The 55,690-nt window shown below is 60.6% G+C and carries 57 protein-coding genes and 1 pseudogene; 21 read left to right on the plus strand and 37 right to left on the minus strand.

The annotated features are described in order from the left end of the window. The first annotated feature begins 32 nt into the window (after window positions 1–32). Genes def through truA form a run of 3 tightly spaced genes read left to right on the plus strand, consistent with a single transcriptional unit; the run spans window position 33 to window position 2,311 of the window. Window positions 33–548, plus strand: coding sequence for a peptide deformylase (gene def / locus E2F50_RS13705; RefSeq protein WP_133316722.1), 516 nt, complete (start codon window positions 33–35; stop codon window positions 546–548). Between the two features lie 60 nt (window positions 549–608). Beyond that, a complete protein-coding gene (gene fmt, locus E2F50_RS13710; protein ID WP_133316723.1) occupies window positions 609–1,556 on the plus strand; it encodes a methionyl-tRNA formyltransferase in 948 nt (315 codons plus the stop codon). Beyond that, complete coding sequence (gene truA, locus E2F50_RS13715; protein ID WP_133316724.1) at window positions 1,556–2,311, plus strand: tRNA pseudouridine(38-40) synthase TruA; 756 nt, start codon at window positions 1,556–1,558, stop codon at window positions 2,309–2,311. The genes fmt and truA overlap by 1 nt, the downstream gene beginning before the upstream one ends. A 7-nt stretch (window positions 2,312–2,318) precedes the next feature. On the opposite strand, the gene E2F50_RS13720 is transcribed toward truA, so the two are convergent. Genes E2F50_RS13720 through dapD form a run of 3 tightly spaced genes read right to left on the minus strand, consistent with a single transcriptional unit; the run spans window position 2,319 to window position 4,965 of the window. Beyond that, window positions 2,319–2,915, minus strand: a complete 597-nt coding sequence (locus E2F50_RS13720; protein ID WP_133316725.1) for a hypothetical protein — start codon at window positions 2,913–2,915, stop codon at window positions 2,319–2,321. Then, entirely contained in the window at window positions 2,899–4,095 is a 1,197-nt protein-coding gene (dapE, locus tag E2F50_RS13725) for a succinyl-diaminopimelate desuccinylase (protein WP_133316726.1), read from the minus strand. The genes E2F50_RS13720 and dapE overlap by 17 nt, the downstream gene beginning before the upstream one ends. Before the next feature lie 6 nt (window positions 4,096–4,101). Beyond that, window positions 4,102–4,965 (minus strand): 2,3,4,5-tetrahydropyridine-2,6-dicarboxylate N-succinyltransferase, encoded by an 864-nt coding sequence (gene dapD / locus E2F50_RS13730; RefSeq protein WP_133316727.1) that lies wholly within the window; start codon window positions 4,963–4,965, stop codon window positions 4,102–4,104. Between the two features lie 162 nt (window positions 4,966–5,127). Here dapD and E2F50_RS13735 point away from each other — a divergent pair, with 162 nt between their 5' ends. Continuing rightward, a complete protein-coding gene (locus E2F50_RS13735) occupies window positions 5,128–5,988 on the plus strand; it encodes an LOG family protein (protein ID WP_133316728.1) in 861 nt (286 codons plus the stop codon). A gap of 36 nt (window positions 5,989–6,024) precedes the next feature. Here the strand turns inward: E2F50_RS13735 and E2F50_RS13740 are convergent, their stop codons facing one another. Further along, window positions 6,025–6,966, minus strand: coding sequence for a nucleoside hydrolase (locus tag E2F50_RS13740; RefSeq protein ID WP_133316729.1), 942 nt, complete (start codon window positions 6,964–6,966; stop codon window positions 6,025–6,027). A 188-nt stretch (window positions 6,967–7,154) separates the two neighbouring features. Between E2F50_RS13740 and E2F50_RS13745 the strand changes: the two genes are divergently transcribed. Both E2F50_RS13745 and E2F50_RS13750 read left to right on the plus strand, forming a co-directional pair. Next, window positions 7,155–7,580, plus strand: a complete 426-nt coding sequence (locus E2F50_RS13745; protein WP_133316730.1) for an Hsp20 family protein — start codon at window positions 7,155–7,157, stop codon at window positions 7,578–7,580. 45 nt (window positions 7,581–7,625) lie between these two features. Further along, a complete protein-coding gene (locus E2F50_RS13750) occupies window positions 7,626–7,883 on the plus strand; it encodes a BQ00720 family protein (RefSeq protein ID WP_133316731.1) in 258 nt (85 codons plus the stop codon). 4 nt (window positions 7,884–7,887) lie between these two features. Here the strand turns inward: E2F50_RS13750 and trmB are convergent, their stop codons facing one another. From trmB to E2F50_RS13830, 16 genes are all read right to left on the minus strand, one after another. Continuing rightward, window positions 7,888–8,589 carry a tRNA (guanine(46)-N(7))-methyltransferase TrmB gene (gene trmB / locus E2F50_RS13755; protein WP_133316732.1) on the minus strand — a complete coding sequence of 234 codons (702 nt, stop codon included), beginning with the start codon at window positions 8,587–8,589 and terminating at the stop codon, window positions 7,888–7,890. 86 nt (window positions 8,590–8,675) lie between these two features. Further along, window positions 8,676–9,935: a methionine adenosyltransferase gene (gene metK, locus E2F50_RS13760; RefSeq protein ID WP_133316733.1), complete on the minus strand. Its 1,260-nt coding sequence runs from the start codon at window positions 9,933–9,935 to the stop codon at window positions 8,676–8,678. 175 nt (window positions 9,936–10,110) lie between these two features. Further along, window positions 10,111–10,530 (minus strand): helix-turn-helix domain-containing protein, encoded by a 420-nt coding sequence (locus E2F50_RS13765; RefSeq protein WP_133316734.1) that lies wholly within the window; start codon window positions 10,528–10,530, stop codon window positions 10,111–10,113. A 151-nt stretch (window positions 10,531–10,681) separates the two neighbouring features. Next, window positions 10,682–12,283, minus strand: a complete 1,602-nt coding sequence (lnt, locus tag E2F50_RS13770; RefSeq protein WP_133316735.1) for an apolipoprotein N-acyltransferase — start codon at window positions 12,281–12,283, stop codon at window positions 10,682–10,684. A gap of 76 nt (window positions 12,284–12,359) precedes the next feature. Then, window positions 12,360–13,535 (minus strand): hemolysin family protein, encoded by a 1,176-nt coding sequence (locus E2F50_RS13775; protein WP_133316736.1) that lies wholly within the window; start codon window positions 13,533–13,535, stop codon window positions 12,360–12,362. 10 nt (window positions 13,536–13,545) lie between these two features. Then, on the minus strand, window positions 13,546–14,055 hold the full coding sequence (gene ybeY, locus E2F50_RS13780; RefSeq protein ID WP_133316737.1) for an rRNA maturation RNase YbeY: 510 nt from the start codon (window positions 14,053–14,055) through the stop codon (window positions 13,546–13,548). A 17-nt stretch (window positions 14,056–14,072) separates the two neighbouring features. Continuing rightward, window positions 14,073–15,128 carry a PhoH family protein gene (locus E2F50_RS13785; protein ID WP_133316738.1) on the minus strand — a complete coding sequence of 352 codons (1,056 nt, stop codon included), beginning with the start codon at window positions 15,126–15,128 and terminating at the stop codon, window positions 14,073–14,075. Between the two features lie 21 nt (window positions 15,129–15,149). Beyond that, window positions 15,150–16,562, minus strand: a complete 1,413-nt coding sequence (gene miaB, locus E2F50_RS13790; RefSeq protein WP_133316739.1) for a tRNA (N6-isopentenyl adenosine(37)-C2)-methylthiotransferase MiaB — start codon at window positions 16,560–16,562, stop codon at window positions 15,150–15,152. A gap of 57 nt (window positions 16,563–16,619) precedes the next feature. Beyond that, window positions 16,620–17,423 (minus strand): lyso-ornithine lipid O-acyltransferase, encoded by an 804-nt coding sequence (gene olsA, locus E2F50_RS13795; RefSeq protein ID WP_425375388.1) that lies wholly within the window; start codon window positions 17,421–17,423, stop codon window positions 16,620–16,622. Further along, window positions 17,420–17,848 (minus strand): Fur family transcriptional regulator, encoded by a 429-nt coding sequence (locus E2F50_RS13800; protein WP_133316740.1) that lies wholly within the window; start codon window positions 17,846–17,848, stop codon window positions 17,420–17,422. The genes olsA and E2F50_RS13800 overlap by 4 nt, the downstream gene beginning before the upstream one ends. 42 nt (window positions 17,849–17,890) lie before the next feature. Next, on the minus strand, window positions 17,891–18,385 hold the full coding sequence (locus E2F50_RS13805; protein WP_133316741.1) for a GNAT family N-acetyltransferase: 495 nt from the start codon (window positions 18,383–18,385) through the stop codon (window positions 17,891–17,893). A gap of 81 nt (window positions 18,386–18,466) precedes the next feature. Continuing rightward, window positions 18,467–19,150, minus strand: coding sequence for a tRNA (adenosine(37)-N6)-threonylcarbamoyltransferase complex dimerization subunit type 1 TsaB (gene tsaB / locus E2F50_RS13810; RefSeq protein ID WP_133316742.1), 684 nt, complete (start codon window positions 19,148–19,150; stop codon window positions 18,467–18,469). A 19-nt stretch (window positions 19,151–19,169) separates the two neighbouring features. Further along, window positions 19,170–19,736 (minus strand): NifU family protein, encoded by a 567-nt coding sequence (locus tag E2F50_RS13815; protein ID WP_133316743.1) that lies wholly within the window; start codon window positions 19,734–19,736, stop codon window positions 19,170–19,172. 110 nt (window positions 19,737–19,846) lie between these two features. Beyond that, window positions 19,847–20,338, minus strand: coding sequence for a universal stress protein (locus E2F50_RS13820; protein ID WP_133316744.1), 492 nt, complete (start codon window positions 20,336–20,338; stop codon window positions 19,847–19,849). Between the two features lie 123 nt (window positions 20,339–20,461). Next, complete coding sequence (gene trpS, locus E2F50_RS13825; RefSeq protein WP_133316745.1) at window positions 20,462–21,526, minus strand: tryptophan--tRNA ligase; 1,065 nt, start codon at window positions 21,524–21,526, stop codon at window positions 20,462–20,464. Between the two features lie 134 nt (window positions 21,527–21,660). Then, window positions 21,661–22,068, minus strand: a complete 408-nt coding sequence (locus E2F50_RS13830; protein ID WP_133316746.1) for a VOC family protein — start codon at window positions 22,066–22,068, stop codon at window positions 21,661–21,663. Between the two features lie 309 nt (window positions 22,069–22,377). Here E2F50_RS13830 and E2F50_RS13835 point away from each other — a divergent pair, with 309 nt between their 5' ends. After that, complete coding sequence (locus tag E2F50_RS13835) at window positions 22,378–22,848, plus strand: peptidoglycan L,D-endopeptidase MepK (protein ID WP_133316747.1); 471 nt, start codon at window positions 22,378–22,380, stop codon at window positions 22,846–22,848. Window positions 22,849–22,863: 15 nt separating this feature from the next. Here the strand turns inward: E2F50_RS13835 and murJ are convergent, their stop codons facing one another. The 4 genes from murJ to mutS form a co-directional block, all read right to left on the minus strand. Beyond that, entirely contained in the window at window positions 22,864–24,450 is a 1,587-nt protein-coding gene (gene murJ / locus E2F50_RS13840; RefSeq protein WP_133316748.1) for a murein biosynthesis integral membrane protein MurJ, read from the minus strand. A gap of 31 nt (window positions 24,451–24,481) precedes the next feature. Next, window positions 24,482–27,322 carry a [protein-PII] uridylyltransferase gene (locus E2F50_RS13845; protein ID WP_133316749.1) on the minus strand — a complete coding sequence of 947 codons (2,841 nt, stop codon included), beginning with the start codon at window positions 27,320–27,322 and terminating at the stop codon, window positions 24,482–24,484. A gap of 111 nt (window positions 27,323–27,433) precedes the next feature. Next, window positions 27,434–28,477 (minus strand): helix-turn-helix domain-containing protein, encoded by a 1,044-nt coding sequence (locus E2F50_RS13850; RefSeq protein WP_133316750.1) that lies wholly within the window; start codon window positions 28,475–28,477, stop codon window positions 27,434–27,436. A gap of 147 nt (window positions 28,478–28,624) precedes the next feature. Continuing rightward, a complete protein-coding gene (mutS, locus tag E2F50_RS13855; protein WP_245515431.1) occupies window positions 28,625–31,273 on the minus strand; it encodes a DNA mismatch repair protein MutS in 2,649 nt (882 codons plus the stop codon). 196 nt (window positions 31,274–31,469) lie between these two features. Here mutS and E2F50_RS13860 point away from each other — a divergent pair, with 196 nt between their 5' ends. The 3 genes from E2F50_RS13860 to E2F50_RS13870 all read left to right on the plus strand — a co-directional run bounded on the left by E2F50_RS13860 (window position 31,470) and on the right by E2F50_RS13870 (window position 34,476). Next, window positions 31,470–33,767: an NADP-dependent malic enzyme gene (locus E2F50_RS13860; protein ID WP_133316752.1), complete on the plus strand. Its 2,298-nt coding sequence runs from the start codon at window positions 31,470–31,472 to the stop codon at window positions 33,765–33,767. A gap of 65 nt (window positions 33,768–33,832) precedes the next feature. Continuing rightward, complete coding sequence (locus E2F50_RS13865; RefSeq protein ID WP_133316753.1) at window positions 33,833–34,090, plus strand: type II toxin-antitoxin system Phd/YefM family antitoxin; 258 nt, start codon at window positions 33,833–33,835, stop codon at window positions 34,088–34,090. After that, window positions 34,087–34,476, plus strand: coding sequence for a type II toxin-antitoxin system VapC family toxin (locus E2F50_RS13870; RefSeq protein ID WP_133316754.1), 390 nt, complete (start codon window positions 34,087–34,089; stop codon window positions 34,474–34,476). The genes E2F50_RS13865 and E2F50_RS13870 overlap by 4 nt, the downstream gene beginning before the upstream one ends. Before the next feature lie 22 nt (window positions 34,477–34,498). Here the strand turns inward: E2F50_RS13870 and olsB are convergent, their stop codons facing one another. The 5 genes from olsB to E2F50_RS13895 form a co-directional block, all read right to left on the minus strand. Then, window positions 34,499–35,371, minus strand: a complete 873-nt coding sequence (gene olsB / locus E2F50_RS13875; protein ID WP_133316755.1) for a l-ornithine N(alpha)-acyltransferase — start codon at window positions 35,369–35,371, stop codon at window positions 34,499–34,501. 98 nt (window positions 35,372–35,469) lie between these two features. After that, window positions 35,470–37,059 (minus strand): hybrid sensor histidine kinase/response regulator, encoded by a 1,590-nt coding sequence (locus E2F50_RS13880; protein ID WP_161974145.1) that lies wholly within the window; start codon window positions 37,057–37,059, stop codon window positions 35,470–35,472. A 240-nt stretch (window positions 37,060–37,299) separates the two neighbouring features. Continuing rightward, window positions 37,300–37,791, minus strand: a complete 492-nt coding sequence (gene lspA, locus E2F50_RS13885; RefSeq protein WP_133316757.1) for a signal peptidase II — start codon at window positions 37,789–37,791, stop codon at window positions 37,300–37,302. Further along, window positions 37,792–38,649, minus strand: coding sequence for a TrmH family RNA methyltransferase (locus E2F50_RS13890; RefSeq protein WP_133316758.1), 858 nt, complete (start codon window positions 38,647–38,649; stop codon window positions 37,792–37,794). After that, window positions 38,646–39,740: a class I SAM-dependent methyltransferase gene (locus E2F50_RS13895; RefSeq protein WP_133317112.1), complete on the minus strand. Its 1,095-nt coding sequence runs from the start codon at window positions 39,738–39,740 to the stop codon at window positions 38,646–38,648. The genes E2F50_RS13890 and E2F50_RS13895 overlap by 4 nt, the downstream gene beginning before the upstream one ends. Window positions 39,741–39,915: 175 nt before the next feature. Here E2F50_RS13895 and E2F50_RS13900 point away from each other — a divergent pair, with 175 nt between their 5' ends. Next, the gene (locus E2F50_RS13900; protein WP_133316759.1) at window positions 39,916–40,371 is read left to right on the plus strand and encodes an SRPBCC family protein; all 456 of its coding nucleotides are present in this window, start codon (window positions 39,916–39,918) and stop codon (window positions 40,369–40,371) included. A gap of 24 nt (window positions 40,372–40,395) precedes the next feature. On the opposite strand, the gene E2F50_RS13905 is transcribed toward E2F50_RS13900, so the two are convergent. From E2F50_RS13905 to sppA, 3 genes are all read right to left on the minus strand, one after another. After that, window positions 40,396–40,734: a lipopolysaccharide assembly protein LapA domain-containing protein gene (locus E2F50_RS13905; protein ID WP_133316760.1), complete on the minus strand. Its 339-nt coding sequence runs from the start codon at window positions 40,732–40,734 to the stop codon at window positions 40,396–40,398. 113 nt (window positions 40,735–40,847) lie between these two features. Further along, the gene (locus tag E2F50_RS13910) at window positions 40,848–41,147 is read right to left on the minus strand and encodes an integration host factor subunit beta (protein WP_133316761.1); all 300 of its coding nucleotides are present in this window, start codon (window positions 41,145–41,147) and stop codon (window positions 40,848–40,850) included. Window positions 41,148–41,173: 26 nt separating this feature from the next. Next, window positions 41,174–42,130: a signal peptide peptidase SppA gene (gene sppA / locus E2F50_RS13915; RefSeq protein ID WP_133316762.1), complete on the minus strand. Its 957-nt coding sequence runs from the start codon at window positions 42,128–42,130 to the stop codon at window positions 41,174–41,176. A 227-nt stretch (window positions 42,131–42,357) separates the two neighbouring features. Here sppA and E2F50_RS13920 point away from each other — a divergent pair, with 227 nt between their 5' ends. The 6 genes from E2F50_RS13920 (at window position 42,358) to ptsN (ending at window position 47,443) form a co-directional block, all read left to right on the plus strand. Then, window positions 42,358–43,014, plus strand: coding sequence for an LPS export ABC transporter periplasmic protein LptC (locus E2F50_RS13920; RefSeq protein ID WP_245515412.1), 657 nt, complete (start codon window positions 42,358–42,360; stop codon window positions 43,012–43,014). A 12-nt stretch (window positions 43,015–43,026) separates the two neighbouring features. Further along, window positions 43,027–43,578, plus strand: a complete 552-nt coding sequence (locus E2F50_RS13925; RefSeq protein WP_133317113.1) for an LptA/OstA family protein — start codon at window positions 43,027–43,029, stop codon at window positions 43,576–43,578. Between the two features lie 10 nt (window positions 43,579–43,588). Further along, window positions 43,589–44,395, plus strand: coding sequence for an LPS export ABC transporter ATP-binding protein (lptB, locus tag E2F50_RS13930; RefSeq protein WP_133316764.1), 807 nt, complete (start codon window positions 43,589–43,591; stop codon window positions 44,393–44,395). Between the two features lie 170 nt (window positions 44,396–44,565). Next, window positions 44,566–46,119 (plus strand): RNA polymerase factor sigma-54, encoded by a 1,554-nt coding sequence (gene rpoN / locus E2F50_RS13935; protein ID WP_133316765.1) that lies wholly within the window; start codon window positions 44,566–44,568, stop codon window positions 46,117–46,119. A 223-nt stretch (window positions 46,120–46,342) separates the two neighbouring features. Beyond that, the gene (hpf, locus tag E2F50_RS13940; protein ID WP_133316766.1) at window positions 46,343–46,915 is read left to right on the plus strand and encodes a ribosome hibernation-promoting factor, HPF/YfiA family; all 573 of its coding nucleotides are present in this window, start codon (window positions 46,343–46,345) and stop codon (window positions 46,913–46,915) included. Window positions 46,916–46,978: 63 nt separating this feature from the next. Further along, on the plus strand, window positions 46,979–47,443 hold the full coding sequence (ptsN, locus tag E2F50_RS13945) for a PTS IIA-like nitrogen regulatory protein PtsN (RefSeq protein ID WP_133316767.1): 465 nt from the start codon (window positions 46,979–46,981) through the stop codon (window positions 47,441–47,443). A gap of 217 nt (window positions 47,444–47,660) precedes the next feature. Here the strand turns inward: ptsN and grpE are convergent, their stop codons facing one another. Together grpE and hrcA are read right to left on the minus strand one after the other, a co-directional pair. Next, a complete protein-coding gene (gene grpE, locus E2F50_RS13950) occupies window positions 47,661–48,308 on the minus strand; it encodes a nucleotide exchange factor GrpE (RefSeq protein WP_133316768.1) in 648 nt (215 codons plus the stop codon). Window positions 48,309–48,437: 129 nt separating this feature from the next. Further along, window positions 48,438–49,517: a heat-inducible transcriptional repressor HrcA gene (hrcA, locus tag E2F50_RS13955; RefSeq protein ID WP_133316769.1), complete on the minus strand. Its 1,080-nt coding sequence runs from the start codon at window positions 49,515–49,517 to the stop codon at window positions 48,438–48,440. A 168-nt stretch (window positions 49,518–49,685) separates the two neighbouring features. On the opposite strand from hrcA, the gene rph reads away from it, so the two are divergent. From rph to hemW, 4 genes and pseudogenes are all read left to right on the plus strand, one after another. Continuing rightward, window positions 49,686–50,405, plus strand: coding sequence for a ribonuclease PH (gene rph / locus E2F50_RS13960; RefSeq protein WP_133316770.1), 720 nt, complete (start codon window positions 49,686–49,688; stop codon window positions 50,403–50,405). 15 nt (window positions 50,406–50,420) lie between these two features. After that, window positions 50,421–50,834: pseudogene (locus E2F50_RS13965) on the plus strand (VOC family protein); the annotation flags it as partial. Between the two features lie 2 nt (window positions 50,835–50,836). Continuing rightward, window positions 50,837–51,481 carry an RdgB/HAM1 family non-canonical purine NTP pyrophosphatase gene (gene rdgB, locus E2F50_RS13970; RefSeq protein ID WP_133316772.1) on the plus strand — a complete coding sequence of 215 codons (645 nt, stop codon included), beginning with the start codon at window positions 50,837–50,839 and terminating at the stop codon, window positions 51,479–51,481. Window positions 51,482–51,488: 7 nt separating this feature from the next. After that, window positions 51,489–52,682, plus strand: a complete 1,194-nt coding sequence (hemW, locus tag E2F50_RS13975; RefSeq protein ID WP_245515413.1) for a radical SAM family heme chaperone HemW — start codon at window positions 51,489–51,491, stop codon at window positions 52,680–52,682. 45 nt (window positions 52,683–52,727) lie between these two features. Here the strand turns inward: hemW and E2F50_RS13980 are convergent, their stop codons facing one another. Genes E2F50_RS13980 through dnaA form a run of 3 tightly spaced genes read right to left on the minus strand, consistent with a single transcriptional unit; the run spans window position 52,728 to window position 55,520 of the window. After that, window positions 52,728–53,327 (minus strand): class I SAM-dependent methyltransferase, encoded by a 600-nt coding sequence (locus E2F50_RS13980; protein WP_133316774.1) that lies wholly within the window; start codon window positions 53,325–53,327, stop codon window positions 52,728–52,730. A gap of 5 nt (window positions 53,328–53,332) precedes the next feature. Continuing rightward, window positions 53,333–53,953, minus strand: coding sequence for a LysE family translocator (locus E2F50_RS13985; protein WP_133316775.1), 621 nt, complete (start codon window positions 53,951–53,953; stop codon window positions 53,333–53,335). 1 nt (window position 53,954) lies between these two features. Continuing rightward, complete coding sequence (gene dnaA, locus E2F50_RS13990; protein ID WP_133316776.1) at window positions 53,955–55,520, minus strand: chromosomal replication initiator protein DnaA; 1,566 nt, start codon at window positions 55,518–55,520, stop codon at window positions 53,955–53,957. Window positions 55,521–55,690: the final 170 nt, after the last annotated feature.

Raw genomic sequence — 55,690 nt, forward strand, 5'->3', positions numbered from 1 at the left:
CATCGGTGAAAAAGATCGGCTATGGGAGGGCCATGACGATCAAGCCCCTTATTATTCTTCCCGATCCGCTGCTGCGGCAGGTCTCCGTGCCAATCGAAAAAGTGGATTCCGAGCTTCTGGCGCTTGCCGACGACATGCTCGAAACCATGTATGATGCGCCGGGCATCGGTTTGGCTGCCATCCAGATCGGGGTGCCGCGCCGCCTGCTCGTGGTCGACATTGCACGCGAAGGCGAAGAAAAGAACCCGCAGATCTTCATCAATCCGGAAATCGTCAAGTCGTCCGACGAGCTTTCGGTTTATGAGGAAGGCTGCCTTTCCATTCCGGAATATTATGCCGAAGTGGAGCGCCCAGCGGCGGTCACGGTTAGGCATATCGGCCGCGACGGAAAAGAGCATCTGATCGAGGCGGACGGATTGCTGGCCACCTGCCTGCAGCATGAGATGGATCACCTGAACGGCGTCCTGTTCATCGACCATATTTCCCGGCTGAAGCGGGAGATGGTGATCAAGAAATTCACCAAGGCGGCCAAAGCCAAGGTGGTTTAGGCGCCGCTTCCGCCACTCAGACCCCAGTTGAAGGCGCGTCGGCAAGGACGTGGGACCCGCATGGCTCTTCGCATCATCTTCATGGGCACGCCTGAATTTTCGGTGCCGACCCTGCAGAGCCTGAAACAGGCGGGTCATGATATCGTCGCGGTTTATACCCAACCGCCTCGCCCGGGTGGACGCCGGGGCCTTGACCTTGTAAAATCGTCCGTCCATCAGGCAGCGGAACTGCTTGGCATACCGGTCCTGACCCCGCTCAACTTCAAGGCCGAAGAAGACCGCCAGACATTTGCGGACTTCAAGGCCGATGTCGCCGTGGTCGTGGCCTATGGGCTGCTGCTTCCCGAAGCGATCCTCAACGGCACGAGGCTCGGCTGCTACAATGGCCATGCTTCGCTTCTGCCGCGCTGGCGCGGGGCCGCCCCCATCCAGCGCGCTATCATGGCTGGCGACGAGAAGACCGGCATGATGGTCATGCAGATGGAAAAGGGCCTGGATACCGGCCCCGTTGCCCTGACCCGTGAAGTGCAGATCGGCGAAGCGATGACGGCAGGCGAGTTGCACGACCGGCTGATGCTGGCCGGTGCCCGCGCCATGGTGGAAGCCATGGCCAAGCTCGAAGCGGGCGACCTGCCGCTGACGCCGCAGCCCGACGAGGGCGTGCTTTATGCCGCCAAGATCGACAAGCGCGAGACCCGCATCGACTTCTCCAGGCCGGCCAGGGAGGTGCATAACCACATCCGCGGGCTTTCGCCTTTTCCCGGCGCCTGGTTCGAAGCTCCTGTCAACGGCAGGCTTGAGCGGGTCAAGATGCTCGCATCAGAAGTGGCCAGGGACGTCGGCATGGGCTCGGGCGAGGCCGGAACCGTGCTGGATGATCAGCTGACCGTTGCATGCGGCGATGGTGCTGTGCGGCTGCTGAGGCTGCAGAGGGCCGGCGGCAAGCCTTTGGCTGCCGCAGATTTCCTGCGCGGCACCCCCCTGCCCGCGGGCACAAGGATTGCCTGATGCCGCGGTTCCGAATGAAGGTCGAATATGACGGCACGCCCTATGTCGGCTGGCAGCGACAGAAGAACGGCCACTCGGTGCAGACCGCGCTGCAGAACGCCGTCCTTTCGCTGACCGGCGAAACTGTGGTGATCCGGGGCGCAGGCCGTACCGACTCCGGCGTGCATGCGATGGGTCAGATCACCCATGTGGATCTGTCCCGCGACTGGCAGCCCGACAAGCTGCGCAATGCCGTCAACGCCTACCTGATGACGGCAGGGGAGAAGGTCTCGGTCATCGAGGTTCTGGCGGTCGACGATGCATTCGATGCCCGCTTCTCGGCCGTCCGCCGCCATTATCTCTACCGCATCCTCAACCGCCCCTCGCCGCTGGCGCTGGAGGCGAAGCGGGCTTGGTGGGTGACGCGCGATCTCGACCACGAGGTCATGCATGCGGCGGCGCAGACATTGATCGGACGTCATGACTTCACGACGTTCCGCTCGATCCACTGCCAGGCGGCGAGCCCCATCCGTACGCTGGACCGGCTGGACGTCACCCGCACCGCCCACCTCATCGAGATCCGCGCTACTGCGCAGAGTTTCCTGCACAACCAGATCCGCTCCTTCGCCGGCACCCTGAAGCTGGCAGGCCAGGGCAAGATGACGCCCGAAGACGTCCGTGCTGCGCTGGAGGCGCGCGACCGCAAGGCCTGCGGCCCGGTGGCGCCGCCGGAGGGGTTGTATTTCATGCAGGTGGATTATCCAGGCGACCCATGAGCAGAACTCAGTAGGGGGCGACGCCGAGAAAGTCCTGGAGCAGGTCGGACAGCAAAAGCCCGGGCACGAAGAGTACCAGAACCAGCGTCGTCACCATCAAAGGCTGTGGGCCGCAGATCAGACGCAGTATCCGCGAAACCGATGCCACAGTTGCAAACAAAAGAAGCACCTGAAAGATCGCCACGATGCCCGCCAGGCTGGGCAAGGCGAGCGCAAAGAGTGTGAGGATCGCATAGGCATAGGACAAGGGGACGGAAAGCCAGTTGGCCGTCACCACAATTGCCGGAAACTTGCGTGCAATGTTCATCAGCATGCAGACCACGGCGATGAAGATCAGCGGCACGATCCAGTTGATCGCCTCGATCAATGCCAGCCGCAGGAAGAAGGGGAGCCCGGCTTTCGTGCCCGGCGGCGATGCTTCAAGGAAAGACAGCCGGATCCAGTTCCAGGCTACGAACATGGCCGGCAGGCACCAAAGAAAGGCCCAGAAGGACCGCGTCATGCCACGCTGCGAGACGTCCAGCAGACGGAAGCCCTGCGCATCGCCTTTCAGGAGCAGCCAGAGGCCGTCCAGATAAAATCTGACTTCAAGATAGGAGGGCATTATCGAACCAGCGGGAGAGGAATGTCCCGTAGATTTGGGTCAGCGTCTCCAGATCGGCAAGGGCAACCCGCTCGTCCACCATATGCATGGTTTGTCCCACGAGGCCGAATTCCACGACCGAACAATAATCCTTGATGAAACGCGCGTCGGACGTCCCGCCGGTGGTCGACAGCGCCGGGCTCCGGCCCGTGACCTCTTCGACCGCGGCGGCCAGGGAGGCAATCAGGCCGTTGTTGCGCGTCAGGAAGACATGGCTCGGCCGCTCCGCCCAAAGGACTTCGTAGCGCACAGGATCGCGATCGGGGCGCAAGGCGCCTGCTGCCGCTGCTTCGTCCAGCCGCCTGACGATTTCTGCCTTCACCGTATCGGCGGTCCAGGTGTCGTTGAAGCGGATGTTGAAGGCGAAAGCCGCCTTGGCGGGAATGACATTGGTTGCCGGATTGCCGACATCGATGGAAGTAACCTCCAGATTGGAGGCCGGAAATTCCGGCGTGCCTCCGTCGAAGGGCGGATCCATCAATGCTGCGGCGAGCGGCAGAAGGCCGCGCACCGGATTGTCGGCGAGATGCGGATAAGCGGCATGCCCCTGTACGCCGAAGGCAGTGACCTTGCCGGAAACGGAGCCGCGCCGACCGATCTTGATCATGTCGCCGAGAAGATCCGGATTGGTCGGCTCACCGACCAGGCAGGCATCCCAGCGCTCGCCCCTGCCTGCGGCCCAGGCCAGCAGCTTTTCAGTCCCGTTGATGGCCGGACCTTCTTCGTCACCGGTAATCAGAAATGAGATAGAGCCCTTCGGGGGGCCGTGCTTTTCGACATGGCGAGCGACCGCTGCGACGAAGCAGGCAATGCCGCCCTTCATATCCACCGCGCCGCGGCCGAACATCTCGCCCGCCTCTATATCGGCGGCAAAGGGTGGATGGCTCCAGGCAGCTTCGTCTCCCGGCGGCACCACATCCGTATGGCCGGCAAACATCAGATGCGGACCTTCCGTGCCGAGACGGGCATAAAGGTTCTCGATATCCGGCATTCCCGGCTCGCTTGCCACCATCCGCTCCACCCGAAAGCCGAGCGGCTTCAGCATGGCCTCGAGCGCGGAAAGAGCCCCGCCCTCGGCCGGCGTCACCGAAGGGCAGCGAATGAGGCTCTGGAGGTTTCCAACGGGATCGGATGCGGACATTTCAGATCAATCGCGCAGAAGCTCGTTGATGCCAGTCTTGGAGCGGGTCTTTTCGTCGACGCGCTTGACGATCACCGCGCAATAAAGGTTGGGTGCAGGCATACCGTTCGCCATGGTGGCATTGCCGGCCGACGGCATCGAGCCGGCGACGACGACCGAATAGGGCGGCACTTCGCCGTAGCTGATCTCACCCGTGGCGCGATCGACGATCTTGGTCGACTTGCCGATGAAGACGCCCATGCCCAGTACCGAGCCTTCGCGAATAATGCAGCCTTCGACGACTTCGGAGCGAGCGCCGATGAAGCAATTGTCCTCGATGATCGTCGGGCCGGCCTGCATCGGTTCCAGCACGCCGCCAATGCCGACGCCGCCCGACAGATGGACGTGGCTGCCGATCTGGGCGCAGGAGCCGACGGTGGCCCAGGTATCGACCATGGTCCCTTCGCCCACATAGGCGCCGAGATTGACGAAGGATGGCATGAGGATGGCATTCGGCGCGATATAGGCCGAGCGGCGCACGACGGCATTCGGAACAGCACGGAAACCTGCAGCGCGGAACTCGCTCTCGCCCCAGTTCTCGAACTTGGACGGCACCTTGTCCCACCAGGTGGATTTGCCCGGTCCATGCTTGACGACTTCCATGTCGTTGAGGCGGAAGGAAAGCAGCACGGCCTTCTTCAGCCACTGATGCACGGTCCAGCTGCCGTCTTCGCCGCGCGTCGCGACGCGAGCCTTGCCGCTATCGAGCAAGGTCAGCGCTTCTTCCACCGCGTCGCGGATCTCCCCCGTGGTTGAAACCGTTACGCTGTCGCGGTTTTCGAAAGCGGTCTCGATGATCTTTTCAAGGGAGGAGAAGTCGGGGCTGCTCATGGGAAATCCTTAAACGACGCTCGGTATCGTGATGCACTGGGTGCGTCGTGATGCAACGGGTGGCTTTGTCGATGGTCAAATGATGACATTTGCTCTAAGCGAGCGCCACTCAAGCGTCAACGTGAATTGGCATTAATGGCGTCAGCGCCAGAGGGATCATGCATGGCAAAGGTGAAAAACGACGGACCGCGGCGCAAGGACGGGGTTTGGGACCCGTTGAAGGACAACAAGTCCGACAAGCATGCCGCTGCAGGGCAGCCGAGGACGCCTCAGACGGAATCGCCCTCCTATCGTCTTGCCTATGTGGACGACGACTTTCTCGGACGGGAAGAATTACGGCCGGTCCGGCTGCAGCTCGAGCTGACCAAGGCGGAAATGATGCTCGCCGAACGCGGTATCAAGTCGACCGTCGTGCTGTTCGGCGGCGCCCGCATTCCAGCACCCGGTCAGGCTCCCTGGGCGGCGCGCAATGAAACGCAGCGCAACAACCTGCAGGCCGCTTCCGTGTTCTACGAAGAGGCGCGCAAGTTCGCCGCCCTCTGCGGCACGCATTCGGCGACCTATAATCATCAGGAATATGTGGTCGTGACCGGCGGGGGTCCGGGCGTCATGGAAGCCGGAAATCGCGGCGCGGCGGACGCGGGTGCGCCCAGCATTGGCCTCAATATCATGCTGCCGCACGAGCAGGCGCCGAACATCTACGTGACGCCGGAGCTCAGCTTCAACTTCCATTATTTCGCGATTCGCAAGATGCATTTCATGATGCGCGCCAAGGCGGTCGCCGTGTTTCCAGGTGGGTTCGGCACGCTGGACGAAATGTTCGAGGCGCTGACGCTAATCCAGACGAAGCGCATGGAGCGCATCCCGCTGATCCTGTTCAGCGAGGCCTTCTGGCGCGGCATTATCAATTTCGATGCCTTGGCGGAGTTCGGGACCATCGCTCCGGAAGACCTTGACCTGATCAGCTTTGTCGAGACTGCCGATCAGGCCTGGAAGATCATCACCGACTTCTACGAGCGCTGACGCCAACGCCACTGGAGGTTTGTGAGAGCGTTCTTCCTAAAGCCTTGCCACCCGCTCGGTCAAAAGGTCGAAGAAACCGTCGGCGTCGACATGGCGCATGACCTTGGCATTCGGCTGCCGGCCTGATACCCGCCACCAGTCGACCACGGTCATGCCCACCGTCAGCTCCGAACCGGTCTCGATCTCGACATTGCAGTCGCGGCCCGAGAAAAGCTCTGGCTTCAGAAGATAAGCGATGACCGAAGGATCGTGCAGCGGCCCGCCATCCGATCCGTATTTCTCGATGTCGAAGCGCTCGAAAAAGGCCAGCCATTCGACCAGCACCTGGGCCGGACGTGTTCCGATCGCGGCGATCTTGGCGACGCGCGCCTTGGTCGTCAGCAGCTGATGCGTGACGTCGAGCGGCATCATGACGATTGGGATGCCGGACGCGAAAACGGCCTTGGCGGCATCCGGATCCACATAAATGTTGAATTCGGCAGCCGGCGTTATGTTGCCGCCTTCAAAGAAGCCGCCGCCCATCATCACCAGTTCCTTGGCTCGACCGGCGATGTCCGGCGCCCTGGCGAAGGCTGTGGCGATATTCGTCAGCGGTCCGAGCGTGCAAAGCGTCACCGTGCCGGCAGGTTCGCGGCGCAGGGTCTCGATGATGAAGTCGATGGCATTCTGCGCTTGGGCAGCCATTGTCGGCTCGGGCAGTTCCGCGCCATCGAGACCGGTGCGCCCATGGACGTGCTCGGCCGTCACCTGGGGACGATTGAGGGGCTTCAGCGCGCCTTCATAAACCTTGGTATCCGACCGGCCACAGAGCTCGCAGACGATCCGCAGGTTGCGGCTCGTGAAGGACAGCGGAACATTGCCTGCAACGGCGCAAAGACCGAGAACTTCCAACTCGTCAGGGCTGCCGAAGGCGAGCATGATTGCCGCCGCATCGTCCTGGCCCGGATCGGTATCGATGATGATCTTTCTGCGTTCCATCTCGCCCCCCTTGTTTGAAGCGGGTTGTTGGACATGGTCGGCATGTTGTCAAGCCCGGCGCGACAGCATCCCATCTGGCTGACGGTGCCGGCAACGACTTGCGGGAAGCGTCGCGACCTCCCATATAAAGGCCGATCGGCGGGTCGAACCCGGACGCTGGTCAGGTCGCTTGTTGCAAGGACTGATCTATGACCCGGATCACGCCATTCGCGAACCCGCTCCTGCTGGGTTTCGATTCCATGGAGAAGACCCTTGAGCGCCTTGCCAAGGGCAATGACGGCTATCCGCCCTATAATATCGAGCGCGTTCGAGGTGTCGCTGGGGCACCGGAGCTGCTGCGCATCACGTTGGCGGTTGCCGGCTTTTGTGAATCCGAACTGGACGTGACCACAGAAGAAAATCACCTGGTGATCCGCGGCAGGCAGGTTGACCAGCCGGACCGGGACTACCTTTACCGCGGCATCGCGGCCCGCCAGTTCCAGCGCGTCTTCGTGCTTGCCGACGGCATGCAGGTGGAGGGGGCGAGTTTAAAGAACGGGCTTCTTGCGGTGGATCTTATTCGGCCGGAACCGGAACGCGTGGTGCGAAAAATTAACATTTCCGTCTCAGAGTAGATCAACGGCACTATGCCGGTGCGTCCTCAATACTGGAGGCTGGAAATGCTCCTTAAAGAAGCGAACATGCGTTTGACGCAGTCCGAACTTGCTCATCTGGGTGCCGGAGAGGTTGGATATATACGCAAAATGCGCTCCGAAGAAGTTTTGAGGTGCTTCCCGGAAGCTCCCGAAATCGATCCTAGCCTTGATCTTTGGGCATTGTTCGGCGCCGACGGCACGCCCATTCTGTTAACCGACAACCGCTCCAGCACCTTCTTCAAGGCTGCTGAAGACGACTTGAAGACCGTCAGCCTTCACTGAGCTTTCAGACCTTCTGAAACGTCAGATAGGCCGATGACCGGCCTTCGCGGCGGGCCTTGTTTTCGTATCTCGTACCTGGCCAGCCGGCGAACGGCGTCAGCCAATCCGAAGACTGCTGTGCCAGCCAGTCAAAGCCGCCATGGTGGCGGCAGTGGATCAGCGTCCAGTTGACATAGGTGTCTATGTCGGACGCAAAAAGAAAACGGCCGCCCGGCTTCAGAACCCGGTGAAAGCGACCGAGGTTGACTTGAGACACGAACCGACGCTTCCAGTGCTTACGCTTGGGCCATGGGTCCGGATAAAGCAGGTCGATGCGGTCGATGGAGCTATCCGGCAGCCAGTCCAGCACTTCCGTTGCATCGTCATCGTAAACGCGGATATTCTGAAGCTCGAGTTCCTCCACACGCGACAGCAGCTTCGCCATGGAGTTGACGAAGGGCTCGACGCCGACGAAGCCGGTCTGCGCCGCTTCCTGCGCCCGATGAATCAGGTGCTCGCCGCCGCCGAAGCCAATCTCCAGCCTCACCTCGCCCACCGAGACGGGAAAAAGCTGCTGCAGATCAGCAGGCGCTGCGGTTGCCAGGTCTAGCTTGAGCGCCGGCAAAAGCGTCGCCAGACCTTCCGCTTGGCGTTCGCGCAGCGGCTTTCCCTTGCGTCGCCCAAAAAACGCTTCGCTCGCGCGGCTCGGGTGCTGCTGGTCGGTCATGCCAAGGCTCTTTCAATAGATAAAGCGGATACCTCCGCCAGGAGGCATCCGCTTTACTGTTTTCTTGCGCGATCCGTAAAGAGCGATCAGGCGGCCTGCAGCGTTTCCGCCTTCAATGCGTCCTTCAACGGCTTGACCAGGTCGGTCTTTTCCCAGGAGAAGGACCCATCACGGCCGGCCTTGCGGCCAAAATGGCCATAGGCGGACGTCTTCGCATAGATCGGCTTGTTGAGGTCAAGATGACGGCGAATGCCGGACGGCGACAGGTCCATGCACTTGCGGATCGCCGCTTCGATCTGATCCTCGGTGACATCCTTGCCCGTGCCGTGCAGGTCGACATAGATCGACAGCGGTTGAGCAATGCCAATGGCATAGGAGATCTGCAGCGTGCAGCGGTCGGCCAAGCCGGCAGCGACGACGTTCTTGGCCAGGTAGCGGGCAGCATAGGCGGCAGAACGGTCTACCTTGGTCGTGTCCTTGCCCGAGAAGGCGCCGCCGCCATGCGGTGCTGCGCCACCATAGGTGTCGACAATGATCTTGCGGCCGGTCAGGCCGGCATCGCCATCAGGACCACCGATGACAAACTTGCCGGTCGGGTTGATGTACCACTTGCAGTCCTTGTCGACTGGCAGATCACCCAGCGCTTCCAGGATATAGGGTTCGACGACCTGCCGGACCTTCTTGGAGTCCCAGCTTTCATCGAGGTGCTGGGTCGACAGAACGATCGAATCAACGCCGGCCGGCTTGCCGTTCTCATAGCGGACGGTAACCTGGCTCTTGGCATCCGGTCCGAGCTTGCCGGCATCGCCTTCGCCCTTCTTGCGGGCTGTCGCGAGCAGTGCCAAGATCTTGTGCGAATAATAGATCGGTGCCGGCATCAAGTCCGGCGTTTCCTTGCAGGCGTAACCGAACATGATGCCTTGATCACCGGCACCCTCGTCGCCCTGCTTGTCGGCAGCACTGTCGACGCCCTGAGCAATGTCGGCGGACTGAGAATGGAGGAGAACATCGATCTTGGCGGTCTTCCAATGGAAGCCGTCCTGCTCGTAGCCAATATCCCGAATGGCCTTGCGCGCAGCAGATTTGAACTTTGAAGGATTGATGATGTCCTTGCCGTCCTTGTCCTTCTTCATCAGGCTCGGTGGCAGGCGTACCTCGCCAGCAATAACGACGCGGTTGGTCGTGGCAAGCGTTTCGCAGGCGATGCGCACTGTCCAGGGATCGATCCCGGTCTTCGCTGCTTCGCGGTAAACGAGATCCACAATTTCATCGGAAATACGATCACAAACCTTGTCCGGATGACCTTCGGCAACCGACTCACTTGTGAAGAGGTAATTTGCTCGCATTACGGGATTCCCCTCGAAAAAAGACGAACTATCTGTAGAACCGCCATCGACCAAAGACAAGCGTACAACGACATAAATATATCTTTATGCGTTAAAGAGAAGTTCGCCTGTGGTGGTGAGAACACAAAAAAAGCGGCTCAAAGGCCGCTTTTAAATGGAAACTGGTGGTTTAAGGCTATTCTACCTCGGCTTCCGCAGCCAAGGCCTTGACCAGATCAACCAGACGACGCCGAACCTTCGGATCGGCGATCTTGACAAAGGCGCGGTTCAGCTGAAGCCCTTCGGACGAAGACAGGAAGTCAACGACATAGTTGGAGCTGGACGCTTCAGCCATACCGGCCGTACCACCCGCCTGATCGCCTGGAGCATCTTCGAAGAAGAAGGAAACCGGCACATTGAGGATGCTGGAAATGTTCTGGAGACGGCTTGCACCCACGCGGTTGGTGCCCTTCTCGTATTTCTGGATCTGCTGGAAAGTAATCCCGAGGCTTTCGCCAAGTTTTTCCTGGCTCATGCCCAGCATGGTGCGGCGCAGGCGGATCCGACTCCCGACGTGGATGTCTATCGGGTTTGGCTTCTTCTTATTCTCGATCATAACGATGTCCTGACGAATTTTGCTGTTTCAATCCTCAACCCGGTCCGCGTGTGGAAATACACTTCGTGAGGTTAGGCACAAGGGGTCCAACATGTGAAGCATATGGCGGGACGAAAGGCCGCGCGCACTATGCAATTTTAGGGGTTTTAGGTCAATTCGTCCGGAATTTAAAACCTGCGCGCGAGCCGGCTGCAATCAAAACCATAGATGCCATTACCAACCAGAAGTAATTTTGCCGCTCTTGATTGTTCCAATGCGGAACAGATGTACTTCCGATGGTTGAGTCGATCACACCTTTTTGATTGTAGCCGAGTGCTTTTGTTAGCCTTCCGAACGGGTCGACAACGGCAGAAATACCGGTATTGGCACCTCGGATCAGCGGCAGGCCGGTTTCCACGGCACGTAACCGCGCCTGAAGAAAGTGCTGATAAGGACCAGGCGTTGCTCCAAACCATCCGTCATTCGTGACGTTCAGAAGAGCACTTGTGCGCTCGACGTCATCGGTGATTTCATTTGGGAATATGGCTTCGTAGCAGATCAGAGGATAGAAAGACTGTCCGCCCGGGAGCGTCAGCAGCGAAAGTGCCGGCGCCGCCGTGAAGCCCCCCGGCATGGCGATGGCATCGGTGACACCCAGGTAGCGCAGAATATCCTCGTAAGGCACATATTCCCCGTAGGGGACAAGATGAACCTTGTCCGAGGCGGATATAATCTGGCCCTGGCTGTCGATCACATAGATCGAATTGTAGAATCTCGGCGGCGATCCCGGGCCGGCGGCTTCGGAACGCACGACGCCGGCCACGAGCACTTGTCCGTCCTGCAGAACATCGGCGATCCGCGTCAGCGCATCGGGATTATCGGTAAGAATGAAGGGAACCGAGGTTTCGGGCCAGACAATGACATCCGGCCGCTTGCCGCCATCCTGAGGCGGCAGGGCGGAAAGCGCCAGATGCTCCTCGAAAATCGTCGCCCGCTCGGTGTCATCGAGCTTGCGGGACTGGTCAATGAGAGGCTGGACAAGGCGAACAGTTGTCTGCGTTCCACCTGCCGAGGACAGCAGACTGTCAGCACCCGACAAACGCCAGGCGCCAAAACCAAGGTGGGCGCATAACAGCAGGGCTGCGAGCGCCAGCCCGATCCGTATGCCCTTGCCGGTTCCGATCAAGGCGGGAGCCGCAAACACGAAGACCGAAAGCACGGTAACGCCGAACAGGCCGAGGACCGCGCCAGACTGCATCATAAGCGGAATGGGCATGGCCCCATAGCCGATGGCATTCCATGGGAAGCCGGTCAGCACGAAGCTGCGCAGCCATTCCGCCAGACCGAAGCCGAATGCCAGAGCGGCGATCCTGCCGAAACCATCCGACCATAGAAGGCTAGCGACAAGTGTCGCGAGCCCGTAGAAAAGTGCCAGATAGGCAGGCAGGCCGAAGACGGCGAGCGGCAGGGCCCAGGCGAAGTCCTCAGCATCCACGAGAAGTGCATTGCCGAGCCACCAAAGCCCGGCGACGAAATAGCCGAACCCAAACATCCATCCCAGCAGGAAGGAGGAGCGGAATTTAACGAGAATGCCGCCATCCGGGCTGCCGGTGGAGCCATCCATCAGCCAGACCAGCAGCGTGAAGGAAACAAAGAAGGCGCCAAAGAACCCGAAGGGAGGAAGCGCAAGCGCGCCGATCGCCCCGGCCAGAAAAGCAAGAGCGAGACGCGGAAAGCCCCAGAGAAGCATGATCCTGCCCGCTAGCCGCTCCATGAACTTCCCCTTCGCCCGAATCTGACGTCAATCTGCCAAGAATACGGCGGGTTGTCCTGGTCGTGACCGTTGAACATCAATTGTTCGGCCGCTCGCCGTTCTGGCGATCAGGCGGAGGCAGGAGAATGGTCGGCGTCTGGTCGCTCAGCAGGGCTTCGGTCTCGCCCTTGAGCAGACGGCGGCGCGCAAGCGCCCGCTTGCGCATGATGCGGACGCGTTTGATGCGCCGTGGATCCGCATCAAGGATCTGAAACTCAAAGCCCGGCACTGCCTGGACCACTTCGCCGCGCACAGGAATGCGGCCAAGCGCCGAGAAGATCAATCCTCCGAGCGTATCCACGTCTTCGAGGCGGTCACGAATGTCGAAGTCCGAACCGATTGCCTTGGCAATCTCTTCCAGTTCGATGCGGGCATCGGCAACGAAGACGTCCTCGCCGCTGCGGGAGAACATGACTTCCTCGTCGTCATGCTCATCCTCGACGTCGCCGATGACCATTTCGACGATGTCCTCGTGCGAAACCAGGCCGTCGGTGCCGCCATATTCGTCGATCACCAGGGCGAGCTGGGTGCGGGCCGCCTGCATGCTTTGCATCAGGTCGGATGCCAGCATGGAGGGCGGCACGAAGAGGATCTTGCGGATCAGCCCGGCTTCCGCAGCCGTCTGCTCAAGATCGACCCGAGCCAGATCGAAGGCCGGCTTTGGCGTGCGCACAACCTTTTCAGGCTTGTCGCCCGCGGAAGCAGAGGGCGACATGGAGGCTGCCGCACGCGAACTTACCCGGCGCTTGTTGCGCGCCTGCTTTGCCAGATAGGAAAGAAGGTCGCGGATATGCACGAAACCGCGGGCGTCATCGAGATTGTCGCCGTAAACCGGCATGCGCGAACGGCCGGTTTCTTCGAAATGGATCATCAACTCACCTATGGTGATGTTCATGTCCACCGCCTCAATATCGGCGCGCGGCACCATGATGTCCTGAACGCGCACTTCGCGGAAGCGCAAGATATTGTGCAGCATGGCACGCTCTTCCGGAGAAAAGGCACTGCTGACACTGGTATCTGTCATCAAGGCGTCGGCAAGGTCCTCGCGCAACTGCTCGCCTTGCGAAGGCCGGAGCAGCCGGACTACCCGAGACCAGAAGGTGCTTTGCGTTCTGGCCGGAGTTTCTGTCCTGGACGGACTACTGCCTTCCTCCGAAGAGGAAGAGTCGCCATCCTTGCCCTCTCGGGCGTCGTTTGTCGAAAAGTCGTTCATATCTCTCAGACTACACTATCGGGTCCTGCCCCGCATAGGGATCAGATAGGCCCAGTTTCGCCAAAATGCGAGTCTCAAGGCTTTCCATTGCTTCGGCTTCGTCTTTTTCCATGTGGTCGTAGCCGAACAGATGGAGAAATCCATGAACGAGCAGATGCGTCAGATGATCCTCGAAACTCTTCTCCAGATCGGCCGCTTCGCGCTCCACCGTCTCCCGAGCGATAGCGATATCGCCCAGCATAGGGCCAGGCATACCGCCCGGCTCCAGCGGAAAGGCAGGAAAGGACAGCACATTGGTCGGCTTGTCCTGGCCGCGCCATTCCGCATTGATCTCGCGGATTGAAGCATCATCGGTAAAGACCAGCGACAGTTCCGGAGGCAGTTTTGGAAAAGGCTGCTTTTCCTCCATCGCCAGGAAATGAGCGGCAGCGGAGAGCGTCTTTTGCGCTATAGCCGCCAAGACCGCCTCATCCGGCCAGCTTACGTCTTCGACGCTGATCTGTAAGTCGAGTTCAGGCATGATGATGGTCTCGGCTTTCAGCGCTCGAGATCCTCGCTCTCCTCATGCACCGCATATTGCGCGTCGTAAGCGCGCACGATCCGCCCGACAAGCGGATGGCGAACCACGTCGACATCCTTGAACCGCACAACCGAGATGCCTTCCACGCCCTTGAGGATCTGCAGGGCTTCCACCAGACCGGACTTGACGCCGCGCGGCAGGTCGACCTGGCTCGGGTCGCCGGTCACGATCATCCGGGCATTCTCGCCAAGACGGGTCAAAAACATCTTCATCTGCATTGATGTCGTGTTCTGCGCCTCGTCAAGGATGACCGCCGCATTGGCGAGTGTGCGTCCTCGCATGAAGGCGAGCGGCGCGATCTCGATTACCCCGGCCGTGATGGCACGATCAACCTTGTCAGCCGGCATCATGTCATAGAGCGCGTCGTAGAGGGGCCGCAGATAAGGATCGACCTTTTCCTTCATATCCCCCGGAAGGAAGCCGAGCCGTTCGCCCGCCTCGACGGCCGGACGGGACAGGATGATCCGATCAATCGCGCCGCGCTCGAGCAACTGGGCTGCCTGGGCAACCGCGAGATAGGTCTTGCCTGTGCCGGCAGGGCCGACACCGAAGACCAGTTCCGCGCGCTCCAGCGCCCGCATATAGGCATCCTGGGTCGGCGTACGGGCAATGATCGTCTTCTTGCGGGTCGAAATCTGCGCCATGGATAGCTTTGCTTTTCGCTCGAGCGTCGGCAGCTGAAGCTGGTCGTCGGCCGCCTGCGCCATCCGGATCGCGCCTTCTACGTCCGACACCTCGACTGCGCCGCCCTTCTGAAGCCTTTCATACAGGAAATCGAGGGCGCGCCGCGCCTGGTTGGTGGCGGTGAGGTCCCCCGATATGGCGACCGAATTGCCACGCGGGCGCGCATCGATGTGCAAACGCTCCTCGAGCAGTTTCAAATTCTGATCGAACTGTCCGAAAAGCTCGCTGGCAAACCTATTGTTCTCGAAGGTAAGGACAAAGTGATTGGCGTCGGTCGCGGCGGTGCGGGATTGGCGCGCGGATGAAGAACCCAGTTCACGTCCGTTCAAGTAGGCAAGCTCCCAGCTAATCTAGGCCCCTATTAAGCTCTCAGCCGGTTCGGCAAACAAGCTGTTAGGGCCGGTTCCGATGATTCGTACCTGGATAATGTCACCGATCTGCGATGTTTTTGCATCAACATTCACCGATTGCAGCCAGGGCGAGCGTCCAATGACCTGTCCCGGCATCCGGCCAGGCTTTTCCAGCAACAGGTCGATGACCTTCCCAACACAGGATTTGGCGAATTCACCCTGCTGTTTCAAGAGCAGGCCCTGCAATCTTTCAAGACGCTCGGCCTTGACCTCTTCCGGCACCTGATCGGCGAGATCGGCTCCCGGCGTGCCGGGGCGGGTCGAATACTTGAAGGAATAGGCCTGTGCGTAATTGACCTCTTCAACGATGCGGAGCGTATCTTCGAAATCCTCATCCGTTTCGCCCGGAAAGCCGACGATGAAATCGCCCGACATGGCAATATCCGGCCGCGCTGTGCGAATGCGCTCGATCAGGCGCAGATATTCGGCACCGGTGTGGCGACGGTTCATGGCTTTCAGGATGCGGTCGGATCCGGCCTGCACCGGCAGGTGAAGATAGGGCATCAGGTTGCGCAGATCCCGATGCGCCTCGATCAGCCGATCGTCCATGTCGCGCGGATGGCTGGTCGTATAGCGCAGCCGGGCAAGGCCCGGGATCTCGGCCAGCCGGTAAAGCAGATCGCCGAGGCTCCATTCGCCGCCGAGCGGCCCCTTGGCGCGCCAGGCATTGACGTTCTGGCCAAGAAGCGTGATTTCGCGCACGCCGCCATCGACCAGGCGCTGCGCCTCATCGACGATCTGTCCGACGGGCCGAGACACTTCCGATCCACGGGTATAAGGCACGACGCAGAAGGTGCAGAACTTGTCGCAGCCTTCCTGGACAGTGAGAAAAGCGGTGACGCCGCGGGCGCGGATCTTCGACCTGTCAGTCGCCGGCAGGTGTTCGAACTTGTCCTCGAGCGCATATTCCGTATCGACAACGGGCTTGCCGTTGCGCGCTTGCCTGAGCGCCTCCGGCAGACGGTGGTAAGTTTGCGGACCGATCACGACATCGACGGCCGGCGCCCGCCGGATGATCTCCTCGCCCTCCGCCTGGGCGACGCAGCCGGCGACGCCGATCATCAGCTCCCGGCCTTCGGCGGCACGCGCCTTCTTCATGTCGCGCAGGCGCCCGAGCGCGGAATAAACCTTGTCGGCCGCCTTTTCCCGGATATGGCAGGTGTTGAGAAGGATGAGGTCAGCCTCCCCCATCTCTTCGGTCGTCACATATCCTTCGCTTGCCAGGGCATCGCCCATCCGCGTGGAATCGTAGACATTCATCTGACAGCCATAGGTCTTGATGAAGACCTTGCGGCTGTTGGTGCGCTGAACCGGTTCTTCAGCGGGAAGCGAAAGGGAGACGTGTTCGTTCATGGGCTCGGTCCATAGCGCAGACGCACCGGAAATTGAAGCCTTTCCTTGAAAGTGTCCTCAAGCGGCGTCGTATTCGCGGCCCCGCAAATGCCGGATCAGCATGCGCCGCATCCTGCTCGTGACCTTCTGGCTCAGATGTTTCCGGTTGTCGCCGGCGCGGAAATCAATGGCCTCGCCGAGCGCGACATCCACATCCAGGGCACCCTCCTTCAGCACTCCAAGAAGATGCGGCAACATTTCGATATCGCCGGGCCAGGCCGCGATCGGCCTGTGGAACCGCCCCATGGCCATGCCGTGAACGCGTGTATAAGCAATGGCGACCGGCTGAACATGCACAAGTTTTTCCGCCGTATGCGGTGCTGCAGCCGCAGCGGCGCCAAACAGCGACGACTTGACCTCCATCAGCCGATTGCCATCGGACGTGGTCCCTTCCGGGAACAGCACGACGATCTCGCCGGCATTCATGCGCGCCGCGATCTCGTTGACTTGCTCACCGGTGCGGCGTTTTTCCTCGCGCACCACGAAAATGCTCTTCTGAAGCCGGGCAAGCGGCCCGAAGATCGGCCATTTCGCCACCTCCGCCTTGGCGATGAAGACGACGTCCGCCACAGCGCCGAGAACGAGAATATCCTTCCAGGATACATGATTGGAGGCGAGCATGAGCGGGCGCCGGGTTTCAAGCCTGCCGTGAACATGGATGCGGATGCCGAGCAGCCAGCAGGCAGATTTATGCCAGTAGCGGGGAATGCGGCGGCGCATCTTAAGATCGAAGGCCAGTCCGATCAGCTGGAATGGCAAAAGAACAAGGGTGACGACGAAGAGAGCGACGAGTACCCAGGCGATCCGCAGCTTGGTGATCACTGGTCGTCCTTGTCCAGCGGGATGCCGTAAAGCTCCAGCCGGTGGCCAACGAGCCGGAAACCGTGTTCCCTGGCGATGCGCTCCTGCAGCGCCTCGATTTCGGCCGAACGAAACTCGATGACCGTGCCGGTCTTTACGTCGATCATGTGGTCGTGGTGTTCATCCGGCACCGTCTCGTATCGCGACCGTCCGTCGCGAAAATCGTGCCGCTCGATAATGCCCTCGTCTTCGAACAGCTTGACCGTCCGATAGACCGTCGAGATTGAGATGCGCGGATCTACTTTCGAGGAACGCCGATACAGTTCCTCCACGTCCGGATGATCGTCGGACTCCTGGAGTATCCGGGCGATGACGCGGCGCTGATCCGTCATGCGCATGCCTTTTTCGGCACACAGCTCCTCCACGGTCTTGGAAAGGTCTGTCATGACGTCCCGGCCTTCGAATACATTACCACTTTAGATTAGGGACTAGCGAAGAACACGACTCATGACAAGCGCCGCAGACCGGGTGCCATCGGGGCCGGTATAATAGGCCGGCCTCTCGCCCACCTTGGCAAATCCGAGCTTGGCGTAGAGGTCAACCGCAGCTTTGTTGGCAGCTTCCACCTCCAGGAACATGCTCTCTCCGCCGCGCGCCGCCGCTTCCCGAAGCGCTGCCTGCATCAGCCGCCAGCCCAGCCCCTGGCGGGCAAATTTTTCGGCAACCGCGACGGTCAGGATTTCCGCCTCGCCGGCGGTCTCGCGCGACAGGATAAAGCCACCCATCGGCTTGGAAAAGAAGGCATTGGTCTGCCGGGCCACGAAGCCGAAGACATTGTTCTGCAGGAGCAGGTTCTGAAATTCCCCGTCGCTCCAGCGGCGCGGAAAACGCTGCCCGTGGAGTTCTGAAATTTCAAGGCAGTCAGAGACCTCCATCGGGACGATCTCGAAAAAGGGCTTCCAGCTAAGATAGTCTTCAAACATTGGTCATTCACGAACGGGCTAGCGCTGGACATCCGCTTGCTTCGGAGCGCCATGCGCGAAATCAAAGGCTCCAGCCTCCCGTCAGGAGGCCGTGGACGGCGCGCGGCGCTGCAGCGCGAATCCTACCTGAGGTTTGGCATCCGGGCCACGAAGATACAATGGCTTTGGCCGGGCTGCACCCAAAGGTTTTTCAGCTCCGATGCGCGCGGCCACGGCAATATCGAACCGGTCGCGATCGTGGAACTCATCCGCACCAGTGGACTCGGCTGCCCTGCTCCACGAACCCGTCACCTTTGCCGACAAGCTCGTGACAAGGGCTGTCACGTCTTCCGGGGAGAGTGCGGCGGGTTCGCCGCTCGGCGCCCCGTCGGCTGCAAAAGCTTGCGCATAGACTTCGTTGCGCTTGGCATCCATGGCGACGACAACGGGCGTCTCCGGATGAGCGGCAAGATGGCTGCGTGCCAAAATCTCGAGTGTCGTCACACCGACGGATGGGATGCCGAGCGCCAGGGCCAGACCTCGTGCTGCCGCGACGCCGACGCGAATGCCGGTAAAGGAACCGGGGCCGATAACGACAGCGACACGCTCGACGGCTTTTAGGGGCAATACAGCCGCGGCAAGAGCCTCGTCGATCACCGCCATCAGCCGTTCGGCGTGGCCCTTGCCGATCGTCTCGGTAATCGTGGACAAAACTCTGCCCGCCGCACTGTCGTAAAGCGCAGCCGAGCAGTCAACGCCGGCGGTATCAATGGCCAGAACGATCATGGAAAACGTGCCGTCGAGGCTAGAGAGCCTCGACCGCCTGAACTTCGGGTACGAAATGCTTCAGCAGGTTCTGGACGCCGTGCTTCAGCGTTGCGGTCGACGAGGGGCAGCCGGAACAGGCACCCTTCATATTGAGGTAAACCGTGCCGCCCTTGTAACCCTTGAAGGTAATGTCGCCGCCATCCTGGGCAACAGCGGGGCGAACCCGGGTTTCCAGCAGTTCCTTGATGGTTGCGACGATCGTCTCGTCGTTCGCGTCGAAGAACTCGCCTTCTTCATCGGATGCTTCCGCAAGCGTCGACGTGCCACCCATGACCGGCTGGCCGGACATGAAATGCTCCATGATGGAGCCGAGAATGGCCGGCTTCAGGTGCTGCCATTCGGCGCTTTCCTTGGACACGGTAATGAAGTCATAGCCGAAGTAAACGCCGGCCACGCCGCCGATCTCGAAGAGACGGGCAGCAAGCGGGGACGCCTGCGCTTCCTCGGCATTGCGGAAATCAGCCGTACCCTTATCCATGACGACCTTGCCCGGCAGGAACTTCAAGGTGGCGGGGTTGGGCGTGGCTTCGGTCTGGATGAACATCGCGTCTCTCCTGGGCGTATCAGCCCCAAACTTAGAACTCTTCCAAAGAAGATAAGCCCGATCAGCTTTCCGTTCAAGTGCGCCTTAATGGGCGTTGGGTCAAGAGTGCGTCAGGCGAGCGCGTCGATTTCCTCGTCCGTCAGGGTTTCGGGCAGAACCGTGACAGGGATCGGGAAAGACGCACCGCGGCCGACGACGGCTGAAACCAGTGGCCCCGGCCCTTCCGAGGCGGAACCGGCCGCCAGCACGAGAATGGCAATATCGCGGTCCTCTTCCACCAGCATGTTGATCTGCTCCGTGGCGCTTCCCTCACGGATGACGATTTCCGGGTCGATACCGATCGACTCGCGGACCTTCTGAGCGGCCTTGGCCATCACGGCCTCCGCTTCCTCACGCGCTTCGGCGCGCATGATCTGCTCGACGCCGAGCCATTGCTGGAAATCACCCTCCGGAATGACGAAAAGCAGCACCAGGCCGCCATTGGAATTCTTGGCGCGGCGGCCCGCATAGTGGACAGCGCGCTCGCATTCCGGCGTCCCGTCGATCACCGCCATGAACTTGCGCCTGTGACCCTCGAGCCGTGAAAGCCGTTTCGAAACCATGCTTGCCCCTCTTCCCCGTCCATGCGGCACGACGGCCGCAGCGAGAAACTTATACGATGCGACGAAAATGAAAACCCGCCGCGGATGCCGCAGCGGGTTCTGGTCAGTGCAGCAAGAGTGATATCAGCGTAGGAAGCCGACGATATCGAAGACGTCGTTCATGACGGCTTCGGCTCGCGCACGCGCCCGCTCGCCGCCGTCCTTGAGAATGGCATCGATATGGCTCGTATCGTCCATCAGGCGGCGCATTTCACTGGTGATCGGCGCCAGCACATGCACCGCGAGATCGGCAAGCGCCGGCTTGAAGACTGAAAATTGCTGACCGCCGAATTCGCTGAGCACGTCCGCTTTCGACTTCTCCGCCAGCGCAGCATAGATGCCGACGAGATTGTCCGCTTCCGGACGACCCTTCAAACCCTCGACGTCGCTCGGAAGTCCCTCCGGATCGGTCTTCGCCTTGCGGATCTTCTTGAGGATTTCGTCGGCATCATCCATCAGGTTGATGCGCGACAGGTCCGATGGGTCGGATTTCGACATCTTCTTCGTGCCGTCTCGCAAGGACATGACACGCGGTGCAGGACCCTCGATCAGCGGCTCGACCAGCGGGAAGAAGCCGTGGATCGGCTCCTCGCCGACGACCATGTCGACGCCGGTGCCGGCTGCGCGGATCTTTTCCTGAAAATCGATGTTGAACTTCTGGGCAATGTCGCGCGCGAGTTCCAGGTGCTGCTTCTGGTCGTCGCCGACGGGCACATGCGTGGCGCGGTAGACCAGAATGTCGGCGGCCATCAGGCTCGGATAGGCAAGCAGGCCAAGCGAGGCGTTCTCGCGGTCCTTGCCGGCCTTGTCCTTGAACTGGGTCATGCGGTTCATCCAGCCAATGCGGGCGACGCAGTTGAACACCCAAGCCAGTTCCGCATGCTGCGGCACAGCCGACTGGTTGAAGACGATGTGCTTGTTCGGGTCGATGCCCGATGCGATGAAGGCTGCGGCGATCGAACGGATCTGGCCCCGCAGATCGTCATGCACGAGCTGGGCGGTGATCGCATGCAGATCGACGACGCAATAGATGCAATCGTTGTTTTGCTGCAGCGCCACGAATTTGCGGATCGCGCCGAGATAGTTGCCGAGATGGAGATTGCCGGTCGGCTGCACGCCGGAAAACACAAGCGGCTTGAAACTGTTCATATTGTCCTCGATCAGGCTGGTGGAGGGCCTCAGGCCAGAGCATGCAAAGCCGGAAAGGGTGTATTTCCGGCGCCCTTGCATGCCATTGGCCATGTAGCTAACGGGCGGGCTTATGCACGGCCCGCCGGGACGGATCAAGAGGCGGTTGCGTCTGCGTGCTGAATGAGGTCCCACAGATTGCCGTAAAGATCGGAAAACACCGCGACCGTGCCGTAAAGCTCCTGGCGCGGCGCCTCGAGAAAGCGGACGCCCTTGCCCTTCATGGCGGCATGATCCCGGAAGAAATCGTCGGTCTTCAGAAAGAAGCTGACCCGGCCCGCGGTCTGATTGCCGACGACCTCTTGCTCGACCGCGACATCAGCGCGCGCCAGGAGAAGCCCGGCGCCGTCGCCGCCCCGAGGCTTTACGACCAACCAGCGCTTGCCTTCAGGAAGCGGACTGTCGAACACGCATTCGAAGCCGAGTATATCGCAGTAGAAATGCTTGGCCCTGTCATAATCGTCGACGACCAGAGTGACCAGAAAAATGGATTGATCAGTCATCTCGTGCTCCAAAAACCGGTCGCTTGCGGGTTATCGCTGCCTGCTTGCTGCATTGAAAGCAGAAAAATCATGTTTCTGCTTTCGGTTTGAAGATGGCGCCGTCATCGGCAGTAAAGACCTGAAATCCAGGGACTCAAGAGCAAATTCTTCCCCCCGTACCGCGCAAGTGGTTAACAGAGATTCATACCTGAGGCAGATCGAATCAAAATTGAAGCAAATTGCTCCTTATTGACGTCACTTTTTGGAATGAAATGCTCTTCCTGAAGCAAGTGGCCAGCCATGACGGCAGGTCCATTTACAGGGGATACCATGCGCATCTTTTTTCGCGTCGCGCTTGCCTGCCTCATAACGGCTGGCCTCACTTTTCACGCCGAAGCAGGCGATAGTCAAAAACGCCGCAGCTCGACGATCAAACACGATTACTCTGCGTTCTATACGGTGCAAAGGATCAGCGTCCGAACGAGCTGCTTTCCTGACCGGCTGGAGGCTATCCTTGCGCATATTGCGCAGAAGACCGGCCAGAAGCCGGTGGTAACGTCCGGACATCGTCCGCATTCCGGTGGATCCCAGCATAGTCACTGCTATGCAGCCGATATTCGCGTTCCCGGCGTTTCCGAAAAAGCGGTGCTTGCCGCGGCCGCCAGCGCACCCGGTATCGGGGGTATCGGCCGTTACTGCAATGGCATCGTCCATGTGGATGTCGGACCGCAACGCCGATGGGTGCATTGCGGCAAGGGCCAAGGCAGCCTTGCGAGCCTCAAACGCCGCGGCCGCGCCTAAAGATCTCGGCTCCCGCTATTCCGTCGGGTCCGAAGTGGTTTTAGGCTTCCGCTTCATGTTGCGCTTGATCATGCCGATATCGGCGCCACCGATCAGGAAGGCTGAAGCGAAATACACCACCATGGCTAGGGCAAGCAGGCAGGCAAGGGCTGCAATCTGCTGAACCAGGGCAGCCTGCGGGACCAGCCAGGGCTGCGCATAGGGCAGTGCATAAAGAAGGGCTCCAGCCATGATTCCGGTCGCCACCAGAAGCAGGGCAGTGCGTTTTGCCAGCGCCCATTCCCAGACAAGATCGCCGCGCCAAACAAGCGTCGAAAACAGAAGTACGGTATTGACCCAGCCGGCGCTCGCCTCGGCCGTCGCGATTCCGCGTTCGGCAATCAGCGGAAAGAGCGAGATGGCCAGCCCTGAATTGATGACCACCGAGATCATCGTGAAGCGCATCGGCGTGCGGGTGTCTTCGCGGGCATAGAAGCCCGGCTGCAGCGCCTTGATCAGCACGAAGCCGGGCAGACCGAGCCCATAAATGGCAAGGATGGAAGCGACCACTGCGGTATTTTCCGCCGCAAACGCCCCACGCTCATAAAGCACCCGGATGATGGCGTCCGAAAGGATCCAGAGCCCCGCAGCGGCCGGAAGCGTCAGGAACAGCACGAATTCGATGGAGCGGTTCTGGATATTGGCAGCCTCTCGGGCATGACCGCCCTTCAGAGCCCGCGCCAGTTCCGGCAGGAGCACGACGCCGACGGCCACACCGACAACGCCGAGCGGCAGCTGGTAGATGCGGTCGGCATATTGAAGCGCAGCAATCGCGCCTTCCTTGCCGGAAGCTATCGCTTGGCCGATGATCTGGTTGATCTGGGTGATGCCGCCGGTGACGGCGGCCGGAACGGCAAGCACCAGCAGACGCTTGACATTGGCTGTCATCCGCGGGCGCTTGAAGCCGATATTGATGCCGGCATAGCGCACGCCGACATAAACCACAGCAAGCTGCAGGACGCCTGCCACCAGCACGCTCCACGACAGATACCAGGCAATCGTCAGCGGGTCAGCCTTGATCCAGAGCCCGTAAAACAGTGCAGCGATCATCACCACGTTGAGGAAGACCGGGGCAATCGCGGCGGCAAAGAAATGATGCAGTGAATTGAGCATGCCGCTCATCATTGCGGTCAGCGACATGCACATCAGGTAGGGGAACATGACCGCCGCCATGCGCACGGTAATCGCGGTCTTTTCGGCATCATCGGCAAAACCGGGCGCGATGATCCACTCGACCAGCCAGGGCATCATCAATTCCATGACGATGGTGATCAGCAGCAGGGCCGAAAACAGTACGCCGAAGACTTCTTCGGAAAAGCGCTTGGCGCCCTCCACGCCGTTCGCCTCGATCTCCTTGGAAAACAGCGGCACGAAGGCTGCATTGAAGGCGCCTTCCGCAAACAGCCTGCGAAACAGGTTGGGAAAGCGGAAGGCGGCATAGAAGACGTCGGCCATCGGCCCGGTGCCGAGTGCCGCCGCCATGAAGGTTTCGCGCGCAAAGCCGAAGACGCGGCTGCCGAGCGTTGCGCCGGCAACCGTCGCGAATTTTCTCACAAGGCTCATGGGTGGCGGCTCATCAGCTCGTGCCCATGCATCATGCCCCGGCCTTGGCACGTCGTGATGGCGACGGCGATACGGTGGCCGCCGGCGACGGGGCGATGATGCCTGACGGCATGCCGGTGCGCAATTCATCCTCCTGATCGGCCATCACCGCCTTCAGCCGCGCCGAGATATTCCCCTGCCGGTTCTCGTTGGTGACCTTATGACCGAAGAGATCGATGACATAGAAGGTGTCGATGACCTTTTCGCCGAAAGTGGTGATGCGCGCCGAATGAATGTCGAGCGAGAGATCCGCAAGCACGGCGGTAATGTCGGCCAGCAGGCCGGTGCGGTCGAGACCTTCAACCTCGATGACCGTGAATTTGTTCGACAGGCTGTTGGCAATGATGACCGAAGGCGGGACAGTGAATGTCTTGTTGCGCTTGCGGGACTTCGCCCGCGTAGCGATGACTTCCGGCAGGCGCTTCTTGCCTGAGAGCACGTCTTCGATCATCCGGCCGATCGTGCCCGCGCGCCGCATTTCGTCCTCATCCACCTGAAATTCGCGATTGATGAGGATGGTGTCCAGCGCCCGCCCGTCGGAGGTCGTGAAGATTTGGGCATCGGCAATGTTGGCGCCCGCGGCAGCGCAGGCACCGGCGATGATCGACAGAAGGCGCGGATGGTCAGGCGCCAGGATGGTGATTTCGGTGATCGCATGGAAGCTGTCCGTGCGGACCATGGTCGCCAGCGCCTGCCCCGCGCGGTCGGCATCGCGAATGAATTGCGCATGCCGAACCTGATCCTCGAGCGAGACGGAGAGAAGATAGGGCTGGTAGTGCAGCTTCTGGTAAGTGCGACGCTCCTTAGGCGTCCAGTCACTGAGCGCCTTGGCCAGCGCTTCTTCCGCCACCTGCGCCCGTTCCTGGCGAGACACTTCCGAAAAGCCGCCGGAAAGCAGCAGTTCCGTCTCGTAGTAAAGGGTGCGCAGGAGCTGCCCCTTCCAGCCGTTCCAAACGCCCGGTCCGACGGCGCGGATGTCGCAGATGGTCAGGATCAGCAGGAGCTTCAGCCGATCCATGGACTGGACCTTCTCGGCGAAATCGGTGATCGTCTTGCGGTCGTGCAGGTCGCGGGTCTGGGCCGTCATCGACATGATGAGGTGCTCCTCGATCAGCCAGACGACCAGCTCCGTCTGCTTCGGATTGAGGCCGAGGCGGGGGCATAGCTTGCGAGCGATCTTGGCCCCTGCGAGCGAATGATCTTCTTCGCGGCCCTTGGCAACATCGTGCAGCAGAACCGCGACGTAAAGGACTTCACGCTCCTCGACGCCCGGCATGATCTTGTTGGCGAGTGGATGGATGTCGCCGGCCTTGCCCTGATCGATTTCGGCCAGCGCGTCGACGGAACGGATCAGGTGCTCGTCGACGGTGTAGTGATGATACATGTTGAACTGCATCATCGCCACGACCTTGCCGAATTCGGGAATGAAGCGGCCGAGCACGCCGGCCTCGTTCATGCGCCGCAGCATCAGGGCCGGGTCGCGGCGCGAGCTCAGCATGGACAGGAAGAGGCGGTTGGCCTCGGCGTTTTCCCGTACGCCATTGTCAATGAGAGACAGCGAGCGGGTCATCCGCTTCAGCGCATCCGGATGCAGTTCGAGACCGGTGATGTCGGCCACATGGAAGAAGCGGATGATGCTGACGGGATCACGCTTGAAGACTTCCGGATCGGCGAGCGTGATACGGCCGCGATCCTCGACGAATTTCACCGTGCCGGGGATCTTGTGCAGCCGCTTGGTGAAGCGGGAAATGACCCGCCGAGTCAGTCCCGGCGCTTCCTTGGCCTGCTTTTCTTCGAGCGCGGCGCAGAGGATCCGGGTCAGGTCGCCGACATTCTTGGCCACCAGGAAATAGTGCTTCATAAAGCGCTCGACGGCCGAAAGGCCAGGGCGGGCATTATAGCCGAGGCTTTCGGCGATCTCGCGCTGGATATCGAAGGAAAGCCGCTCCTCCGCCTTGCCCGTCAGGAAATGCATCTGGCAGCGCACCGCCCAGAGGAAGTCGTCGGCCTTTTCGAAGGAGCGCGCCTCCTCGCGGGAAAGAACGCCGAGCTTTACCAGCTCGGTTGTTTCGCGCACCCGGTAATAGTATTTGGCGATCCAGAAAAGCGTATGGAGATCGCGCAGACCGCCCTTGCCTTCCTTCACATTCGGTTCGACCAAATAACGCGTGTCGCCGGCCTTCTGGTGGCGTTGGTCCCGTTCGGCGAGCTTGGCGGCAATGAATTCCGGCCCGGTATCGGCAACCACTTCCTGGTCGAAGCGAGTTTCCAGTTCACTGACCAGCATCTGGCTACCGCAGATGGAGCGGCATTCCAGGATGGCGGTGCGGATCGTCATGTCGGTCTTCGACAGACGGATGCATTCTTCCACCGTGCGGGTGGCATGGCCCACCTTGAAGCCCATGTCCCACAGCACGTAGAGCAGGAACTCCACTGCCTTTCGCATATTGTCGGTATTCTTTTCCGGCAACAGGAACAGCAGGTCGATATCCGATCCGGGGGCCAGCGTGCCGCGGCCATAGCCGCCGACGGCTGCAACAGCGATCGCCTCCCCTTCCGCATAAAGATGCGCGGCGATCGTCTGGTGGAGGATGCAGATCAGCTGATCCTGAACCCAGGAGATGCGCCGGGCGCAATTGAGACCGCTGCCATCCTTGTTCAGGAGGTCTCGCGCCTTCTGGCGGCCTTCCGCGCTGGCCCGCTTGAGGATCGGGAGAAGGGTTGCCCGTGTTTCCAGCAGCGGGCAATCCCTGCCTGTGAACACCGCTTCGCACTCCTCTTTCAGGCGTGCAACATCAAGGAGCTCGGAAAAATCGATATCGTGTCTTGCCATGTCATCCCACCGGTGCCGGCCTGCCGGGGAGGCTTGCGGATATGTTTCGGGCACCTGACCAACGATTATTACCGCTGGACGTTTCCAAGTTGTTGCTTCGAGGCCCGAAGGTCAAGCCCGTGATTTCCTGGACCGGCTTTCCTCCCCTGCCCTGTTCTCGGCCCGATATTGCGCCGGGGTCTTGCCCATGACCCGCCGGAACTCACGATTGAAGTTCGATTTGGTGGAGAAGCCGGCATCCAGCATGACCTGGGTCACCGTGGATTTCTGTTCTACCAGAAGCCGGCAGGCTTCCGCCACACGCCGGTTGTTGACGAATTGCGAGACGTTCAGCCCCGTCGCCCTGTTGATGGCCGCCGATACCTCTCGGGCGGGAAGACCCGCCTTGCGCGCGAGTTTCGCCAGGCTCAAACCTTCGTCGCGATAGAGGGCTCCGTCCTCCAGAGCCGCTTTGACGCGCGCCACCACTGCCTCGTCGGCGACACTCGGTACCATTGCACGAGGCTGGACGCTTACCCTCGGGCGGGAGGTTTGCGGCAAAAAATAATAGACGGCGACAGCTGCGAACGCAGCAATATTCATGATCGTGACCACGAACGGCACGTCCTGCGTCCCCGCATAGCTCGTATAGACAGCCAGCGCCGCGTCGCTGATGGCGAAGAACAGCATGAGGCCGGCCGTCAGCCGAGCTGCTCGCAACGCCGGGCGCATCCGCGGCAGGGACGCCTCGGCCATGACGTCGCCTCCCGCTTCCCCAGGGCTGGAGAGGGTCATGCGCCAGATCGCCAGGCCGTAGCCAAAGAAGATCACAAGAAGCAGAGGGTCCACGAGGTTGCGATATAAGGTGCTGGCGACAGCTACGGCGGCAGCCGGTGCCAGATGCAGCCAGGGCCGGTTCAGCCTCTGCCCCGCCAGGCCCCGAAAGGCCAAAAACGCCAGCGGCGGCATGAGCGCCGCCGTCACCGGCAGAAGCCGGCTCAGACCGTCGACACCGTATCCGAACCTCAAGCCCACTCCGATGCCTTGAAGAGCGTAGAGCAGAAGGAAAGCATGGAAATACCTGCGGGTGCCGGGCACATCGACGCCTTTCAATCCGTCATGGAGCGTCAGCGCAAAGGCAAGGCCAGCGAGGAATGGGAGTGGAACGGACAGCACTGGAAACCCAAGGGCAAGCGGCTTCGATCATGTTTCCTTAAAGCCTAACACGTCCCGGCCGGAAAGGCATGTGGATTGCCCCGCAGTCTGCAGGGACGCTCGCTTGCATGGGAAACAAGCGCGCTCGGCTTGGACCTCGATCAGCTGTTAAGTGGCGAGCTGTTTCCTCAGCGCGTAAAGCGTGTCCAGCGCCTCGCGCGGCGTCATCTCGTCGGGATTGATGGCTTTCAAGGCCTCTTCCACCTTGGACGGGCCGGTGCGTCGGGCTTCCTCGCGACGCACCGCGACCTGGAAGAGCGGCAGGTCGTCGATCAGCTGGCTTGCCGGGTTCTTACGGTCGGAATCTTCCAGCTTGGCCAGCACGTCGCGGGCGCGGGTCACGACCGAATGGGGAAGCCCTGCAAGCCGGGCGACCTGAATGCCATAGGAGCGGTCTGCGGCACCCGGCCCCACCTCGTGCAGGAAGATCACCTCCCCGTCCCATTCCTTGACCTTCATCGTCGCGTTGGAAAGCCGGTTCAGCTTTTCCGACAGCACCGTCAGCTCGTGGAAATGGGTGGCGAACAGGCCGCGGCAGCGGTTCGCCTCATGCAGGTGCTCGACCGCCGCCCAGGCGATGGACAGGCCGTCGAATGTGGCGGTGCCGCGGCCAATCTCGTCGAGAATGACCAGCGAGCGGTCGCTTGCCTGGTTGAGGATGGCTGCCGTCTCGACCATTTCCACCATGAAGGTGGAACGGCCGCGGGCCAGATCGTCGGAGGCACCGACCCGCGAAAACAGCCGATCGACAATGCCGATATGAGCCGAGGCCGCGGGCACGAACGAACCCATCTGGGCAAGGATGGCGATCAGCGCGTTCTGGCGCAGGAAGGTCGATTTGCCGCCCATATTGGGACCGGTCAGCAGCCAGAGCGCACCGAATTCACTAGAGCCTGTTGGCGACAGGTCGCAGTCATTGGCGATAAACGAGCCGACGGACTGTTTGCGCAGCGCCTGCTCGACAACCGGATGGCGCCCGCCCTCGATCGAAAACATGCGGCTGCCATCGACGATCGGGCGGCGGTAATTCCACTCCTCGGCAAGCATGGCAAGGCCGGCAGCAACATCGACAACAGCCAGCGCGCGGGCACCGGCCTTGATGGCCTCAGCCTGCGCCGTGACGGCCGAGACCATTTGGCCGAAAGCTTCCAGCTCAATTGTCAACGCCTGGTCGGCGGCATTGGCTATGCGGGTTTCAAGATCGGCGAGCTCGGTCGTGGTGAAGCGCATGGCACTGGCCATGGTCTGGCGATGGATGAAGCGCGCCTTGCCCTCGGGCGTCTCGGTCATCGATCCCGAATTGCCGGCGGTGACCTCGATGAAATAGCCAAGGACGTTATTGTGCTTGATCTTCAGCGACTTGATGCCGGTTTCCTCGGCATATTGCAGCTGCAGGGCGGCAATGACCCGGCGCGACTGGTCACGCAAAGCGCGGACCTCATCCAGCTCCGCATGGGCGCCATCGGCAAGAAAGCCGCCATCGCGCTTCAGGAGCGGCAGTTCATCGGCAAGCATGTTGGCCAGCAGGCTTTCCAAGGAGGACGGCAGCGCCTTCAGGTCGGCAAGCGCATCGGAAAGCTCTTCAGGAAGCATGGCCTTGTCGAGAAAGGCGGCCACCCCACGCGCGGCTTCCAACCCTGCCAGGATGGCGCCGAGATCACGCGGTCCGCCCCTCTCCAAAGCCAATCGCGAAAGGGCGCGTGGCATGTCGGGAACATGCTTCAGCGACGAGCGCAGATCCGAGCAAAGTCCCGGCTCCTCACGAAGGAAGGAGATGGAATCGAGGCGCCGGTTGATCCGTTCCGGGTCGGTCAGCGGCGACATCAGCCGTTCAGCCAGAAGGCGGGCACCACCGCCGGTCACGGTGCGGTCGATTGCCTTGAGAAGCGTACCCTCCCGCTCACCGGAAAGCGTCTTCGTCAGTTCGAGGTTGCCACGGGTGGCCGGATCGATGAACAGCGTCGAAGCACCGCTTTCGCGCTCCGGCCGGCCGAGCGGTGGTCGCTCAGCGATCTGCGTTTTTTCGACATAGGCGACAGCGGCAGCGGCAGCGGCGAGTTCGGAGCGGGAGAAGGTACCGAAGCCGTTCAGCGTGCCGACGCCGAAATAACGGGCGATGCGGCCTTCGGCGCTGGCGCTGTCGAAAAGGACGGATGGCTGCGGCACCGCCACCTTGCCCAGCACGTCGAAGACCGGCTTCAACTCGGCGTCGTGGAACATGGTGTCCGGCAAGATCAGTTCCCGCGGCTCGATGCGCAGGATGTCCGCAAGCAGCCGCGACGGGTCGGTTTCGGCCAGTCGGAAGATGCCGGTGGAGATGTCGATCCAGGCAAGCGCCATCTGCGCCTCGGCAGACCCTCGGATACGGGCCAGCGCCATGAGATAATTGGATTCGGAGGCGACGAGCAGCTTTTCCTCGGTGATCGTGCCGGGCGTGACGAGGCGCACGACGTCCCGCTTCACCACCGATTTCGACCCGCGCTTCCTCGCCTCTGCCGGATCCTCCACCTGCTCGCAGACGGCGACGCGGAAACCCAGCCCGATCAGCTTCTGGAGATAATCGTCGGCCGCATGGATCGGCACGCCGCACATGGGAATATCCTGCCCCATATGCTGGCCGCGCCGGGTGAGGGTAATGCCGAGCGCCCGCGAGGCATCCACTGCATCCTCGAAGAAGAGCTCGTAGAAATCCCCCATGCGGTAGAAGAGCAGCGAACCGGGATTGTTCGCCTTGATCTCGATATACTGCTCCATCATCGGCGTCGCCGAAGCGCGGCTCTGCTCCGACGCCAGTTCGGCGGCGTTGAGAGCTTCGATGGAGAAACGTTCGAACTGAGTCACGGGACGGTTTTTTGTTGCGCGCTGGAACTGGCGACACTATCGGTGAAACCCCTATAAACACAATATCTAGAGCAGTCCCGGGAGCGACTGCCCACAAAAAGCTGGAGGATACATGCCCGCCAAAGACAATGCCGGAAACGGGACCAACCGTACGCGCGCATCGGTCACCGAGCAGGAAGCGCTGGATTTCCATTCTCAGGGCCGGCCGGGCAAGCTGGAGATCAGTCCAACCAAGCCTATGGCGACTCAGCGCGACCTGTCGCTTGCCTATTCTCCCGGCGTTGCCGTGCCCGTAAAGGCGATCGCCGCGGATCCTGCGGCCGCTTACGATTACACGACACGCGGCAATATGGTCGCGGTGATCTCCAACGGCACCGCCATCCTTGGCCTCGGCAATCTGGGTGCTCTCGCCTCCAAGCCTGTCATGGAAGGCAAAGCCGTGCTCTTCAAGCGATTCGCTGATGTGGATTCCATCGATCTCGAGGTCGATACGGAGAATGTCGACGAATTCATCAACTGCGTGCGCTACCTCGGCCCCTCCTTCGGCGGCATCAACCTTGAGGACATCAAGGCGCCGGAATGCTTCATCATCGAGAGCCGGCTGCGCGAACTGATGGACATCCCGGTCTTTCATGACGACCAGCATGGTACGGCGATCATTGCGGCCGCCGGTCTCATCAATGCGCTGGAACTGACCGGTCGCGACCTGAAGACGACGAAGCTGGTCTGCAACGGTGCAGGCGCAGCCGCGATTGCCTGCGTGGAGCTCATCAAGGCGATGGGCTTCAATTCGGAAAACATCATCCTCTGCGATACCAAGGGCGTCATCTACCAAGGCCGCACCGAAGGCATGAACCAGTGGAAGAGCGCGCATGCGGTGAAGACCGACCGCCGCACCCTGGAAGAAGCCATGAAGGGTGCCGACGTCGTGTTCGGCCTGTCGCAGAAGGGCGCCTTCACGGAAGAGATGATCCGCTCCATGGCCGACAAGCCAATCATTTTCGCCATGGCCAATCCCGACCCGGAAATCACCCCGGAGGAAGTGGCGCGCATCCGTGACGACGCGATCATGGCGACCGGCCGTTCGGACTATCCGAACCAAGTCAACAATGTGCTCGGCTTCCCCTATATCTTCCGCGGTGCACTCGACGTGCGTGCCAGGCAGATCAACGACGCGATGAAGATCGCCGCCGCCCGGGCGCTGGCGGATCTGGCGCGGGAAGACGTGCCGGACGACGTCGCCGCCGCTTATCAGGGCAACCGCCCGCGCTTCGGCGCGCAGTACATCATCCCGGTGCCCTTCGATCCGCGGCTGATCTCGGCCATTCCGGTTGCCGTCGCGAGGGCTGCGATGGAAAGCGGCGCGGCGCGGCGCGATATTGCCGATCTCGACGCCTATGCCGCCGAGCTTTCGGCCCGACGTGATCCGATCGCAGCCACGACGCAAGGCATTTATGAGCGGGTTCGCCGCTTTCCGAAGCGGGTCGTGTTTGCCGAGGCCGAGGAAGAGCAGGTCATGCGGGCAGCGATCTCGTTCACCCATCAGAAGCTCGGCACGGCAATCCTGCTTGGCCGCGACGATGTGATCCGGGCGACTGCGGAAAAGGCTGGCATCGACCTCGACCGCCCCGGCGTCGAAATCGTCAATGCCCGCCTTTCCAACCGAGTGGAGGCGTATATCGATCACCTTTATGCGCGGCTGCAGCGCGAGGGCTTCCTGCACCGCGACGTGCAGCGGCTGATCCACAATGACCGCAACCATTTTGCCGCCACCATGGTGGCAATCGGCGATGCCGACGCCATGGTGACCGGCACGACTCGCAATTATGCGACGGCCCTTTCCGACGTGCGCCGCTGCATCGACGCCAAGCCGGGCCACAAGGTGATCGGCGTGTCGCTGGTGATTTCGCGCGGACGGACGATCTTCGTGGCCGATACCGCCGTGCACGACATGCCGAATGCCGAGCAGATCGCCGACATTGCCGTCGAGGCAGCACGCGTCGCCAGACGCATGGGATATGAGCCGCGCGTCGCATTGCTGGCCTATTCCACCTTCGGCCAGCCCATCGGCGAGCGCTCGGAGCGGGTGCGCGAAGCCGTCAAGATCCTCGACAGCCGTCGCGTCGATTTCGAGTATGACGGCGAGATGGGCGCCGACGTGGCGCTTAATCAGCACCGTATGGAACAGTATCCGTTCTGCCGGCTTTCCGGCACGGCCAATGTGCTCGTCATGCCGGCCATTCACTCGGCGTCGATCTCGACCCGGATGCTGCAGGAACTCGGCGCCTCGACGGTCATCGGGCCGCTGCTTGTCGGCCTCGACAAGTCGGTCCAGATCACCCAGATGGGCGCCAAGGATAGCGACATCGTCAACATGGCGGCGATTGCGGCTTACAATGCAGGAACCTAAGGCTGCTTGAAAGCCGGACCCAAGCGGACTAAGTTCAGTAAACTAAGTCCACTCGGAGACCTGCGATGAAGACGGTCAATATCCATGAGGCCAAGACGCATCTTTCGCGGCTGGTCGAGGAGGCGGCCAAGGGCGAGGTATTCGTCATCGCCAAGGCTGGAAAGCCGATGGTGAGGGTGGTGCCGCTCGAGGAGGCAGCCTCCGAGGAGCTGAAGAAGAAGCGCAAGATTGGCTTTCTCGAAGGCCAATTTTCGGTTCCCGACGATTTTGACACAATGTTCGCCAAAGAGATCGAAGAGATGTTCTACGGCGACGATAAATGAAACTTCTGCTCGATTCTCATCTTCTCGTGTGGCTGGCGGCGGCGACTGCCAAGCTTCCCCCAGCGGCAAGAACCTTCATCGAAGATCCGCAGAACACCTTGTTCTTCAGTACCGCGAGCGTCTGGGAGCTGATGGTGAAATATAGCCTCGGAAAAAATGATATCCCGGTACACCCGCGCGTTCTGCATCGGGCGCTACTCGACAATGGCTTTACGGAGCTTCCCATTGATAGCGTGCATGCGTTCAATATCGAGAGCCTGCCACCCATCCATAAGGACCCCTTTGATCGGATCCTGATTGCACAAGCATTGGCCGAAGGCATGCTTCTGCTGACGTCGGATGAAGCGATCGCGCGATATAGCGGGCCGATCCGCCTGGTGCGCTAGGCCGCTTTTAAAGAAACGCCCTTTAGCTCGAGAACCGGCCGGCGTCAGCACCGTAATAGTTGATGTAGCGGTTGGAAATGGCCGCAATCGGCAGGACGACCAGCACATCGGTCGTGTTGAAAGCATGGTCCACCACGGCGCCGTCGCCGATCATGGCGCCGAGCCGCATATATCCCTTGATCAGCGGCGGAAGTGACGACAATGCCTTGCGGGTATTGATGCCCTCGATCGGCATGAGATCCATCTGCCGGTAAAGTTCGGGCTGTGCCGAGACCGCCCATTCTCCCACGGCCGGAACCGTGTGATGGAGGAAGGATAGAGCCAGCGCATGTTCTTCCGGCAACACGCCCGGAAAGGAAGCGCAGCCGAACAGCGCGTTCATGCCATGCCGCAGGGCATAAGCCCAATTGCCCTGCCAGAGCAGTTCCACCACGCGCTTGGTCCGATAATCCGGAAGCACGCAGGAGCGGCCGAGCTCCATGAACTGCTTGTCGGGGTGGCGCGCCAGCAATGGCTCGATATCGAATTCGGCAGCCGAATAGAAGCCGCCATTGGCGAGCGCCACTTCCTGGCGCAGCAGGCGATAGGTGCCGACGATCTGGTCTTCCACATCGCCTTCGATGGCATTGTCGAGAACGAGAAGGTGATCGCAAATGGCGTCATAGGCATCGACGTCGCGACGGCGGCGCATGGCCTCCGGCGGCAGGGTCGCCTGCATTTCCTCGACGAAAACCCGGTAGCGCACGGCCTGCGCCGCATCGATCTCACGCGGCGTGCGGGCGAGCCGTGTTTCCAGCGAGCCGATGCGGCCGAATACATCGCCGTTGACCGGAATAGGGGCCGGCGCCTGGTTTGTTTCTGGGTTCACGTCACGGTTCAGGAGTTCAAGTGCCATGGTGATTCGTCCCGTCCGGTCAGATCACCGCCATAAATCACGTCTCTGCAACAAGAACGTGACAAGCACTGTCACAATAGGAAGTCCGAAGCCGAGCGTCAACGCGCCTGTTGACGATTGGTGGCCGGTTGAAGAAGAAGCTGCACTTCCTCGATCAGAAGCCGGGGATCGATCGGCTTTTGGAGCAGCCGGCTAGCGCCAAGCCGCAGGACCTGCTGCCGAAGTTCCGGGCGGGCATCGCCCGTCAACACAACCACGGGGACGGAAGCGCTCGCGCTTAGCCGCTCTTTCGTGAACGACCAGGACAGGAAGTCAACAAGAGTTCCACCCGGCATGTGCATGTCGCAGATAACGAGATCCGGCCGATCGCCGGTTTCTTCGGCAGCATTTTTCAAAGTTGCGAAATCGTCAACAAGACGGACGCGGTGGCCTGCCTTCTTGAGGATGGCCCGCACCAGCATCGCATTGACCGGATCATCCTCACCTAGCAAAATATATTGTCCCGGCGTCGCCGGGCCATCAGCTGGCATTAGCGACGGCAGCGGTTCAGGTGAAACAAGAGCATCGCGGGTTGCGAAACCGCGTAGGCGACCGCTCAAGACATCGATCAAGGATTTTTCCCGCAACGGGCGGATCAGCCAGGCGTCGAAGAAATCCTGCGGCTGGGATGCGCGCTCTTCCGGGTTGACGAGCAGAATGCGATGCAACTGCGCATGGGATGGTTCGCAGGCATAATCGGACGCCAGCCGGTGATCGACGATGAGATCCGTATAGGGAACAGGGCCGGCGGCGGCCCGGTCGATCAGCATCTGAACATGAGCTGAGCTGGACACATGCCGGCACCGGCCGCCGAGCGTCTCGATACTGGCGACGGTGGCTGTCGCGGCCGGTCCGTCCGGCGCAAGCAGGAGAACCCTCGAGCGAGAAAGAAGCTGGTTGCGCGCACCCATGCCGGCCGCCGAATCTTCTGCCAGCCAGAGCGGGAAGCGGATCGTGAAGGTGCTGCCCTCCCCTTTGCGGCTCGTTACGTACAAGGATCCGCCGAATTCGGCAAGAATGCGCGACGCAATACCGAGGCCGAGGCCGGTTCCACCGGCGCGCTCCGGCGCCGAACCGACCTGCTCGAATTCCCTGAATATACGCGCCTGCTCTTCTGCCGTCATGCCGGGGCCGGTATCAGTCACCGTTATGGCCACCGTCCCTTTCACCAAAGAAGCACGCGCCAGCACGCCGCCCTGGCTGGTGAACTTCACGGCATTGCCGATGACGTTGAACAGGACCTGGCGGATGCGGCCCGCGTCGAAGTCGAGAAGCTCCGGCAGTTCCGATGAAACCGTGGCCGCAATCTCGATGCGCTTTTCGTGTGCCTTCGGGGCCAGCATCTCAACGACGCTGTCGATCAACTGGCGCAGGTTTTCGGCGCGATTGTTGATGCGGAAGCGACCGGCCTCAAGTGTCGTGTAATCGAGAAGGTCTTCCACCAGCTGCGCCAGGGCGTAGCTGGACTGGCGTATGCCGCTTAAGTAATTCTGCTGCTCCGCCGTCAGCTTCGTCTGGCCGAGCAGGTGTGCCATCCCTAGAATACCGTTGAGCGGCGTGCGGATTTCATGGACGACGGTCGCAATCTGCCGTGACTTGGCAGCACTGGCGGCTTCAGCTTCTTTCAACGAGTGCCGCAGCTGCGCCATCGGCCTGTCACGGCGCCAGTGGACCAGCCTCGAAAGGAGGCCTTGCAGCCACCAGCGTCCTCGATCATCCCGGCGCGAGTGCGGAGGCGGCACGACCTGTTCCATCGTCGAAACGCCCGCCTCATCTTCAGCGGGAGATTGAAACGCTTTCGAGATACGTTCATGTATTTCGGCAATGTCGCGCATGGGGAAAGACTAGCGCAGTTTCTTTCCCATTCCTTGGCTCATTTGCATAAAGTTTTATGCGTCGGCCTTTTTCGGTCCGACCAGCTCGTCGATGATGACAAGGCCTGCCCCGATGCTGATGAAGCTGTCCGCCAGATTGAAGACGGCAAAGGACCAGCTCGCGGTGTGGAACAGGATGTAATCGATGACATGGCCATATAGGAAGCCGTCGATCAGGTTGCCGATGGCGCCGCTGATGATCAGCGCAAAACCCGTATGGGCGAACGGTCTGTTGTTGGCAGTCCGGCGCCAAAGCCATAGCACGAAAGCCACGATGACCAGCCGCATGCCGACGATGAACTCTCGCTCCATGCCCGACAGAAGCGAAAAGGCGACGCCGAGATTATAGGTGCGATACAGGGCCAGGACAGGCAGCAAGGGTACAGCCTCTTCCAGCGGAAGATGCGTTTCCACGGCGATCTTCACCGCTTGGTCCAGAACAACAGCAAGCACGATGACGGCGATCGCCGCCAGCGGCCGGGAAAGAAGAGCAGGACGCACGGTCATTTATTTATCATCCAGGGAAAGCAGGTGACGGCGAGATTCGAACAGCATGACGGCCGTCGCAACCGCAAGATTTAAGGAATCCGCTCGGCCCTGTTGGGGGATGCGTACAGTCCGATCGGCCGCTTTGGCCAGGTTGTCGGGAAGGCCCGACTGCTCGTTGCCCATCAGCAAAATAGTTGCCTTTTTGGCATAGTCGACGGTGCGGTAGTCGACTGCGCCGGCCAGATGCGTCGCCACGACCTGCCCGCCCGCCCTCTTCTGCCAGCCGAGAAATTCCTCCGCCGAACATTTAACCACCGGGATCGCAAAAACGGAGCCCATGGTGGCACGCACCGTTTCCAGAGAGAAGGGATCGGTGCATTCACCGACCAGAAGCACAGCGGAAGCACCGGCCGCATCGGCGGTACGGATAATCGTGCCAAGATTGCCGGGATCACGGACCCGGTCGAGCGCCACAAGGGTCTCGTTTGCCCCAGGCGACAGATCTTCGAGCTTCTTCCAGCGCTGTTCGAAGATGCCAACAACCATTTGCGGGTTGTCGCGACGGGTGATCGAGGAGAGCACTTTCTCGCTGACTTCGAGAACAAGGCCGCCATGGGCGATCGTTTTCGCCGCCACCTGCTCGACCAGCGGCTTGCCCTTGGCAGCCTTTGCATAAACCAGCGTGCGGATCGACCAGCCGAGCTCCAGCGCGTCGATCACGAGCTTCAGGCCCTCCGCCATGAAGGCGCCGCTTTCCTCGCGGTCCTTCTTGTTGGTGAGCGCCTTGATGTCCTTGATGATTGGATTGGAAAGCGAAGTGACTTCCTTGACCTGGCCGACGCGCCGCGGACCCGTTCTTTGATAATCGTTTGTCATACCGGCACCCAGCGGCTGAAAAGGGAGGTGGAAAGCGCGCGTTCAGCGCTTTTGCCGTCGAGACCGGCTTCGCGGATCACAAGCTCGCCCGATTCCACCACGCCGCCGGCACCACGCATGGTTTCGCGCATCAGTTCATGGACAGAATAGAAGCTCGCCCGGATGGAATAGGCGGTCAGTACCAGACCCATGGCATTGGGCGCCAAGAGTTCACGGCAGATATCCAGCATCAGCGGCAGATGGTCGAAAAGCTGCCAGACTTCTCCATTCGGGCCTCGGCCAAATTTCGGCGGATCCGTAAGGATGATGTCGTATTTGCTGCCGCGGCGTTCCTCGCGCAGGATGAATTTCATCGCATCTTCGCAGATCCAGCGGATCGGCGCCTTCTCCAGACGGGAGAGCGCCTGGTTTTCGCGGGCCCAGCCGATCGCCTTCTTGGAAGCATCCACATGGGTGACTTCCGCACCGGCAGCCGCCGCCACAAGCGAGGCGACGCCCGTATAGCCGAACAGGTTCAGCACCTTGATCGGGCGCTTTGCCGTTTCCACCTGCTTCTTCATCCACTCCCAGTGGACGATCTGCTCCGGAAAAACGCCCACATGACGGAAGGCGGTAAACCGACCGAGGAAATCGACGCCGAGCAGCGACAACGGCCAGGTTTCACCCAGCGCTTCCTTGGGGAAACGCCAGCGTCCCATGCCATCCTCGTCCGTATCGCCGGTGAAGACGGCGTCGGCCTTTTCCCACACATGCGTGGCAACCGATGGCTGCCACAGGGCCTGCGCTTCCGGCCGCACGATGCGATAAGGACCGTATTGCTCCAGTTTGAGCCCCTTGCCGCTGTCCACCAGGTGAAAATCACCGGCGCCCGAGGATTCAAGGATGACCGGCACCCGCTCAGCCGGACGATCACCATTCCGCAGGTTCAAAGCCCGGCTTTCGGCCGGCACCGCGGCGGCAGGCTTTTCCGTTCTTGCCTGAGGGCGAGGCGAGGATTTGACCGGTGCGGCAGGGCGACGCGGCGGCTGGCCGGCACCCTCGGCCCGACCCTTGTGCATCGGCCGCCTTTCCTTGTTCTTCAATGCCTTCATCCAGTCCATTTTCGATCTGCCGGCAGCAGATAGCATTTGCAGCCCGGTCTTTCAAAGGGCCATGCGCGGCTGCGGCGTTTTCCGCTCAAGCTGCGCGAAGATCGTGAGATCCCTTGGCGTGGTCGTCCACACTTGCCATAACACGGTGGAGGTCGAACCAGTTGGAGGACAAGACATGGACATGATCGGCGAGGAACGCATCAGTGCGCCAAGGCAGCTTGTCTGGGAGGCCTTGAACGATCCGGACATGCTGCGCCAGTGCATTCCCGGCTGTCAGAGCCTCGAATGGATCTCGCCGAGCGAATTGGCCGCGACCTTAAAGTTGAGGATAGGGCCGGTTTCAGCAAGCTTTTCCGGCGGCATCACGCTTACAGATATCAACGCTCCCGAAAGCTATACGATCCTGGGGGAAGGCAAGGGCGGCATTGCCGGCTTCGCCCAAGGGTATGCCAAAGTAACGCTTATCGATGAAGGCGCCGAGACCCTGCTGCAATATGCGGCGCAGGCGCAGGTTGGCGGCAAGCTGGCGCAGCTCGGTTCGCGCCTGATCGGCTCGAGTTCCCAAAAACTCGCGACACGATTCTTTGCCGACTTCAACAAGGCAGTGATGGACAAGGCCGGCGCTGCCTAGTCTCCACCTAACAGCCCACGCCGCCTAAGCTTTATCCAGGGCAAGCTGCGGCGCGGGACGCGGCGTGGCAGCAGCCTTGTGCTCGCCCTGCCACTTGATGGCCTCGCGGGCCTCGATCCGGGCCTGCTTGCGGTGCTTGCCCTGGCTCCACCAGGTAACTGTTGATCCGATGACCATGCCGAGCAACAGTGAAAGAAACAGGAACAGGAAGAAAGGCGCGCTGACCGATAGAAGGCTGTCCTGCGGCTGGAACGGGTTGAGCGCCAGGGTGACGGTCTGACGGTTGGCCACGGCCAGAACCACAAGCACGATGCCGAGCGGCACGAAGATCGCCAGCGTGATGATCTTTTTGAGCTTATCCATCGAAGACTCCCGGCTTAGAACGATACGACCAACGGCAGACGCCGCCGGTACCTCGGCCAGAATAGGCGCGACGCACAGGCTTTCAAGGGCGAGCGGCGAGGCCGAGGGTTTTCTTAATCTTCCTCGTCGGCAAGATCGGGGTTGAGGCGCTCACGCAGCTCCTTGCCCGTCTTGAAGAACGGCACCCATTTTTCTTCGACGAAGACGCTTTCGCCGGTACGGGGATTGCGGCCGGAACGCGATGGACGGTTCTTGACCGAAAAGGCGCCAAAGCCGCGCAGCTCGACACGATTTCCGGATGCCAGGGCATCCGTGATCTCATCCAGAACGGCATTGACGATATTCTCGACATCGCGATGGTAGAGATGCGGATTGCGAGCCGCAACGATCTGCACCAGTTCTGACTTGATCACCCTTGCCCCCTGAAACAATTAGCTTTTCAACCGCGCCCAACCTGCCAAACCGAGACAAGACCGTCAAGGAACAACTTGTCGGTGCCCCATGGGCCGGCAGCATCAGGGGACAGGAACTGGCCGAGGCCGGCAAGGCCCAAAATTCGCGCCATGGCGCTTGCGAACCACCAGGAGGAGGACGTTTCCCTGTCCTTCCACTCGACCACCGGAAGATCCTCCGAAACGCCGCGCGTCTTGAGATAGTCGCGGATTTCCTTGTCACCGCCGAGCTGGTCGACCAACTTGACGTTGAGCGCCTGCCGGCCGGTGAAAATAGTACCATCGGCGAGCTTCAGAACCTCTTCGCGCGGCAGTTTGCGGCGATCGGCAACAAGATCGACGAACCAGGCATAGCTGTCGAGCACCATGTTGCGGATCATCGTCTTGGCCTCTTCGCTGGCCGGGTGGAAGGGCGAAGGCTCGGCTTTCAGCGGCGAAGACTTGATCTCCTCCAGTGACACGCCGATCTTCTTCATCACCTCGTCCAGCTGCGGATACTGGAAGATCACGCCGATCGAGCCGGTTATCGAGCTTTCGCCAGCGACGATCGTGTCCCCGGCAGTGGCGATCATATAGCCAGCCGAGGCGGCAAGTGTTCGTACATCCGATACGACCGGCTTGCTTTCGGCGACGTGGCGAATGGCCTTGAACAGGCGCTCACCGCCATAGGTGGTGCCGCCAGGCGAGGAAATAGAAACGATCAGCGCCTTCACCTGGTCGTTTTCGGCAATACGCTCCAGGCGTTCCAGCAGTTCGCGGTCGTCGGTGATCATGCCGGAGATGCGGATCTGCGCCACATGCGGAACCGCTGAACCGCCGCTTTCGCCAAACGCGGTGCGATAAAGCGCGAAACCGACGGCAACCAGAAAGACCAGCGCGGCGATCCGCCAGAAGCTCAGCTTGCGGCGCAACTGGCGGCGCTCGGCAATTGCCATATGATCCATGGAACATTCCTTTAAATCGAGAGCCGCCTAAAGATAGGATCGCGCTGGCGGCGTCCAGTGGCTCCTATCACGTTTTTCTGTTGCGATTATTGTTTGTTGATAGATAGAAACCATATTGAGCGGCAACGTAAAGCTTGATTGCTACCCACGCACAAGAAGCGCCACGCGGAGACGACGCGGCGCACCGGGGCGGAAAAGGACCAAGGCCAGCATCCATGCTGCAGCAGATGAGAAAGACAGCAGGCCTTGCGGCCGCCATGGAGCCGCCGGCCGGCGCCTATCAGGCGGCGCTTGTTCATTCGGCATGGGTGCGACGGCTGAAGGTTTTGCTGCCTGTCGGCGCCGGGCTGATTTCGCTCGCCTTCGTGGGGGTTGCTATCGTACGCGCCTACCTGCCGGAGAAACTGTCGATCGAAAGTGCCCGCATTGAAAATGGCAAGATCGTCATGGAACGCCCGGCTATTTCGGGCCGAAACAGTGACGGCATCAATTACTCGATGATCGCCAATCGCGCTCTGCAGGATATCGAGAACCCCAACAAGATCAGCCTGGAAGACGTGAAGGCCGCCGTGCCGCTCAGCGACGACGTCATCGCCCGCGTCACCGCAACGGGCGCCGATTTCGACCGCGGCGCCGACCTGCTCAACCTCAACTCTCCCTTCGACGTCAATCTCAGCAACGGCATTACGGCGCGCTTCCAGTCGGCTCACCTCGACATCCCCGGAGGCTTGATGAACACGCCGGATTCGGTGAACATATCTATGAAGGAGGGCTCGATTGTTGCAGACTCCTTAAAGATAACTGATAAAGGACATACCATAACCCTCGTCGGCCAGGTTCGCGTGTACCTCGATCCTGTCGCCATGCGCAACAAAGGCAAGTAGAGCCAGGCCATGATGATGTACCGCCGCCTTCGCATTTCCGCAGCCGCATTGATCTTGGCAGGAATGACTTCCTGTCTGGCACTCACCGCTCATGCGCAGTCCACCACCAGCAATATGGAGGGGCTGAAGCTTTCCAACGATCAGCCGATCCAGATCCAGAGCGACCAGCTTGAGATCAAGGACCAGGAGAAGAAGGCCTTCTTTACCGGCAATGTCCAAGTCGTGCAGGGCACGACGACGATGAAGGCCGGCAAGATGACGGTCCTCTACAAGGGCGAAGGTGCATCGGTGACTTCCGGCAGCGCCGACATTGACAAGATCTACCTTGACGACACGGTCTTCCTTTCCTCCGGCACGCAGCAGGCGACTGCCGAAAAGGGGGAGTTCAACATGGCGACGCAGACCTTCGTTCTGGAGGGGAAGCAGGTCGTGCTTTCGCAAGGGCCCAATGTCTTCAAAGGCTGCAAGCTGACGGTGCTGATGGAAACCGGCCAAGCCAAGCTCGATGCTTGCGGAGGTCGCGTCGAGATCATGCTCGACCCCAAGTCCCGGCCGAAGCAGTAGACGTTCCCAGGTGAAAATCCCCTTTCTTTCCAGTTTGTCGGCAGGCAAGCCGTCTGCCCCCGAGCCTTTCATCGCACGCGACAAGGCGCGCTATGAAGGCACGCTTGTCGCCCATGGCCTTTCCAAGAGCTACGATCGCCGGCGCGTAGTCAACGGCGTGTCGCTCGTCGTCCGTCGCGGCGAAGCGGTGGGGCTTCTGGGCCCGAATGGGGCCGGAAAGACGACCTGTTTCTACATGATTACCGGCCTCGTGCCGGTCGATGAAGGCATGATCGCCATCAACGGCAATGAAGTAACCCGCATGCCCATGTACCGCCGGGCGCGCCTCGGCGTCGGCTATCTTCCCCAGGAAGCCTCGATCTTCCGGGGCTTGAGCGTCGAAGACAATATCCGCGCCGTTCTCGAAGTCCATGAAGCCAACCGCGACAAGCGGGAAGCCAAGCTGGACGAACTGCTCGAGGAATTCCACATCGGTCAGCTGCGCAAGTCTGCGGCCGTCGCACTTTCGGGCGGCGAACGGCGGCGGCTGGAAATTGCCCGTGCGCTGGCAACCGATCCTGCCTTCATGCTTCTCGACGAACCGTTCGCAGGCGTCGATCCGATCTCGGTTTCCGATATCCAGAACCTCGTGCGCCACTTGACGGCACGCGGTATCGGAGTACTGATTACCGACCACAATGTGCGCGAGACCCTTGGCCTGATCGACAGGGCCTATATCATCCACGCGGGTGAGGTCCTGACCCATGGCCGTGCAGACGACATCGTCAATAATCCTGACGTGCGCCGTCTTTATCTCGGCGACAAGTTCAGTCTTTGAGCCGGCAAAGAAATTAAGCCTGGCTTCATCCGGCGCTTGACCAAATCTTTCAAAAAAGCAATTCTCGTGCCAGATGCATTTTCGGCCCTGCGGGGGCTCGACCGGCAATGCGCATGACCGTGCAATGACGGCACGGCCGAAGGGGATTTCACCGGAGTTCAGCGTCCGCCATGGGTTTATCCGCCAGCCTCTTTCTGCGACAGACCCAATCGCTTGTCATGACGCCGCAGCTGATGCAGTCGATCCAGCTGCTGCAGATGACGCATTTCGAGCTCAACCAGTTCATCGCCCAGGAAGTCGAAAAGAACCCGCTGCTCGAAATAGCATCAAGCGACGGCGAAACCGACGCGGAAATAGGCTACAGCGCCGCCGATGCGGAGACAGGCGCCGGCAAACAGGAGCCGGTCGATGGTGCCGGTCTTGTCGAATGGTACGCGGACCAGGCCAACGGCAAGAGCACACCGCTTGGCGAGGATCTCGACACCAGCTTCGAAAACGTCTTTCCGGACGATGGGCTTGCCAAGCGTGCCGACGCTCCCGAGCTTCTCAGCCAGTGGAAATCCATGCCGGGAGGCGACTCGGGCGAGGATTACGATCTCGACGACTTCGTCGCCGGGCATCTCACACTGCGCGACCACCTCAATCATCAAATCCCTTTCCTGCTCGGTAAAGCTTCAGATCGCCTGGTCGCCCAGCATCTCGTCGATCAGCTCGACCAAGCCGGCTATATGCATGGCGACCTTTGCGAATTGGCGGCGCAGTTCGGCAAGCCTGTCGAAGAACTGGAAGCTCTTTTGGGATCGCTGCAGACGCTCGACCCGCCCGGGGTTTTCGCCAGATCGTTGAGCGAATGCCTTGCCATCCAGCTGCGCCAGAAGGATCGCCTGGATCCCGCCATGGCGGCGCTTCTCGACCACCTCGAACTGCTGGGCAAGCGCGACTTTGCCAGCTTGCGCAAGATCTGCGGTGTCGACGATGAAGACCTGCTCGACATGCTGAGCGAAATCCGCAAGCTCAATCCCAAGCCCGGCGCTGGCTTCGAAGGCTGCGTTTCAGAGGCGATCTCCCCCGACATCGTCGTGCGCCCTTCTGCCGACGGCGGCTGGCAGGTCGAGCTCAATCCGGACACGCTGCCGCGCGTGCTGGTCAATCAGGTCTATTTCCAGACGGTCGCCAAGAAGTGCCCCAAGAGCGGCGAGGACCATAATTTCCTGTCAGAATGCATGCAGAATGCCAACTGGCTGACCCGCAGCCTCGATCAGCGTGCCAAGACGATCATGAAGGTTGCCGTTGAAATCGTCCGCCAGCAGGACGCCTTCCTGATGCATGGCGTCGACTATCTGCGTCCGTTGAACCTGAAGACGGTTGCCGAAGCCATCAGGATGCATGAATCCACCGTCAGCCGGGTCACCTCAAACAAATACATTCTGACCCCACGCGGCCTCTTCGAGCTCAAATACTTCTTCACGGTGTCGATCGGATCGGCCGAAGAAGGCGGAGACAGCCATTCGGCGGAAGCGGTGCGGCACCGGATCCGCACACTGATCGCCCAGGAAATGCCGGAAGCCGTTCTTTCCGATGACGATATCGTGCTCACTCTCAAGCGCGGCGGCGTGGAGCTTGCCCGGCGTACCGTGGCCAAATATCGCGAGGCCATGAACATCCCCTCTTCGGTGCAGCGCCGCCGGGAAAAACGCGCGCTGGCAAGACTGGCAACGGCCTGAAAGGCTCGGCTTACTCCGGCTCAGCGGCTCTTGCGGGCCTCGGCCGCCGTTGACATTCGTCGGCAGCAGGTTTAGAAGCCCGCCGCAATTGAACGGAACGGACCTTCCCAAACATTCCAAGGCATCATCTGCAAATTAGCCAAGTCGCACGTGAACGGCTTGGATGAGGGACCGGCTTGGCGTAGACTGGAACATGCAAGTCACGACAAGAAGGAAAAATTCCATGAGTGTCCGTGTATCCGGTAAGCATATGGAAATCGGCGATTCGTTTCGCCAGAAGATCGAAGGCCAAATTGGCGATGCGGTGACGAAGTACTTCGACGGGGGGTATTCGAGCCAAGTCATCGTGGTAAAGTCGGGGTCGCGTTTTTCGGCCGACTGCAAGGTGCATCTCGATACCGGGATCGTCCTGCATGCGGCCGGCGAAGCCAACGATCCACAAGGTTCTTTCGATGCCGCAGCGGAGCGGATCGAAAAGCGCCTGCGCCGTTACAAGCGTCGCCTGAAAGACCACCACGCCGGCAGCCATGCGAATGGCAACATGGAAATCGCCTATACGGTTATGGATAGCGTACCGGATGAGGATGACGAAGTGCCCGAGGATTTCGCGCCGACCATCGTCGCGGAAAGCACGAAGCAGCTGAAGACGATGTCGGTGGCGACCGCCGTGATGGCGCTCGATATGACCGACGAGCCTGTTCTCCTGTTCCATAGCCCCGGCAAGGAACTGAACATCGTGTACCGCCGCAACGACGGCAATATTGGCTGGATAGACGCCACCAATATCAAGAACTGAGGAATCGGGAGAGCGTCGGCCATCCGGCGCTCCCCTGCCCTAGCGGCACAAAGGAAGACGAGAATGGCTTTGGCAGATTTGCTGCAGCAAGATGCAATTATTCCTGCCCTCAAGGTGAACTCCAAGAAGCAGCTGCTGCAGGAACTGGCGGTCAAGGCCGCCAAGCTCACCGGCGTGACCGAGCGGGAAATCTTCGACGTCATCCTGCAGCGCGAACGGCTTGGCTCCACCGGCGTCGGCCACGGCATCGCCATTCCGCACGGCAAGCTCAACACCATTTCCAGCATCAAGGGCGTTTTCGCGCGCCTTGAGGCACCTGTCGATTTCGAAGCCCTTGACGACGAGCCGGTCGATCTCGTGTTTCTGCTTCTGGCGCCGGAGGGTGCCGGGGCCGATCATCTGAAGGCGCTTTCGCGCATTGCACGCGTGCTGCGCGATCAAGACCTGGTCGGAAAACTGCGCAAAACACAGTCAGCATCGGCCATCTATGCCTTCCTCAATGAGGAACAGGCCAATCACGCGGCTTGAACCGAACTGCCGGCAGCAAACGGCAGGCATGACCGGCTCCTGAAAGCCGTAATCACCTTGCCAGCGATCCGGGCATTTCGATCGGCTAAGCCGGCGAAGGCACACGCCATCTTCGCGACGAACTGGATCTGAACCGGTCGCTGGCCCATGCCGCTCCGGAAACCGCGCACTGACGGAAAAGATGGGGCGCCCCAGGCGCCCGATCTTTTCTTTTGCCTTAAGCGCTCTTGTCGCCGGCCGCCTCCGGCGCCCCGGCTCCATCCTGCTTCGAGCCGCCCTTGGCAACACCGACCATAGCCGGACGCAGCACACGCTCGCCGATCGTGTAGCCGGCCTGCACCACCTGGACGACGGTATTGTTGGCGACGGCAGGATTGGGGATCTCGAACATGGCCTGATGGAAGTTCGGGTCGAACTTCTGGCCTTCCGCTTCGATCTTCTTGACGCCATGACGTTCAAGCGCCGACAGCATGGATCTTTCGGTCAATTCGACACCTTCGAGAAGCGTCGTCAGGGTCGCATCAGCACCTGCCCGCATCTCCGCCGGGACAGCATCGAGGGCGCGGCGTAGGTTATCCGAAACGGCCAGCATGTCGCGTGCAAATCCTGCGACGGAATAGGATTTAGCGTCCTTCACATCCCGATCGGTGCGGCGGCGAAGATTGTCCATGTCGGCCGCCAACCGCAGGAAGCGATCGCGAAGCTCCGAATTTTCCGCCTTCAGCAGTTCCACGGGATCGGGCTCGGCGGCAGGCATTTCCGCCTCCTGCTGATTGGCCAGATCTTCAAGAGCAGACGCCACGGCTTCCGCCGTGTTCTCGGCGGCATTTGCGTCAGGTCCGTTCTTCTTGGTTTCGTCGGTCATGACGGTCTCCGGTTATTCTAGACTTAAGTTTATGGGGATCAGGATTTGTGCCCGATATCGAGGTTTGCGCTGGAAAAATCAAGGCTTGGCGGCAAAGTTGCAGCCTTGCCTTGGGCTCGAGCGGGACATTCATCGGGATAAGCGGGCGAGCACCTGCGCGGTATAGTCCACCATCGGCACGATCCGCGAATAATTCAGCCGCGTTGGCCCGATCACGCCGACGGCGCCGACGATACGGTCTTCGCCGTCGCGATAGGGTGCAACGATCAAGGAGGAACCCGACAAGGAGAAAAGCTTGTTTTCCGAGCCGATGAAGATGCGTACGCCCGGGCCCTTTTCCGCTAGGTCCAGGATTTCGATCAGGCTGTCCTTCTTTTCCAGGTCGTCGAAAAGAAGGCGCAGCCTGTCGAGGTCGGCGGTGTCGTCGAGGCCCTGAAGCAGGTTTGCACGGCCGCGCACGATCAGCTGGCTCGGCTTGCCTTCTTCGGAATCGCCCGACCAGACGGCAAGGCCGCGTTCCACGAGATCCTGCGAAAGCTGGTAAAGCTCAACTTGTACCCTGTCCTTCAGCTTCTCCAACTGCCCGCGCAGTTCCGGCAGAGTCTGGCCGCTCAAGTGAGCATTGAGGAAATTCGCCGCTTCCGTCAGCTGCGAGGAGGTAACACCCGCCGGCAGCTCGATAATGCGGTTTTCCACCTGATTGTGTTCGCCCACGAGCACGGCAAGCGCCTTGGTCGGTTCAAGCCGAATGAATTCCACGTGCTTGAGGACCGTGTCGCTCTTAGTGGTGATCACGATACCGGCGCCGCGCGACACCCCGGACAGCATCAGGCTCGCATCGGCCATCAGGCTTTCCAGCGACTGATCTCGGTCGTCCGGGCGGATCTGCCGATCAATTAGAGCACGCTCCTCCTCCGAAAGCTTGCCGGATTGCATGAAGGCATCGACAAAGAAGCGGAGGCCGGACTGGGTGGGCAATCTGCCGGCGCTGATATGAGGAGAATAAATGAGGCCGAGCTCTTCGAGGTCGCTCATCACGTTGCGGACCGAGGCCGGAGACAGCGAGATCGGCAGAAGTCTGGAAAGACTACGGGAGCCGAGGGGCTCCCCAGTTTCGAGATAGCTTTCGACTATGCGACGGAAGATTTCACGTGAACGGTCATCAAGCACAGAATTGCTGTCCCTCTCCGTCGTCGTCGAAATTCCCATCTATCCTTCACCGCCATTGGCTCTGTCGCAAATATAGTCGCTCGTTGCGCTATCGCCAAAGGGAAAATGGAAACAGCATTGGCAATGCGCGGGCGCGCATCCGGCTTTTTCTTTGCAAAAGGCAGATTGGGGCCGTAGAAGGCGAGGATAATATTCAGGGAGTGAAGCATGCGGCCTTCAGGCAGACAGACGAACCAGATGCGCAAAGTCTCTTTCGAGCGCAACTTTTCCAAGCATGCTGAAGGCTCCTGCCTCGTCAAGTTCGGTGATACCCACGTTCTGTGCACCGCAAGCCTTGAAGAAAAGACGCCGCCATGGCTGAGAAACAGCGGCAAGGGCTGGGTAACCGCTGAATACGGAATGTTGCCGCGCGCTACCGGCGACCGCATGAAGCGCGAAGCGGCTTCGGGAAAGCAGGGCGGCCGGACGCAGGAAATCCAGCGCCTCATCGGCCGCTCGTTGCGCGCCGTCATCGATCTTGAAGCCCTGGGCGAAAAGCAGATCACCATCGACTGCGACGTGATCCAGGCGGATGGCGGCACTCGAACGGCCGCCATCACCGGCGGTTGGGTCGCTCTCTACGACTGCCTCAAATGGATGGAAGGCCGTTCGATGGTCAAGCTCGACAAGGTGCTGAAGGACCATGTCGCAGCCATCTCCTGCGGGATCTTTGCTGGGCAGCCGGTCATCGACCTCGATTATCTCGAGGATTCGGCTGCGGAAACCGACGCCAACTTCGTGCTGACCGGTTCGGGCGGCATTGTCGAAATCCAGGGTACGGCGGAAGGCGCGCCGTTCAGCCAGGAAGAGCTGCTGCAGCTTCTTGCGCTTGCACAAGCTGGGACGCAGGAACTGGTGGCGCTGCAAAAGGCTGCGATCGGCGGCTAAAGTCTAGGGGCGCGGATGATCGAAGGCATTCTTGAAACCGCGCTTTATTCCGACGATCTCGACGCGGCGGAAGCCTTTTACGGCGGTGTCCTGGGGCTTGAAAAGGTCTTGCGGGCCGGCGACCGGCATGTCTTCTTTCGCTGCGGGCCGGGCATATTGCTGATCTTCAACCCGGCCGAAACGATCAAGCCGCCGCCGCCTGATGCCCTGCCGGTTCCACCACACGGAACTACCGGGCAAGGTCATGTCTGCTTTCGCATGAGCGGCAAGGCGATTGACTTGATCAAGGAAAAGCTCAACAAGGCTGGCATCATCATCGAAAGTGATTTTCGCTGGCCCAACGGCGCCCGTTCCATCTATTTCCGCGATCCGGCAGGAAACAGTCTGGAATGTGCCGAGCCGAAGCTTTGGGACGTTGAACAGGACATTTCATGCGCAAGCTCGAGACCAAGACAATCATCGTGGCCAGCCACAATGCCGGCAAGATCCGCGAGATTGCCGAACTGATCGGACCTTTCGGTTTTTCCGCCAGATCCGCCGCCGAGCTGAAGTTCGAAGAACCGGATGAGACCGGAACGACATTCGAGGAAAATGCGGCCATCAAGGCGCTCGCCTCGGCCACAGCGTCCGGCCTGCCGGCGCTTTCGGACGACAGCGGCATCGTCATCGATGCGCTCGATGGCGCACCGGGCGTCTACACTGCCAACTGGGCGGAGCGTGAAGACGGCAGCCGTGATTTCCAGATGGCGATGGAAAAGGTGGAGGCGGCACTGCAGGAACGCGGAGCGACAAGGCCGGACCAGCGCAGCTGCCGTTTTGTCAGCGTTCTCTGCCTTGCCTGGCCGGACGGGCATACAGAAATATTCCGAGGCGAGGTCGAGGGAAGGGTGGCCTGGCCGCCACGCGGCACGGAAGGCTTCGGTTATGACCCGATCTTTCAGCCGCAGGGCTATGAGACCACCTTCGGTGAAATGAGCTCCGAGGAAAAGCATGGCTGGAAGCCCGGCGATGCCGAAGCCCTGTCGCACCGCGCGCGCGCCTTCAAGCTCTTCGTCGAAACCTGCCTGGAGGCCTGAGCCCAAGGTGAACGCCATCGCTCCCCTTCATGCAGATAGGCTTTTGCCGGACACGGGCGAACCGGGCTTCGGGATCTATGTGCATTGGCCCTTTTGTGCGGCCAAGTGCCCTTATTGCGACTTCAACAGCCATGTGCGCCACCAGCCGGTGGACCAGCTGCGCTTTACCGCTGCCTTCTTCAAGGAAATGGAGACGATGCGCCGGCTGAGCGGGCCGAAGACCGTCACCAGCATTTTCCTGGGCGGCGGAACGCCTTCACTGATGGATCCGGCGACGGTTTCGGCCATCCTCGACGGCATTGCCCGGCATTGGCATGTGCCTGACGGCATCGAGATCACCATGGAAGCCAATCCCTCGAGCGTCGAGGCCACCCGTTTCCGTGGCTACCGCGCCGCTGGCGTCAACCGCGTGTCGCTCGGCGTGCAGGCCCTCAATGACACGGATCTGCGCTTCCTCGGCCGGCTGCACGATGTCGCCGATGCGCTGAAGGCGATCAAGCTGGCCCGCGACATTTTTCCGCGCATGAGCTTCGACCTTATTTATGCGCGGCCAAACCAGACCCGCGAGGCGTGGGAAGCGGAACTGCGGCAGGCCGTATCCTATGCGGTCGACCACCTGTCGCTCTACCAACTGACCATCGAGGAGGGCACGCCGTTCTACGGGCTCCACAAGGCAGGCAAGCTTGTCGTGCCCGACGACGATCTTTCGGCCGATCTTTACCAGGCGACGCAGGAGATAACCGAAAGCTTCGGCATGCCGGCCTATGAGGTATCGAACCACGCCAAGCCCGGTGCGGAAAGCCGCCATAACCTCACCTATTGGCGCTACGGCGACTATGCGGGCATCGGCCCCGGCGCCCACGGACGGCTGACGCGCGGCGGTTCCAAGATTGCGACGGCGACGGAACGACGGCCGGAAACCTGGCTGGAGCAGGTCGAGGCGCAGGGGCATGGCATGGTCGACCAGGAAATACTGGGGTCGGACGAGCAGGCCGACGAGCTTCTGTTGATGGGGCTTCGCCTGAGGGAGGGCGTCGACCTTGCCCGCTGGCAGCAGCTTTCCGGCCGCGATCCGGATCCGGTGCGCGAGCAGACTTTGCTGGAACACGGCTTCATCGAGCGCATCGGCAATTCGCGGCTGCGTTGTACGCCGTCGGGCATGCTCATCCTTGATGCCGTGGTCGCCGACCTCGCCTGTTGAGGCGGTACGAACGTCCGAACATCATAGCGTTGGCCTCTAGGCCGACTAGGCTTTGACGGCTGTCACATGCAGCCACTCGGTCGGCTGGTTGTCATAGCCCTCGCCGCCCCTCGTTTGCCGCATCTCGAAAGACGCCCAGGCAAGGCTTTCGTAGGTGGTCCTCAGCCAGTTCTCCGAGGGAAAATTGTAATAGCGCCCGAGGGTGTCGACGCCTTCATCCGTGCCGGCTTTGTAGCTTGCGTAAAAGACCCCGCCGGATCTGAGCGCCGCATGGATCTTGAAAAGGATCAGGCCAAGCTGGCTGCGCGGCACATGCAGCAGGCAGGCATTGGCCCATATGCCGTCGAAAGCCATGTCATAGGCAATGTCCTCAAAACCAAGGACATCGACGCGGATACCCAGCCGGCGCGATGCTTCGGTGGCCATTTCCGGCGTCCCGTCCGTCGGCGAGACGTGGTAGCCACGCTCGATCATGAAGGCACTGTCGCGGCCATTGCCGCAGCCCAATTCCAGAATCTCGGCATGTTCCGGAAGGAGAGCCAGGAACCGTTCCAGCCGAAGCGCGCTCGGCTTCAGCGTGAAATCCGTATAGGTCACAGCATTCGTCGCATAGAACCGCCGTGTCGGATCGTCCGCTGCCGCCATGACACCTACCGCTGAGACAGGAGCAATCTGGTCCCGAAGCCCACGAAGACCAGCGCGACGCCGATGTCGATCTTCTTCTTGGCGCGCAGATAAGCGGCTGCGACCGTGCGGTGGGTAATGAGGCCGACCAGGAACGTGTAATAGATGGAAGACACGGTGACCATGACGGCAATGGCTGCCACACCATAAAGAAACGGCGTGCCGGCCGGCATGGTGGCGGCAAACAGGCTGGCGACGAAAAGCGCCGACTTCGGATTGGCCAGATTGGTGTCCAGTCCCATGCGGTATGCCGTCTTCAGCGGCACTTCGATGCGGGGAGCCGTCAGATCGGCCACCTGCCCGGACTTTCGGACGTCAAGAAAAATTTTCAGTCCTAGCCAGACGAGATAGAGCCCGCCGATGATCTTCAGCGCCAGATAGGCGAACGGCGCCGCCTGAAAAAGCACATTGATGCCGAGCCAGCCCGCAAGGCCCCAGCAGAACGTGCCGGTGATCGTCCCCATGGCGGCAACGACCGCGACGCGGCGTTGCGCCGTCAGCGCGTAGCGCATGACCAATAATGTATTGGGCCCTGGCGTTACGCACGCCACGGCCCAGATTGCTGCTACGGACAAAAGAAAGGTCACGTCAGGCGTTGTTCTCGTTGATCAGCCGCTTCAGAAGCTCCACCTCATGGCCGAGCTTTGTGTCTTCGCCGATCAATTCCTCGATCTTGCGCACCGCATGCAGCACGGTCGTATGGTCGCGGCCACCGAAACGCCGGCCGATCTCCGGGAAGGAGCGCGGCGTCAGGGTCTTTGCCAGATACATGGCGATCTGGCGCGGCTTGACGATGACCCGGGTGCGGCGGTTAGAAACCAGCTCCTGGCGCGACACATTGTAATGCCGGGCTACGATCCGCTGAATATCCTCGATGCGGACGCGCCTCGCCTCACCGGCGCCAACCAGATGGGCCAGCAGTTCATCGACGCGCTCGATCGACAGCGAGGGCTCGAAGGAACGGCGGAACAGAAGCTGGTTGAAGGCCCCTTCCAGCTCGCGACCGCTGGCCGTCACATTGCGGGCAACGTGGTTCATGATTTCGGCCGGAATATCCAGCGAAGGATCGTCCTGGCGGGCAATTTCCAGCCGACCCTTCAGCATTTCAAGCCGCATTTCGTAATCCGGTGCCTCGACTTCGATGGCAACCCCGCCCTGGAGGCGCGAACGAACGCGCGGATCAAGCGATTCCAGCTCCCAAGGCGCCCGGTCGGCGGCTACCACCACCTGCTTGGCACTGTCGAGCAGCATGTTCAGGAGATGGCAGAACTCATTCTGGATCATCTTGCCCTGCAGGAACTGCATGTCGTCAATGATCAGAAGATCGATGTGGCGCAAGGAATCCTTGAGCGTCAGGGCATCATTGTCGCGGATCGCAGTTGCAAAACGCCACATGAAATATTCCGCCGTCAGATAAACAACCCGCGGCATGCGCTGGCTGCCGACCGCGGCATTGGCGATTGCCTGCAGCAGGTGTGTCTTGCCCAGACCAACGCCCGAGTGAATGAACAGCGGATTAAAGCGCACCGCGCTGGCACCGGCTTCGGCAATGGTCTTGGCAGCGGCGAGTGCTACGCGGTTGGACGAGCCTTCGACAAAGGTATCGAACGTATAGCGGCTATCGAGGGGCGAGCCGAAAAGCGGGCCGGCAGCCGGACGAGCCTGTTGCGCAGCCGGCGTCGGAAAGACGGCGATCTTGCCGATTTCCCGGGGCGCCTCGCGGCGCGGAAAGGACTGTGTCACAGCGGCCGGTTCGGGTGCGAGAGCCTGTTCTTCTGCGGATGGAGAGGCCTTGGCGCTGCGGCTTGCGGTGCGCACCAGGATTTCTACCTTCAGGATTTCCGCATCTTCCGCCTGGAAGATCGAGGTGATGAGATCCAAATAGCGATTGTTGATCCAGGACTTGAGGAAGGTTGTCGGCACGGTCAGCCGGACGACGCTCTTTGATACGGAATGCAGCTTTAACCGCGCGAACCAGCTCGCATAAACGTCATGACCGACCTGTGCTTTCAAACGCGTGCTGAACCGCTCAAAAAGAGCATCATGCTTCATTTCCGATGTTTCCCCTGCCGCTTTGGAGCAAACTGAATCGAATGCCTGCCGTGCATGGTCCCCAGTACCCACTGCACGAACCGATACGGTATTCATCTGCATTAATGTGCCGCCTTTTCTTTTCGCCTGGCGGTGCTGTGCCGCCAAGTCAACCTTGTTTAAAGGTGCAGCTCGTAGTCCCTTTAAGAGACCGCCGCCGCCCTTCCCCTTTCGTCGTTTTCCATCGCCTCGCAGTCGATCGAAAACAGATGGCCCAGTCCCGCCTCGTACGC

Origin of the sequence: Rhizobium deserti, assembly GCF_004358025.1 — a bacterium.
Taxonomy (GTDB): domain Bacteria; phylum Pseudomonadota; class Alphaproteobacteria; order Rhizobiales; family Rhizobiaceae; genus Neorhizobium; species Neorhizobium deserti.

Bases quoted from the DNA above. Each gene is read 5' to 3' on its own strand.
- E2F50_RS13865 (WP_133316753.1), top strand. From the start codon at position 33,833: ATGAAGACGGTCAATATCCATGAGGCCAAGACGCATCTTTCGCGGCTG.
- ybeY (WP_133316737.1), bottom strand. From the start codon at position 14,055: ATGCCTGAACTCGACTTACAGATCAGCGTCGAAGACGTAAGCTGGCCG.
- E2F50_RS13895 (WP_133317112.1), bottom strand. From the start codon at position 39,740: ATGAAGGCATTGAAGAACAAGGAAAGGCGGCCGATGCACAAGGGTCGG.
- E2F50_RS13860 (WP_133316752.1), top strand. From the start codon at position 31,470: ATGCCCGCCAAAGACAATGCCGGAAACGGGACCAACCGTACGCGCGCA.
- hpf (WP_133316766.1), top strand. From the start codon at position 46,343: ATGAGTGTCCGTGTATCCGGTAAGCATATGGAAATCGGCGATTCGTTT.
- lspA (WP_133316757.1), bottom strand. From the start codon at position 37,791: ATGACCGTGCGTCCTGCTCTTCTTTCCCGGCCGCTGGCGGCGATCGCC.
- hrcA (WP_133316769.1), bottom strand. From the start codon at position 49,517: ATGGGAATTTCGACGACGACGGAGAGGGACAGCAATTCTGTGCTTGAT.
- E2F50_RS13820 (WP_133316744.1), bottom strand. From the start codon at position 20,338: ATGGTTTCGAAACGGCTTTCACGGCTCGAGGGTCACAGGCGCAAGTTC.
- mutS (WP_245515431.1), bottom strand. From the start codon at position 31,273: ATGATGGAGCAGTATATCGAGATCAAGGCGAACAATCCCGGTTCGCTG.
- E2F50_RS13905 (WP_133316760.1), bottom strand. From the start codon at position 40,734: ATGGATAAGCTCAAAAAGATCATCACGCTGGCGATCTTCGTGCCGCTC.
- rph (WP_133316770.1), top strand. From the start codon at position 49,686: ATGCGGCCTTCAGGCAGACAGACGAACCAGATGCGCAAAGTCTCTTTC.
- tsaB (WP_133316742.1), bottom strand. From the start codon at position 19,150: ATGATCGTTCTGGCCATTGATACCGCCGGCGTTGACTGCTCGGCTGCG.
- E2F50_RS13805 (WP_133316741.1), bottom strand. From the start codon at position 18,385: ATGTTTGAAGACTATCTTAGCTGGAAGCCCTTTTTCGAGATCGTCCCG.
- E2F50_RS13735 (WP_133316728.1), top strand. From the start codon at position 5,128: ATGGCAAAGGTGAAAAACGACGGACCGCGGCGCAAGGACGGGGTTTGG.
- dapE (WP_133316726.1), bottom strand. From the start codon at position 4,095: ATGTCCGCATCCGATCCCGTTGGAAACCTCCAGAGCCTCATTCGCTGC.
- E2F50_RS13765 (WP_133316734.1), bottom strand. From the start codon at position 10,530: ATGATCGAGAATAAGAAGAAGCCAAACCCGATAGACATCCACGTCGGG.
- E2F50_RS13745 (WP_133316730.1), top strand. From the start codon at position 7,155: ATGACCCGGATCACGCCATTCGCGAACCCGCTCCTGCTGGGTTTCGAT.
- E2F50_RS13890 (WP_133316758.1), bottom strand. From the start codon at position 38,649: ATGACAAACGATTATCAAAGAACGGGTCCGCGGCGCGTCGGCCAGGTC.
- E2F50_RS13880 (WP_161974145.1), bottom strand. From the start codon at position 37,059: ATGGCGCAGCTGCGGCACTCGTTGAAAGAAGCTGAAGCCGCCAGTGCT.
- rdgB (WP_133316772.1), top strand. From the start codon at position 50,837: ATGCGCAAGCTCGAGACCAAGACAATCATCGTGGCCAGCCACAATGCC.
- rpoN (WP_133316765.1), top strand. From the start codon at position 44,566: ATGGGTTTATCCGCCAGCCTCTTTCTGCGACAGACCCAATCGCTTGTC.
- E2F50_RS13920 (WP_245515412.1), top strand. From the start codon at position 42,358: ATGAGAAAGACAGCAGGCCTTGCGGCCGCCATGGAGCCGCCGGCCGGC.
- lnt (WP_133316735.1), bottom strand. From the start codon at position 12,283: ATGGAGCGGCTAGCGGGCAGGATCATGCTTCTCTGGGGCTTTCCGCGT.
- olsB (WP_133316755.1), bottom strand. From the start codon at position 35,371: ATGGCACTTGAACTCCTGAACCGTGACGTGAACCCAGAAACAAACCAG.
- metK (WP_133316733.1), bottom strand. From the start codon at position 9,935: ATGCGAGCAAATTACCTCTTCACAAGTGAGTCGGTTGCCGAAGGTCAT.
- trpS (WP_133316745.1), bottom strand. From the start codon at position 21,526: ATGAACAGTTTCAAGCCGCTTGTGTTTTCCGGCGTGCAGCCGACCGGC.
- murJ (WP_133316748.1), bottom strand. From the start codon at position 24,450: ATGAGCCTTGTGAGAAAATTCGCGACGGTTGCCGGCGCAACGCTCGGC.
- E2F50_RS13830 (WP_133316746.1), bottom strand. From the start codon at position 22,068: ATGACTGATCAATCCATTTTTCTGGTCACTCTGGTCGTCGACGATTAT.
- E2F50_RS13750 (WP_133316731.1), top strand. From the start codon at position 7,626: ATGCTCCTTAAAGAAGCGAACATGCGTTTGACGCAGTCCGAACTTGCT.
- E2F50_RS13870 (WP_133316754.1), top strand. From the start codon at position 34,087: ATGAAACTTCTGCTCGATTCTCATCTTCTCGTGTGGCTGGCGGCGGCG.
- ptsN (WP_133316767.1), top strand. From the start codon at position 46,979: ATGGCTTTGGCAGATTTGCTGCAGCAAGATGCAATTATTCCTGCCCTC.
- E2F50_RS13925 (WP_133317113.1), top strand. From the start codon at position 43,027: ATGATGTACCGCCGCCTTCGCATTTCCGCAGCCGCATTGATCTTGGCA.
- E2F50_RS13900 (WP_133316759.1), top strand. From the start codon at position 39,916: ATGGACATGATCGGCGAGGAACGCATCAGTGCGCCAAGGCAGCTTGTC.
- dnaA (WP_133316776.1), bottom strand. From the start codon at position 55,520: ATGCAGATGAATACCGTATCGGTTCGTGCAGTGGGTACTGGGGACCAT.
- sppA (WP_133316762.1), bottom strand. From the start codon at position 42,130: ATGGATCATATGGCAATTGCCGAGCGCCGCCAGTTGCGCCGCAAGCTG.
- E2F50_RS13815 (WP_133316743.1), bottom strand. From the start codon at position 19,736: ATGTTCATCCAGACCGAAGCCACGCCCAACCCCGCCACCTTGAAGTTC.
- E2F50_RS13980 (WP_133316774.1), bottom strand. From the start codon at position 53,327: ATGGCGGCAGCGGACGATCCGACACGGCGGTTCTATGCGACGAATGCT.
- fmt (WP_133316723.1), top strand. From the start codon at position 609: ATGGCTCTTCGCATCATCTTCATGGGCACGCCTGAATTTTCGGTGCCG.
- E2F50_RS13720 (WP_133316725.1), bottom strand. From the start codon at position 2,915: ATGCCCTCCTATCTTGAAGTCAGATTTTATCTGGACGGCCTCTGGCTG.
- trmB (WP_133316732.1), bottom strand. From the start codon at position 8,589: ATGACCGACCAGCAGCACCCGAGCCGCGCGAGCGAAGCGTTTTTTGGG.
- miaB (WP_133316739.1), bottom strand. From the start codon at position 16,562: ATGAACGAACACGTCTCCCTTTCGCTTCCCGCTGAAGAACCGGTTCAG.
- E2F50_RS13835 (WP_133316747.1), top strand. From the start codon at position 22,378: ATGCGCATCTTTTTTCGCGTCGCGCTTGCCTGCCTCATAACGGCTGGC.
- E2F50_RS13740 (WP_133316729.1), bottom strand. From the start codon at position 6,966: ATGGAACGCAGAAAGATCATCATCGATACCGATCCGGGCCAGGACGAT.
- E2F50_RS13775 (WP_133316736.1), bottom strand. From the start codon at position 13,535: ATGAACGACTTTTCGACAAACGACGCCCGAGAGGGCAAGGATGGCGAC.
- E2F50_RS13845 (WP_133316749.1), bottom strand. From the start codon at position 27,322: ATGGCAAGACACGATATCGATTTTTCCGAGCTCCTTGATGTTGCACGC.
- grpE (WP_133316768.1), bottom strand. From the start codon at position 48,308: ATGACCGACGAAACCAAGAAGAACGGACCTGACGCAAATGCCGCCGAG.
- truA (WP_133316724.1), top strand. From the start codon at position 1,556: ATGCCGCGGTTCCGAATGAAGGTCGAATATGACGGCACGCCCTATGTC.
- dapD (WP_133316727.1), bottom strand. From the start codon at position 4,965: ATGAGCAGCCCCGACTTCTCCTCCCTTGAAAAGATCATCGAGACCGCT.
- E2F50_RS13800 (WP_133316740.1), bottom strand. From the start codon at position 17,848: ATGACAGACCTTTCCAAGACCGTGGAGGAGCTGTGTGCCGAAAAAGGC.
- def (WP_133316722.1), top strand. From the start codon at position 33: ATGACGATCAAGCCCCTTATTATTCTTCCCGATCCGCTGCTGCGGCAG.